The following is a 56,141-nucleotide window of genomic DNA, read 5'->3' on the forward strand; positions in this document are numbered from 1 at the left end:
GGGAGGCCAGAACGAACTCGGCTCCCGGGAGAGCACGGCATAAGCCGTCCAACCATCGCGCAGGGAAGGCCGAGTGATTGGCTACACCTGTATGCTGCTGTGCGGTTTTCTCTGCGTGTGCTTTTCGCGCAGCGGACCGCGGGTGCCAGCCGGCACCCGGCCTTCCCTGCGCCCTCTTGGCTTAAAGAGGGTGGAGAAACGAAGCAAAGCTCGGGCGAATTGTGCCGCGAGGATGCGAAGCCGTGCCTGCAAGTCGAAATGCGTATCGGAGGAACGCGATGCCGCCCCTTGCTCCGTCATTGCGAGCGCAGCGACTCGTCCGCCGTGGCGATGTCGAGAGATCGAGCGTCTCCCTCACTCTCGTGCCCCGGACGCAGCGCAGCGTTCCCGTCGATGCGCAGCTTCGTCCGGTGCGGTGCGCTGCTGAGCCGGGGCCCATGTCTCCGCATTCCGCCATGCAACTTCCGGGTCCCGGCTCTGAGCGGCAACGCTTCGCGTTGCAGCGCGTCCGGGAGACGGGAGTGGGCAATGACGATGTGGGACGAATTCGGCTACCACCGATAGCTCAACGTGCCGATCACCTGGCGCCGCTCGCCGGCATAGCAATAACCGGCCTGGCAAGTCTGGTACTGCTTGTCGAACAGATTGGTCGCGTTCACGCGCATATAGGCGCCCTGGAATCTCCGGTCGAGCTTGCCGACATCGTAATCGATCACGGCATCGAACAATGTCTTCGCCGCATTCTCGAACGTATTCTGGTCGTCGCCGAAATTGGCGCCGATGTAGCGCGCACCGAGGCCCAGTCCCAGTCCTTCGAAAGGCGTGCCGGACTGGAACGTGTATTTGCCGAACGTCGCAAACGAGTCCCTCGGGATGCCGGAATACTGATTGCCCGTGGTATCGGCATTGCCTCGCGTGATCACGACGTTGATATGGGTGTAGGCAGCGGTGAAATCGAAGCCTGGCTTGAGTGTCAGCCCGGCCTCGAGCTCCAGTCCCTTGGACTCGATCTGTCCGGTTGCGGCCTGGAATGCAATGTTGTCGGGATTGGTGCGCAGAACATTGTCCTGCTTGATGTCGAACACGGCGGCCGTCAACAGCAGCGGAACGTTCGGCATCTGATACTTGATGCCCGCTTCGGTCTGCTCGCCGGTGGTGGGCTTGAACGTGGCCCCTGTCACGTCGACGCCGGTTTGCGGGCTGAACGACGTGGCATAGCTGACATAGGGCGCAATTCCGTTGTCGAAGAGATAGCTCAGGCCCGCGCGGCCAATGAAGGCCGAAGGTTTCTGGGTCTCCGGCGTTCCGTCCAGCGTCGTCGTCGTGCTCTGCGAGACCCAGCTCTGACGACCATTGAGCGTCAGAATGAAGCCCCCGAACTTGGCTTGCTCCTGCACGTAGACTCCGACTTCGTCGGTCGACTGCTTGGTGAAGATCGAGAATGGCGGCGAGGATATCGCCTGGGCGCCGTAGTTCATGGTCAGGAGATTGAGATCTGGCGCCGGCCCGTACCCGATCTTGTCGTCGTAATGCTGGTGACTGTAGTCCAGGCCGAACAGGACGGTGTTCCTGACCGCGCCAAGCATGAACTTGGCCTCGGCCTGATTGTCGAGGGTCGCCGTCTTGAGATTGTCCACGATGCGCCAGGCCGAACGCGACGCGGTCTGGGTCGTGGTGTCGAGAGAATCGATCTGGGTGTATTTCGCGTCCACGCCGACCTGATAGAACCGGAAATTCTGCCGTACCGTCCAGGTGTCGTTGACGTTGTGCTCGAACGCATAACCAATGCGGAACTGCTTCTGGTCCATGGCACTGAACGCCGGATCGTTCGAATAGATGTTGGTCAGCTTCCCGTCGGCCGTGCGCGCGTTTCCGATGCTCGCGGCAGTGCGGCTGGTCTGATATTCTCCGAGGATCGTGAACGCCGTATCGAGGTTCGGCTTCCAGGTCAGGGCCGGCGCAATATAGGCCCGGTCGTCGTCATTGCCGGGAAACCAGGTTCTTGCGTCGCGCAGCAAGCCCGTGAGCCGGTAGTACAGTTGATCGCTGCCGGGAACCGGTCCGCCGACGTCGAAACTGCCCTGGTAGCGATCGCAATTGCCCGCCTGCAACTGCACCTCGCCGAACGCAGTCATTGGTGGCCGCTTCGTCGTGACGTCGACGATGCCGCCCGGAGAGCCAAGGCCATAAAGGCCCGAGGCCGGTCCCCGGAGAATCGTCACGCTGTCGAGCCCATAGGGCTCGATCTTGGGGATCACGAAGTTGCCGCCGCCCTGACGCAGGCCGTCGCGATAGATGCCGGTGTAGGTCGCGTCGAAACCGCGAATGTAGAAGCTGTCGAAGCGTGGATCGTAGCCGAAGGCCGAGGTCGTGACGCCGGGCGTGTAGTTGATGGCGTCCTTCAGCGTCTGAACGTTGCGATCCTCCAGCTCCTTTTTGGTCACGACCGTGAGAGACTGTGGCGTTTCGATCAACGGCGTGTTGGTCTTGGTGCCGGCGGAGCTGCTGGTCGCGACATAACCGGTTGTCGCTCCGGCTGTGACGAGTCCAGTCGCCTGTGGGGTCCGATTCTGATTGGCCGCCACGTTGTTGCGCCGGCTCGCCGAAACAGGACGCAAAGACCACGTACGCTGATTGGATGCGACGTTGCTGCGCTTTTTCGCTGGGTCCGGCGCTTCGACGGTGACCGGCGGCAGGTTGCTGGTCTGGGCCTGTGCCTGGGAAGACAATGCTTCGACAGCTACGAATGCGATCGAACCCAACATCGTCGCCTCGATCGCAGCTGTCGTTCCAAGCCAACGATGTTTCCTCTCCGACAAAGCCATGCCCACGGATGATGCTTCCCAATTTCGCCGAACTGATATCGCGCGAACGCGCTGCTGCATGCAGACGCGCGTCGATCGATGCGGAGTTCTATTGGTGAAGCAGTCGGAATTCCACACGCGCAAAATGGAATTGCTTGAAGCTGCGTGTGAGCGATTTTGGAATGATTCAAGATGCGTGTGGAATAGGCGAGATGTTCGCGCGAGTTTTCGTTCGACGACCAAATCAAGCCGCGTGCGGCAGATGCGCGTACGGCCTCTCCGTTCGCGCGATCTTGGCGCTCCGATCGATGGAGTTGCCGAATGTGGCGGGGCGTTGTCGGTCGTCTCGCTTATCGAGGCGATCGCCGAGCATGTCGCAAGCCGGTCACCAGGAAATCGGGATTCGCTGCGCAAATCCGCCGAGATCGGTGTCGGGACTCAGAGGCTGGCGGTCGAGCGGCCGGTTGTTGTTGCCACGGGCGAAGGAGGTGCCTGGCGGCAACGCGTAGTCGGTGAATTTGCGCTCGCCCGGCAGCACCTCGGTCCCGCCATCCAGCCAGGACCGTTTGCTCACATAGATACGGGTGCCCGGACCGGACTGGTACGAACGGTTGGGGCCGCGCGGACCGTAGTCATAGACCGCGCCTTGTGGCGTCTGTTGTCGGTCGCGCTTGCCTGCCGTCGCGGCATGAGCGGAGAGGGTCGAGGCGAAGATGGCGACCAGCGCCGTTCCGGTCATGACAAGCGCGTTCATCGGCAAATACCCCATGCGAGTTCCTGATGCCGTCGCCTCTCGCACCCGCCTGGAGGTCTGTAAAGAATTCGGATGTTGCGCGATGTTTCCGGACGCCTGCGTGGGCGGGCCCCATGCGGGGCAGCTTCGACGTCGGCCATTCGCCGCCGACAGCGCGCGTGGTCGTCGCGGCCGCGACGCCCGCGCGGCCGCTCACCCCATCAAATTCAACGACCGGAAACAGTGCAGCAATCTCAAAGCCACACCGCGGCCACAGCCGTTTCGTTTCAGAGCAGGTGAGTGTTCTTGAGGTGTGGAATGTCGTTTTTGCGGACCTGGCTGATCGTTGTGGTGATGTGCGGCGTAACGATTGCAAGCTCACTTCCGCTTGCCCTGTTGCCGCAACCGGCCGCCGCGCAGGCGGCGGAGGCGATCGTGGTCGAAGGTAACCGCCGCGTCGAGGCCGAGACGGTTCGCTCCTACTTCAGGCCGGGCGCAGGCGGCCGCCTCGATCAGCCCGCGATCGATGAGGGTCTCAAGGCGCTGGTCGGGACCGGCCTGTTTCAGGACGTGAAGATCAGCCAGGCCGGCGGCCATCTCGTGGTGTCGGTGGTGGAAAATGCCGTGATCGGGCGCATTGCCTTCGAGGGCAACAAGAAGATCAAGGACGAGCAGCTCTCGGCCGAAATCCAGTCCAAGCCGCGCGGGACTTTCTCGCGGGCCCTGGTGCAGTCGGACACGCTGCGCATCGCCGAGATCTACCGCCGTTCGGGCCGCTACGACGTGCGCGTCACGCCTGAAATCATCGAGCAGCCGAGCAATCGCGTCGACCTCATCTTCACGGTCGAGGAAGGCGTCAAGACCGGCGTCAAATCGGTCGAGTTCATCGGCAACAGCGCCTACTCGGCTTCGCGCCTGCGCGACGTGATCAAGACGCATGAGAGCAATCTGCTCAGCTTCCTCGGCAACAACGACATCTATGATCCCGACCGCGTCGAAGCCGACCGCGACCTGCTCCGCCGCTTCTATCTCAAGAACGGCTTTGCCGACGTCCAGGTCGTGGCCGCGCTCGCCGAATACGATCCGGAGAAGAAGGGCTTTCTCGTCACCTTCAAGATCGAGGAAGGCTCCCAGTACCGCGTCGGCAGCGTCGACTTCCGTTCCAGCATTCCGAACTTCGATCCCAGCTCGCTGCGGAGTTTTTCCCGCGTCAACGTCGGCTCGCTCTACAACGTCGAATCGGTCGAGAAGTCTACCGAAGAGATGCAGGTGGAGGCCTCGCGCCGCGGTTATGCCTTCGCCGTGGTTCGTCCCGGCGGCGACCGCAACTTCGAGGCGCACACCGTGTCGGTCGTGTTCAACGTCGACGAGGGCCCGCGCACCTATATCGAGCGCATCAACCTTCGCGGCAACACCCGCACGCGCGACTACGTCATCCGTCGCGAATTCGACATCTCCGAGGGCGACGCCTACAACCGCGCCCTGGTCGACCGTGCCGAGCGGCGCCTGAAGAACCTCGACTACTTCAAGAGCGCGAAGATCGTCACCGAGCCGGGCTCGTCGAGCGACCGCGTGATCCTGATCGTCGACATGGAAGAGAAATCGACCGGTGACTTCTCAGTCTCCGGCGGTTACTCCACGACCGACGGCGCGCTGGCCGAAGTCTCGATTTCCGAACGCAACCTGTTCGGCAAGGGGCTCTACGCCAAGGCGTCGGTCAGCTATGGCCAGTATTCGCGCGGCATATCGCTGTCGTTCGTCGAGCCGTATCTGCTCGATTACCGCCTTGCACTCGGAATGGATGTCACCTGGCGCCAGCAATTGTCGAACAGCTACACCAGCTACGGCGTGACGACGCTAGGATTCTCGCCGCGCCTGGGCTTTGCGCTGCGCGAAGATCTCTCGCTCCAGCTGCGCTACTCGCTCTACCAGCAGAGCATCACGCTCGCCAGCGCCTATAACAACTGCAACAACAACGCGGCCAACTCGTCGCTGGCGTACAACCCGACACCGGCCTACATCAAGAACGTCCTCGGCGGCGTGGACCCGACCAATTCCACGGATTCTGGCGTCTACGGATACGGTTGCTACGGCGACGGCGAGTCGAGCCTGCCGGTCCGAAAGGAGCTGGCGAACGGCCGGACCTGGACCTCGGCGCTCGGCTACACGCTGACCTACAACACGCTCGACAACACCAAGAACCCGACCGACGGTCTGCTGATCGATTTCAAACAAGACTTCGCGGGGGTCGGCGGCGACGTGACCTATCTGAAGACTGCGATGGACGCCAAGTACTACACGCCGCTGGTCTCCGAGATCGTCAGCGTGATCCACTTCCAGGGCGGCATCCTCAGCAAGCTCGGCGACCAGGACTTGCGCATGCTGGATCACTTCCAGATGGGGCCGAACCTCGTGCGCGGCTTTGCCTCAAACGGCATAGGTCCGCGCGACATCACCTACGCAAGCCTAGGTGTCAGCGGCGATGCCCTCGGCGGCACGAAATATTGGGGCGCGTCGATGGAACTGCAGATGCCGTTCTGGTTCCTGCCCAAGGAGGTCGGCCTGAAGGGCGCGGTCTACGCCGATGCCGGCTCGCTCTGGGGTTATCAGGGGCCGACGTCCTGGACGGCCACCGGCGAGGTCAACACCAAGGCCTGCCCGACCTGCGGATTGCAATATGACGACGGCAACACGGTGCGATCGTCGGTCGGCGTCGGCCTGATCTGGGCCTCGCCGTTCGGGCCGCTGCGCTTCGACTATGCCGTGCCGATCACGAAGGGCAAATACGATACCGTCCAGGAATTCAGGTTCGGCGGCGGCACGTCGTTCTGATCAGGGAATGGCGGGCTGCGTCTCGGTCAGCGGTATCCAGCCGGATTCATCGCGCTGGAACAGCGGGCAGCCGTATACCGCCCGAACCTGGAAGGGCACGGACAGCATTGCGGTCGCGGCCTCCCAGCGATTGGTTTGCTTCATCGCAACGACCATGCCGGCAATGTCGGCGCCAATTCGCTGCAACAGACGCACGGCTGCGATCGCGGTTGCGCCGGTCGAGATCGCATCATCGCGCCTGTGTCGCCATATGGTCCGCCAGCGCTGCGACAACGCGATTTGAGGCCTGGTTCGCGATGAGCGAAGCGACGGCGCGATCGCCATCGGGAAGCTGACGCAGGGGCAGGACGAGGATGCTGCCGCACGGCAGTGTCAAGGGATAGCCGAAGCGATAGAGTGACGTCGCCGGGAAGCGTGCGGGGATCTCCCGCGTCAGATCCTGCCAATAGCCGGTCGTAGGCTCCGTATAAGGTTCACTCGCGGTCATGACCCTCGCACACAGATTGGATCCGCCAGCCCGTCAGTATCCGCCGGCAGGCGTCCACGAACACCTGCGCGCCGGTGACGATATCGGCGTCGGCGGTGTTCTCGGTCCAGTGATGGCTGATGCCGCCGATCGACGGCACGAACAGCATGCCCGCGGGCATGATCGTCGCGAGCATCTGCGCATCGTGGCCGGCGCCACTGGGCATGCGAACGGATCGTCCGCCGGCCAGGGCCTTGCTGGCGGCTTCGATCGCATCCTGGATACCCGCGTTCATCATGGCGGGCGCGCCGGTACGGAGTTTCTCCACGGTGACGGTGCAGGGGCCCTGCGCGCTGACATCGGCCGCCATGGCCTTCAGCAACCCCTCCAGCCGCGCAATGACGGTCGGATCGTCGTCGCGGATCTGGAACAGCATCTCTGCCCCGCCGGGGATGATGCTGGGCGCGCCCGGATCGAGCGTGATGCGACCGGTGGTCCAGACAGTGCGCGGACCGCACGCGGCCGGGAAGCGCTCGTCGATCGCAACGCAGAATTTGGCCAGCGCTAGCCCGGCATCCTTGCGCGCCGCCATGCGCGTGGTGCCGGCGTGGTTCTGCGCGCCGACAAAATTGATCTGGTATTGCCAAATGCCGACGATGGAGGTCACGACGCCGACCGCAAGGCCTTCGCTCTCAAGCGTGTCGCCCTGCTCGATATGTGCCTCCAGATATCCGACGTGACGGCCCGGCTCGGCGTTGGTGCGCGGTCGTCCTGCGAGCCCCATGTCGGCGAGCGCCGCGCGCATGGTGCGACCGCTGGTGCGGTCGCGGGCGGCGTCGATGTCGGCTTCGGTCACCTGCCCGACGTAGGAGCGCGAGCCGAGGAAGTGCCCAAAATGTCCTTCCTCGTCGCACCAGGCGGCGACCTCGACGGCGCCATTGAGCGAAGCATCGGCATTGAGCGCGCGGGCGGCCTCAAGTGCATAGACGACACCGAGCGGGCCATCGAGCCAGCCGGCGTAATTCTGGCTTTCCAGGTGCGAGCCCGCCAGCAGCTTCGGTCCGGCCTTCGCGCTGGTGCCGAAGACGTTGCCGATCCCGTCGATCGCGGCCGCGAGGCCGGCCTCGGGCAGCTTGTGTACCAGCCAGTCCAGCGATTGCTTGTGCGGTTCGGAGAAGGTCGGCTTGTGCACGCCGGTCTTGTAGGCGCCGATGGCGCGGAGGGCATTGAGATCGGCAAGAACCCGCATCCCGTTTGCGCGCGGAAAAGTGTCAGGCATGTTCGGCAACCTTCAACGCCTCGGTACGGATCTCCTCGACCAGCCGTTCCTTGAGCTGGACGAATTCGGCTGTGGTCTTGATCTTGTAGGAGCGCGGATGCGGCAGGTCCACATTGATCTCGGCCTTGATCCGACCGGGACGGGCGCTCATGACGATGACGCGGCTGCCGAGGAAGATCGCTTCCTCGATGTCGTGGGTGACGAACAGCACGGTCTTCTGGTCGCGCTCCCAGATCCCCAGCAGCATCTCCTGCATCAGGGCGCGGGTCTGGTTGTCGAGCGCGCCGAAGGGCTCGTCGAGCAGCAGGATCTTCGGATCGTTGGCGAGCGCGCGGGCGATTGCGGTGCGCTGCTGCATGCCGCCGGAGAGCTGCTTTGGCCAGTGGTTCTCGAAGCCGGACAATCCGACCTGGCGGATGAAGGCGTCAGCGATCTTGTTCCGCTGGTCCTGCGGCACGCCGCGCTCGCGCAGGCCGAAGGCGATGTTCTCGCGCACGGTCAGCCAGGGGAACAGCGTGTAGGACTGGAACACCATGCCGCGATCGGCGCCCGGGCCGGTCACCTCGCGACCGTCGAGCACCACACGGCCGCCGGTCGGACGATCGAGGCCGGCAACGATGCGCAGCAGCGTGGACTTGCCGCAGCCGGAGGGGCCGAGGATGGTGACGAAGTCGTTATTGCCGATGGTGAGATCTGTCGGCTCCAGCGCCCTGGTCGGCGCGTTGCCGTGGCGCGCGGGGAAGGTCCGCGAGACCTGCTCGATCTTGAGCGTGGTCATGCCAGCCTCCACGGAAACAGCCAGGCGTTGAACGCCTTGAACAGGAAGTCCGAGAGCAGGCCGATCAGCCCTATCACGATGATGCCGAAGATGATCTGGCCGGTGTTGAGTAGCGCCTGGCTGTCGGTGATCATGTGGCCGATGCCCGAGGACGAGCCGATCAGCTCGGCGACGATGACATAGGTCCAGGCCCAGCCCAGCACCAGCCGCAGGATTTCCGCGATCTCGGGCGCGGAGGAGGGCAGCAGCACGCGGCGGATGATGCCGCGGTCGTTGGCCCCCAGCGTATAGGCCGCCTCGACCAGATCGCGCCGGGTGGTACCCACGGTGACCGCGACCATCAGAATGACCTGGAACACCGACCCGATGAAGATGACGAGCAGTTTCTGCAACTCGCCGATGCCGGCCCACAGGATCAGGAGTGGGATAAAGGCCGAGGCGGGCAAATAGCGCGCGAAGGAAACAAAGGGTTCGAGAAAGGCTTCGACCGGCTTGTAGGCACCCATCAACACGCCGAGCGGCACCGCGATGATCGCGGCGAGCACAAATCCGCCGACGACGCGCCAGATCGTCATGCCGATGTCGAACAGGAAGCCCTGCTTGGTGATCAGGTCGACGCCTTCCTGCACCATGGTCAGCGGGTTGGCGAGGAACACTTTCGACACATGGCCGCCGAAGGTCGCCCACGACCAGAGGGCGACGAACACCGCGAAGAACGCAAGCCCATAGGCAACGCGCTGCTTCGACGTCACGGGATCCAGGGGACGCATCAAGGGTCTATCCGGGCGGTGAACAGATTTGCCGGCCCCGTCGCGGGACGAGGCCGGCGGCTTCTTGCAGATCTACTTGATGTAGCTCGCGTCGAAGAGGTCCTCGACCTTCGGCGCGGCCTTGATGATGCCGATCTCGAGCAGGAGGTCGGCTGCTTCCTTGTTAAAGGTCAGGAAGTCGCCGGCGAAGAACTTTTGGTTCGCGGCCTTGTCCTGCCAGCGCAGATACTTTGCCGAGTTGCCGAAAGCCTCGCCGGTCTGCTTCACGTCGGCGCCCATGATCTCATAGGCCTTGACCTGATCCTTGGCGATCATGTCGAGGGCCTCGAAATAGCTGTCGGCGAGCGCCTTGGCCGCCTTGGGATTCTCGGTGAGGAATTTCGGCGTGCAGCCGAACGTGTCCATGACCATCGGATAGTCGAGCGTGGTCGCGATGATCTTGCCCTTGTCGGGCGCGGCACGAACCGTGGAGAGATACGGCTCATAGGTCATGGCGGCATCGTTCTGGCCGGACACGAAGGCCTGCGCTGCAGCCGCCGGCTCAAGGTTCACGACAGTGACGTCCTTCACCGACAAGCCATTCTTCTTCAGCATCCAGGCCAGCGCGAAATAGGGCGAGGTGCCGGGCGCGGAGGCCGCAACCGTCTTGCCTTTCAGGTCTTTGATCGCGGCGAGATCGTTGCGCACCGCCATGCCGTCGGCACCATAGCTCTTGTCGAGCTGGAAGATCTGCTTGGTCGCAACGCCATTGGCGTTCCAGGAAATCCAGGTCTCGACCGTCGTCGCCGCGCACTGGACGTCGCCGGAGGCGATCGCGAGGTGGCGGTCCTTCTGCGGGATCTTCTTGATGGTGACGTCGAGGCCGTTCTTCTTGAAGATGCCGGCTTCTTTTGCCAGCGTCAGCGGCGCAAAGCCGGTCCATCCGGAGATGCCGACACCTACCTTGACGTCGTCGGCGAGCACCGGAGTGGAAGCCGCGAGGGCAATGATTGTCGCAAAAACTTTCGAACTACGCATGATTGTCGTCCTCTTGCCGATCGATGGATTGACGTCCTGTTGATCATTGTCGGTCCCAATGGACCATTGCCCGAATCGTTGCACGATTTGTGCCGACATATCCTCTCAGCCTCCCTTGAATCGGGCGACAAGGCGGTGAGAGTCACCGGGATAAAGTAGCCGCACCGCGGTGATGGTGCGTGCGCTGCGCCAGGTATAGCGATCGATCACCAGGCAGGGTGCGCCGACGGCGATGTCGAGCGCTTCCGCCGTGCGATCATCCGCGACGATGGCGCTGATCGTATGCTCGGCTTCCGTCCATGGGACATGATGAAGCAGCCACGAGCCGGGCGGCTCGCGCGAGAAATCCGCGGTCGCGGCATCCGGCACCGACGACAAATCGATCAGCCTGTCCTCGACGGCAAATGGCACCTTATCCGCACTGTGCCGGCAGGTGATCGCAACCACCTTGTCGGCCTTCCTGACGCCGAGACGCTCGCGGTCGGCAGCGGTCGCAGTGCGGAGCTTGCGGCCGATCAGTTCGTAGCCGTAGCCGCGGCCGAGCGCGGTAATCTCGGCGCGAATGTCGGCGATCTTGAGCACGGCAGACTGGTGTTGCGGCCGGCGGACGAAAGAGCCCGCGCGCCGCCGCCGCTCGATCAGGTCGGCTTGCGCGAGCTCAGACAATGCCTTGTTCACGGTCATGCGCGAGCAGCCGTAGCGCGCGACCAGTTCGTGCTCGAACGGGATGCGATGTCCAGGCGGCCACTCGCCGGTCAGGATGCGCTTCTCGATGTCGGCCCGGATCCGCTTGTAGAGCGTCGGCTGGTCCGGAGCAGCAGTGGCGAGACTCATGCAATGAGCCTCCGCACCGATGTGTTGAAGCCTTCGCGCGCCCTCTGTCGTAGTCTGTGCCCGCCAGCTTCAACGACCTTGTGGCCGCCGGCCCAGACGCAATCGATCGCGCCGCTGCCCGCCGCAAAGATCCAGCCGTCGATGGCCGCATCGCGCGCACGCCCGGCCAGCGACGGATGATCTATGTCGAGCGTAACGATGTCGGCGCATGCACCGGGCATAAGTCCGACCGTCCCTTGTGCCAATGCCTGCGCACCACCAGCGAGCGCATGATCGAACAGCGTGCGTCCTGTCGAGCGGCCCGCTCCGGCGGAGAGCACGTTGCGCTCGCGGTGCTTGAGCCGCTGACCGTATTCGAGCTGACGCAACTCGTCGGCGAGGCCCACGAGCACATTGGAATCGGTACCTACGCCGAAGGCGCCGCCGGCATCGAGGAAGTCGCGCGCCGGAAAGATGCCGTCGCCGAGGCTCGCCTCGGTGATGGGGCAGAGGCCGGCGACCGCGCCTGTCTTGGCGAAGGCGGCCACTTCCTCATTGGTGGTGTGGGTCGCGTGGATGAGGCACCAGCGTTGATCGACGGGCGCATGTTCCAGGAGCCATTGCACCGGCCGCCGTCCCGACCAGGCCAGGCAATCCTCGACCTCTTTCACCTGCTCGGCGGCATGAATGTGCACGGGCCCGCCGTCTGCGAGCGGAATGATGGCTGCAAGCTCCTCCGGCGTCACCGCGCGCAAACTGTGCGGGGCGATGCCGATATTCGCGCCCGGCAATGCTGCGATCGCCTTGCGCGATGCGCTCATCAAATCGGCGAATTGATCGACCGAGCAGATGAAACGGCGCTGGCCGTCATGCGCCGCCGCGCCGCCGAACGAGCCATGCGCATAGAAACTCGGCAGCAGGGTCAGCCCAATGCCCGACGATTCGGCGGCCTGCGCGATGCGCGCGGCCATCTCGCCGAGGTCCGCGTAGTGCGAGCCGTCGCGATCATGATGCAGATAATGGAACTCGCCGACGCGGGTAAAGCCCTGCTCCAGCATCTCGACATATAGCAGTGTCGCGACGGCGACGACGTCATCCGGCGTCATCGCCAGCGCGAAACGGTACATCGTCTCGCGCCAGGTCCAGAAGGTGTCGGTGCTGTCGCCGCGCAGCTCCGCAAGTCCCGCCATGCCGCGCTGGAATGCGTGGCTGTGCAGGCTCGCCAATCCCGGCAGCGCGATTTCGTGGCGCTCGTCGCCGGCGGACGGCGCCACGCCCGGCGTCACCTCGGCAATCGCGCCGGCGGTGATCACCACCTGCACGTCATTGGCCCAGCCCGAAGGCAGGAGCGCGGAGGCGAAATGCAGTCGTGTCATGTTTCCATGCCGGCTGGACAGAACCGCCCCACGATTATATGTCTAGACATATAAGTCAAGCATCCCAGGGCGCACGGATAGCCGCGGAAGGGACGATTGCATGGCAGAACGTTTCGACCGGATCTGGCATAATGCCCGCCTCGCCACGATGCGGGCCGACCGTCCCGATCTCGGCGAGATCGAGCGCGGCGTCATCGCCACGCGCGGCGGCCACATCGTCCATGCCGGCGCAAAAGCTGACTTTCCGGCGGATGCGGACGCGATCGAGTGGATCGATTGCGAGGGGCGCTGGATCACGCCGGGCCTCGTCGATTGTCACACCCATCTCGTCTATGGCGGCAATCGCGCGCATGAATTCGAACTGCGCCTGAAGGGCGCGAGCTACGAGGAGGTCGCGCGCGCCGGCGGCGGCATCGTCTCGACGGTAGCCGCGACGCGCAAGGCAAGCGAGGCCGAGCTCGTGGCAGGCGCGCTGCCGCGGCTCGATGCGTTGATCGGCGAGGGCGCCACCACGGTCGAGGTCAAGTCCGGCTATGGTCTCGATGCCGGGACCGAGATCAGGCAGCTGGCGGCCGCGCGCAGCCTCGGCCGACAGCGGCCGGTTGCGATCCGTACGTCCTTTCTCGGCGCACATGCGCTGCCGGTCGAAGCAGAGGGTGATAAGGATCATTACATCGATCTGGTCTGCAACGAGATGCTGCCCGCGGTGGCAAAGGCCGGTCTCGCCGATGCCGTCGACGCCTTCATGGAGGGCATCGCTTTTTCAGGCGAGCAGACCGCGCGGGTCTTCGAGACGGCGAGGGGACTTGGGCTGCCGGTCAAGCTTCACGCCGACCAGCTGTCGAATCTCGGCGGTGCTGCGCTTGCTGCAAAATTCTCGGCGCTTTCGGCCGATCATCTCGAGCACACGGACGAGGCCGGCGTTGCCGCGATGGCGAAGGCCGGCACGGTGGCTGTGCTGCTGCCCGGCGCCTTCTACTTCATCCGCGAGACGCAGAAGCCGCCAATCGAAGCGTTCCGCAAGCACGGCGTGCCTATGGCGCTGGCAACCGACTGCAATCCCGGCAGCTCACCGATGACCTCGCTCCTGCTCGGGATGAACATGGGCGCGACGCTGTTCCGGATGACAGTCGCCGAATGCCTCGCTGGTGTCACCCGCGAAGGCGCGCGTGCTCTTGGCGTGCTCCAGGAGACCGGCACGCTGGAAGCCAGCAAATGGTGCGACCTCGCGATCTGGGACATCGAGCGGCCCGCCGAGCTGGTCTATCGCATCGGCTTCAATCCGCTGCATCGCCGGGTGTGGAGGGGACAGTGACGGAGCAGGACGCAGCGGTCGTCGTCAAGCCTGGAGCGGTCAGCCTCGACGAACTCGTGCGCGTGCTGGAGGGCGCGCCCGTCGTGCTCGATGCCTCGTTCTGGCCGCGCGTCGAGGCGGCTGCGGCGATCGTCGCGAAGGCCGCTCAGGCCGCAGCGCCTGTCTACGGAATCAATACCGGCTTCGGGAAGCTGGCCTCGAAGCGGATTCCGCCCGATCAGACCGCGCTGCTTCAGCGCAATCTCATCGTCTCGCATTGCTGCGGCGTCGGTCCGGCGACGCCGCAGCCGATCGTTCGGCTGATGATGGCGCTGAAGATCGTCTCGCTCGGGCGTGGTGCCTCCGGCGTCCGCCGCGAGGTGATCGAGCAGTTGCAGGACATGCTGGCGCGGCGCGTCTCGCCGCTGGTGCCGCAGCAGGGTTCGGTCGGCGCCTCCGGCGATCTCGCGCCGCTTGCGCACATGACGGCGGTGATGATCGGTGAAGGGCAGGCGATCGTCGATGGCAGGACAGTATCGGGCAGCGAAGCGCTCACCGCCGCCGGCCTCGCGCCGCTGACGCTCGGCCCCAAGGAGGGGCTCGCGCTGATCAACGGAACGCAGTTCTCGACCGCCTATGCCATGGCCGGCGGGCTGCGCGCATTTCGCCTGGCGCGCGCGGCGCTCGTCACCGGCGCGCTGTCCGTGGACGCGGCAATGGCCTCGACAGCCCCGTTCCGTCCGGAAATTCAGGCGCTGCGCGGCCATGCCGGGCAGATCGCGGCGGCGGCAGCCCTGATGGCGCTGCTCGACGGCAGCGACATCCGCCTGTCGCATCTCGAAGGCGACGAGCGCGTGCAGGATCCCTATTGCCTGCGCTGCCAGCCACAGGTCGCCGGTGCCGCTCTCGATCTGATCACGCAGGCCGCGCGCACGCTGATCGTCGAGGCCAATGCCGTCACCGACAATCCGCTCGTCCTGGTCGAGACCGGTGAGATCGTCTCGGGCGGCAATTTCCACGCAGAGCCGGTGGCGTTTGCGGCCGATACAATTGCGCTTGCGCTGTCGGAAATTGGCGCGATCAGCGAACGGCGGATCGCGACGCTGGTCGATCCCGCGCTCAATTTTGGCCTGCCGCCATTCCTGACGCCTGATCCCGGCATCAATTCCGGCTTCATGATCGCCGAGGTGACGGCGGCCGCGCTCTATGCCGAGAACAAGCAGCGCGCGGCGGCCTGCTCGATCGACTCGACGCCGACGAGCGCCAATCAGGAAGACCACGTCTCGATGGCCGCGCATGCTGCACGGCGCCTGTCGGACATGGCCGACAATCTCGCCGCCATCCTCGGCATCGAGCTTCTGGTCGCCGCCCAAGGCATCACGCTGCGCGCGCCGCACGCGACCAGCGCGCCGCTAGTCGCCGTCATTGCCGCGCTTCGCGAACATGTGCCGGCGCTCGGTGCCGATCGGTACATGGCCGGGGATCTCGCCAAGGCCGCCGCGCTCGTCGAGGCCGATGCGCTGCCGGCCGTGGCACTCACGGCGCTTCCGACCGATCCGTTCCCGAAGCTTGACTGAAGAGGTTTCCGCATGAACCGCCGACTGGACAATGACCGCACCATCCGCGCGCCCCGCGGCAGCGAGATCAGCGCCAAGAGCTGGCTGACGGAAGCGCCCTTGCGCATGCTGATGAACAATCTCGATCCTGATGTGGCGGAACGTCCGAGCGAGCTCGTCGTCTACGGCGGCATCGGCCGCGCCGCCCGCGACTGGGAGAGTTTCGACCGGATCGTCGCCTCGCTGCGCGAGCTCGAAGGCGACCAGACGCTGCTGGTCCAGTCCGGCAAGCCGGTCGGCGTCTTCCGCACCCATGCGGATGCGCCGCGCGTGCTGATCGCGAATTCGAATCTCGTGCCGCATTGGGCGACGCTCGACCATTTCAACGAGCTCGATCGCAAGGGCCTGATGATGTTCGGCCAGATGACTGCGGGCTCGTGGATATATATCGGCAGCCAGGGCATCGTGCAGGGCACTTACGAGACTTTTGTCGAGGTCGGCCGACGCCACTACGGCGGCAGCCTCGCCGGCAAATGGATTCTCACCGCTGGCCTTGGCGGCATGGGCGGCGCGCAGCCGCTGGCCGCGACCATGGCCGGCGCCTCGATGCTCGCGGTCGAATGCCAGCCGAGCCGCATCGAGATGCGGCTGCGCACGGGCTATCTCGATCGGCAGGCTGCGACACTCGACGAGGCGCTCGCGATCATGGCCGAGGCGGCGAAGACCAGGAAAGCGGTCTCGGTCGGCCTGCTCGGCAATGCCGCGGAGATTTTCCCCGAACTGGTCCGGCGCGGCGTCAAGCCGGACATCGTCACCGACCAGACCAGCGCGCACGACCCGATCAACGGGTATCTGCCGAAGGGCTGGACGCTCGCCGATTGGGAAAACAAGCGTGCCTTCGATCCGAAGGCGGTGGAGCGTGCCTCAAAAACTTCGATGGTCGAGCACGTCCAGGCCATGCTGGATTTCCACGCGCAGGGTATCCCGACGTTGGACTACGGCAACAACATCCGCCAGATGGCGCTGGACATGGGCCTGAAGAACGCCTTCGATTTTCCGGGCTTCGTTCCCGCCTATATTCGTCCCCTGTTCTGCCGCGGCGTCGGGCCGTTCCGCTGGGCCGCGCTGTCGGGCGATCCCGAGGACATCTTCAAGACCGATGCCAAAGTGAAAGAGCTGATGCCTGATGACAAGCATCTGCACAACTGGCTCGACATGGCCAGGGAGCGCATCAAGTTCCAGGGCCTGCCCGCGCGGATCTGCTGGGTCGGTCTTGGCGATCGTCATCGCCTTGGCCTTGCCTTCAACGAGATGGTCGCGCGCGGCGAATTGAAAGCGCCGATCGTGATCGGCCGCGATCATCTCGACAGCGGCTCGGTGGCGAGCCCGAACCGTGAGACCGAGGCGATGAAAGACGGATCGGACGCGGTGTCCGATTGGCCGCTGCTCAACGCGCTGCTCAATTGCGCCAGCGGCGCGACCTGGGTCTCGCTGCACCATGGCGGTGGCGTCGGCATCGGTTATTCCCAGCATGCCGGCATGGTGATCGTCGCCGATGGCACGCCGGAGGCCGCAAAGCGGATCGAGCGCGTGCTCTGGAATGATCCAGCCAGCGGCGTCATGCGCCATGCGGACGCCGGCTACGAGACCGCGATCGACTGCGCCCGTGACAAGGGTCTCGATCTGCCGAGCCTGACGAAGTAGCGCGCCCGTTCCTGGCCTCAGGCCACGACCTTTGCAGCAGGCGTCCCGGCGCCGTCGAGGGGCGCAATATACTATCGCATGGCCAACGGTCCGAGCCGCCGTGCTCGCACACCTCTCCTCGTCGAGGCAAGGTGTGCGCCTTCCCGATGAATGCTATTTCTTCTCCAGCGCCGCCGTCTGCTTGGCGAGCTGCTTGTCGAAAGTCTCCGACAGGCCGGTGGCGTAGGTTGCGAGCTCGCCGGGCTTGACGAACGGGTTCGGCGCACCATCCTTCATCTCGGCGCGTTTGGCCTGCATGCCATAGACTTCCGGATGCGGCCCGAGCAGCACGTCGATCTTCATCGCCTTGACCTTGGCGAAGGTCGTGCGGTAGTCGTCGACGATGCTGGCATAGGTCGGCTGGCCGACCAGCCGGTTCAGCGCCACCGTGCCGCTGCAGAAGAACAGCACCTCGCGGTCCTGGCCACCGTCCTTGACGGTCATTTCCCAGCTGGTGCAGCCCGGGGAATGGCCGGGCGTTGCATGTGCCGTCAGCGTGGTGTCGCCGAGCGTGACCTTGTCGCCTTCGTTGACGGCGCGATCGACCTTCACCGCCGGGAAGGCGAGGTCCTCGTTCTTCTCGTCGCCTGGATAATAGCCGCCTTCGAGCAGAGGCCTGTCGCGCTCGCCCGCGATGAGCTGCGCCCCGGTCTCCTTCTTGATCTCAGCAAAGCCGCCGGTGTGGTCGAGATGCGCGTGCGTGTTCAGGATGATTTTGATGTCGGCGACCTTGAACCCGAGCTTTGCGATGTTGTCCTTGATCATTCCGGTCGACTGGGGCATCGCCGTGTCCATCAGGATTAGGCCCTGTGAGGTCTTGATGACGTAGACGGCGATGCCGTCGGTGCCGACATAGTAGATGTTGTCGATCAGCTGGAACGGGTCGAACGGCGCCGTCCATTTCTTCATGGCTACCGCCAGGAAGTCCTTGATGGTTTGCGCCTGCGCGCCGGTTGCCGATAGCGCCAATGCGCATAGCGCGGCCGTGAGCTTTCTCATGGTTTCCTCCAAAAGTGTTCTTGTCGTTTTGACCGGCCGTGGTTCGACCGGGGCGCAAGCTACGTCGCGCGAGGTTCGGCAGCAACGCCCCACATGTCCGGAAAAGTTCACGGCATGCGCGGAATAACGGTGCCTCTACGATTTGAGCATGGCGGCCATTGCGGCCACTCAGCCGGTTGGCGTTTGACCGCGGGCAGGCGGCTGGCCATAGTTTGCGCCAAAGGCGAGCCAAGGAAGACTCGTCAGCACCGGGAAGCCTGGAGCATCGCGCGCATCATCACCGAGGAAAAGAAGGATCAGGCGAGAGCGGCCTGGCGCTCCCGTATCGGTTCGCGGGCCCGCTCGAGCTTCGCGGGCCCGGCGAGGTGGGTGAAGCTGCGATGGCTCGCCTGCGCGGGAGCCTCGACGATGACGCCCTCGCAGACGATCTGCCCGCCGAGCATCCTGAATTCGAGCTTGTCGTAGCGCGGCATGGTCTCGCCGGGCGCGGGCGGCAGCAGCCCGACGCTGCCCTGGATGTTCAGCGTGGCATCGCCTGCGCCGTGAAGCCGCGGATTCCACATTCTGATCCCGGTCTCCGCCCAGCGCTGCCGGATCAGCGCGGCGCGGTCGGCGGGTTCTGCGGTTCTCGCGCGAGCTTTCGGCGCACTGCGAATCTCGGGAGCGGAAGACTCAAGGACCGGCTCCGGCACGATATTCGTGATGACGTCCGGCGTGTCGGCAGAAGAGTTCTCCGTGGTGGCAGCGACCGGCGCAAGATCATTTGCGGGGACCGGTTCGATCTCTGCTGCGACGAGGGGGGACGGGGAACCATCGACACTGTCTGCACCGTGCCCGATCGGAGAGACCTCGCTGCCTGCATGCGCGACACGCGAGTGATCGACGACGATGGGCTCGACATCCACGACGACGTCGGAGGAGAGATCGTCGTTGACGGTGACAACGGGAGCATCGTCCACTGCGTGTTCGAGGTCGATCAACGAGACCGGTGCCTCCTCCGCGACGACGGGGGCAACGCATGTCGAGAGTTCCACAGGCGGATCGTTGCTTGTGGGTTCAGTGGCTTCGACCGGCGTGACAGACAGCTTTTCCGCGACGACCCTCTCGACCTCTGTCGGTGTCTCCACGGATGAATCGCCGCTGACGCTGAATTGGATTGGCGCTGCCGACGGGATCTCCGCGACGAGAGAGATCGCAGTGCCGTCCTCGGCAACCGGAGTCACGATCGTAATGTCGGCAACGATGGCGGGCGAATCGCCTGCCGCGATCTGCCCGGTGTCGATGCTGCCGCCGTGCGGCAACGGCCGTAGCTTCGTGAACGCCCATTTCACCGCAGGGATGCGGCGCAGCAACGATATCAGTCTCGAAAGCACTGGCAGTTGTCCAAGAGGTACTCGGGCGTGAGGCAATCGCTGATTCGCCAACAATACAAAAAACTGCCCCGGCCGTCACACTGATGTCAATGTAGGTGGGACCAATTGCAGAACATCGACGCCTACATCGCGCGCAGGCTTGTCTTCTCCCGTGCGACTGCGACCACGGTGCAGTGCCGCCGACGCGAATGACCTTGTGACAACTTGCGCGCGGGGCGGACGTTCCTGGTAAGGGAGCGTCGCGAGGATCATGACCAGGCGCGTTGCGGCGAATGTCGGGGTTTCCCGCACGCCTCTGTCGACGATAGGGTTTGGAACATCGGGCATCTGGGGTAAGGACGAGGCATGAATAGGATAATCACCCTCGGGGCGGTTCTGCTCTGGTCTACGATCGCATCCGCGCAGGATCGCACCATCACCGTGGCCTCGACGACGTCGACGGAACAGTCGGGCCTGTTCGGCTACCTGCTGCCGCTGTTCTCGAAAGCCGGGGGCATCGATGTGAAGGTGGTTGCCGTCGGCACCGGCCAGGCGCTAGACATCGGGCGGCGTGGTGACGCCGACGTGGTGTTCGTTCATGACAGGCCGGCCGAAGACAAGTTCATGTCCGAAGGGCATGGCGTGAAGCGCTTCGACGTCATGTACAACGACTTCATCATTGTCGGGCCGAAGAGCGATCCTGCAAAGATCGCCGGCGGCAAGGATGTTGCCGAGGCGTTGCGCAAGATCGCGGCGGCGAAGGCGACGTTCATCTCGCGGGGGGACAAATCCGGCACGCATGCTGCCGAGCTGAGGCTGTGGAAGGAGGCTGGTGTCGACCTCGGTGCGGGCAAGGACGGCTGGTATCGCGAGATCGGCCAGGGCATGGGGCCGGCACTGAACATGGCGTCGTCGTCGAATGCCTATCTCCTGTCGGATCGCGGCACCTGGCTGTCATTCAAGAATCGAGGCGAGCTTGCCGTCCTGACCGAGGGCGACAAGCGGCTGTTCAACCAGTACGGGGTCATGCTGGTGAATCCCGCGAAGCATTCGAACGTGAAGGCGCAGGACGGGCAGGCTTTCATCGACTGGCTGGTCTCGCCGAAGGGGCAGGAGGCGATCGCCGGCTACAAGGTCGGCGGCGAGCAGCTATTTTTCCCCAACGCGTCCCACTAGCAGGAAGGCGACGGTCGACACGGCAACGCTGAGCGCGAGCAGGATCAATCCGAGCCCCAGCGCCAGCGGCAGGTCCCCCTTGCTGGTCTCCAGAGCGATCGCGGTCGTCATCGTGCGCGTGAAGCCGCGGATGTTGCCGCCGACGATGATGATGGCGCCGACCTCGGCGATCGCGCGCCCGAAGGCTGCGAGAAAGGCCGTCAGCAGCGAGGTCCGGCCCAGCGCGAGCAGCAGCGCCATGCTGCGCAGCGTCGACAGTCCGTCGATCCGCGCCAGGTCGCCATACTCCGCCCACAGCAGGCTCGCCGGCCGGTGCACCAGCGCCACCACGATTGGTGTGGCGAGCAGCGTCTGCGCGATCGCCATGGCCGCCGGCGTGAACAACAGCCCGGCTGCCCCGAGCGGGCCTGACCGCGTCAGCAGAAGATAAAGCGCAAGCCCGACCACCACGGGCGGAAGACCAAGCAGGGCATTGGTCAGCACGATGATGACCTGCCGCCCGCGAAAACGAGCGATCGCAAGCAGGGCCCCGAACGGCGCGCCGATCAAGAGCGCGACGATGCTAGCGGTCAGGCTGACGCGGACCGACAGCCCGACGATGCCCAGAAGCTCGGCGTCGGCCTCGCCAATCAGCGTGAAGGCGGCAGCGATGGAGCGTGCGAAGTCGTTCATCCGTGTCTGAACGTCGGCGCCCGCCAGACCATCTTGGGGGCGTCGATTTCGGGACTGCGGAGATGTTTCACGTCTAATTCCTTGCGGGTATCCTGGTGCAAAGCGGCGGTGCGGTCGCATTCCGCAGGCCCTTTGCGGCTCCGCCTGCCTTCCCTGCAGCAGGCCAATCACAGAATACTCGCGTGGCGCGGTTTGGAAACCGAATTTAGCCGGAAATCAGAGTCCGCAGAGGGCAGCGTCCGGCTTGCGCCTCAGCGCTCGACGCTGGCCGATGCCGAGACCGTCGGGGCTGCCCCGATGCTCTGCTGCCAATAGCGTTCGATCTGGTCGATCAAGGCAGTCGGCAGCGGCACGTAGTTGAGCGTCTCCGCCTGCGGCCTTCCGTTCTCCGCCGACCAGCGGACGAAGTCGATGGCGGGGGCCGACCGTTCCTGAAATTTCGGAGCGCGCTTGCGTTCGGCATTCGAAGCAGATCCGCATATGCACTGCGGTCGGCGACGTTCCCGCCAGGGCGATCTTCGTGATAGGCTCATCGTGCAACGCCTAGAATTAAAACAAGATTGAAGGCCGACGCGCCGAAAGGCTGCGCAGAAGAGCCGCAAAGAGAGGAACACATGCCGGGTGCAGTCCTTCCCATCGTTCCCTCCATTCCGACCGTGCCCGTGACGCCAGCCGTCCTCGACCGCTTGCGGGCCATCGTGGGCGACAAGGGCCTGGTCCTGGACGAGCACGACAAGAAGCCCTTCGTGACCGACTGGCGCGGCGAACTGGTGGGGCAGGCAGGGGCGGTCGTGCGACCAGCCAGCACCGCGGAAGTCTCCGCTGTCGTCAAGCTCTGCTACGACAACGGCATTGCCATCGTGCCGCAGGGCGGCAACACCGGCCTGATGGGTGGTGCCACGCCATGGCCCGCGCACCGCGGGATACTCCTGTCGCTCGGTCGCATGAACCACGTGCTGAACGTCGATCCCGTCGGCTACGCCATGACCGTGGAGGCGGGCTGCATCCTCCAGACGCTTCAGGACACCGCCGCGCACCATGACCGCTTGTTTCCGCTCAGCCTGGGTGCCCAGGGCTCATGCATGATCGGAGGGAATCTGTCCACTAATGCGGGTGGCGTGCAGGTGCTGCGCTATGGCAACGCGCGCAATCTGGTGCTGGGTCTCGAGGTCGTGCTGGCCAACGGCGATGTCTGGGATGGCCTGCGCGCGCTCAAGAAGGACAACACCGGTTACGATCTCAAGCATCTGTTCATGGGCGCGGAAGGTACGCTCGGCATCATCACCAAGGCGGTGCTCAAGCTCTGGCCCGCGCCGAAGGACGTGTGCACCGCATGGCTCGCGATCCGCGATCCCAGCGCGGCGATCGAGCTCCTGTCGGAGGCACATGCTGTCTCCGACGATAACGTCGGCTCGTGCGAACTCATGAACCGCGCCTGCACCGACATGGTGCTTCGCCACGTTCCCGGCATCCAGGATCCTCTCAAGGCAGAGACCGAATGGTATCTTCTTCTCGAATGGTCGTCGGCGCGGTCGCGGCAGGACGGCGGCGCGGGCATGTCGGACAGGATGGAGCAATTCCTGGCCGACCAGATCGAGGCGGGCCGGGTGCTGGATGCGGTGATCGCGCAAACCGAAGCCCAGTCGCGCAACATGTGGCGCATCCGCGAGAGCGTGGCCGAGGCATCGCGCGCCGAGGGGCCGGGCCTGAGCTACGACGTGTCGATCGCGGTCTCCAGGGTTCCCGAGTTCATCGGCAAGGGTCTCCGCGCCGTGCTCGAAATCCTGCCGACGATCCGCCCCTATCCGCTCGGCCACATCGGGGACGGCAATGTGCATTTTTCCTTCATGGGCCCGAAGGGCATGGATCGCGATACCCTCACCCAGTATTCCGCGGCGATCACACGGGTGGTCAACGACCTCATCACCTCCATGGGCGGGTCGATCTCGGCGGAGCACGGCATCGGCATCGAGAAGCTCGACGAGCTCCAGCACTATCGCTCCAGGACCGAACTCGATGTCATGCGCACGATCAAACGGGCGCTCGACCCCAAGAACATCATGAATCCAGGCAAGGTGCTCCGTCTCACCTGAGGTGAGCCGGCAGGGTCCCCGCTGGTCCCCCATCCTGGCGCCCTTTGGGGGCGTGATACGGCCCATAACCGGTCCGCAAGGGCGCCAAATCATGGCCGTTCACGACCGAAGGGCCGCTTTATTCCCGTCCCGGATGCTTTAAGGAAGGGGCAGGATCAGGTCGCACCCGCCCGGCGGCGGTGCTAGACCCTGATGCAGGAACAATGGGGCCGGTGCAGGCACGGCCGCAAGGATGAGAAGGGATATGAGGCAATGATCCAGACCGTTGGCATCATCGGGGCAGGGACCATGGGAAATGGGATCGCGCAAATTTGTGCCGCGGCCGGGCTCCCGATCGTGATGGTCGATATTTCCGATGCGGCGGTGAACCGCGGGATTTCGACCGTCGGCGGCAGCCTGGAGCGCTTGGTCAAGAAGGAGAAGATGTCGGCGGCCGACCGCGATGCGACCCTCAAGCGCATCACCGGCACCACCGACCGTGCCAAGCTCGCCGATTGCGACCTCGTCATCGAGGCCGCGACCGAGAACGAGGAGCTCAAGGTCAAGATCCTGAAAGACCTCTGCGCCACGCTGTCGCCGCGCACGCTGCTCGCGACCAACACGTCGTCGATCTCGATCACCAAGCTCGCCGCAGCGACCGATCGCCCTGACCGCTTCATCGGCATGCATTTCTTCAACCCGGTTCCGGTGATGGCGCTGCTGGAGCTTATCCGCGGCCTGCAGACCTCCGACGACACCCACGCCAAGGCGCTCGATTTCGCCCAGCGCGTCGGCAAGGTGGCGATCACGGCCAAGAACAGCCCCGGCTTCGCCGTCAACCGCATTCTGTGCCCGATGATCAACGAAGCGATCTTCGCGCTCCAGGAAGGGATCGCGACCGCCGAAGAGATCGACGCCGGCATGAAGCTCGGCTGTAACCACCCGATCGGGCCATTGGCGCTGGCCGATCTCGTCGGGCTCGACACCATGTTGTCGGTGATGGAGGTCTTTTACAAAGGCTTCAACGACCCCAAATACCGTCCAGCCCCCTTGCTCAAGGAAATGGTCGATGCCGGCCATCTCGGCCGCAAGACCGGGCAGGGTTTTTACACCTACAGCGCCTGACGATGGCGCAGGCGGCGGGGCGCTTTGTGCCCGCCGCCTGATCCCGCAATTTGCGCTGCGACAAGGACGCCGCGCGCAATTGGCCCGACAATGTCGAGCGGGCGGCTTGCGGAACAACGGAACGGACAACAAAGAACATGTCGGATCGACTGAAGGCCGAGCGCGAGGCGGCGGCCGCGCGCCGCAACCTGTTGACCCAGAACGCGATCGAGCGCACCGGGATCACCGAAGAGATGATCGGAGAGCTCGTGACCCGCTTCTATGGTCGCGTCCGCGAGGATGCGCTGCTGGGGCCGGTCTTCGCGATCGTGCAGAATTGGGACGAGCATCTGGCCAAGCTCAGGGATTTCTGGTCGTCGGTCGTGCTGATGAGCGGCCGCTACCATGGCTCGCCGATGCGTGCGCATATGCCGCTGAGCTTGGTCGGGGAGCATTTCGACCGCTGGCTCGATCTGTTCGAACAGACTGCGCGCGAGATCTGTCCGCCGCCGGCGGCCGCACTGTTCATCGACAGGGCGCGCCGCATCGCCGACAGTTTCGAGATGGCATCGGCAACCGTTGCCGGTCGCATCGCTTCGCCGCGTCACGTGCTCCGCTCCTAGAATACAAAATGCCTGCCTGAGAAACGCGCAGCCGTATTGTTGTCGCCGACATCGCGATGCGTGGCGGCGCATTGCACCAATGCCGAGAGCATCGGTCTGATCTGCAAAATCATCATGCCGGTCGCGCAGCGTGACGTTGCAATTGAAAATAAGCGCGTGAATGCGCGTGTTCGCATTCAATCAGCGCGGGCAAAGCCGTATTGATGCACCGCGGCGACAAATCTCCGCCTTTTTTTCGGCAGAGTTCCAGCGCCTGCTTGCAGGCATGTCGAGTGCATCGTTCAACACATCCTCTTCATCCTCCGACGACACAGCGGAAACCAAAGCTGACGCCTGCGCGGAGCAAACGCGGCGGGCGCTCCTGATTGGTGCGCTGGCCACCACCGCTTGCCTTGGCTGTGCCCCGCAAGTCCGTGCGGGCGAGGATCCGCCCGGTTCCGACGAACGGCCCCAGAAAGGCGATCTGCTCGTCTTCTCCGAAGGCGATCAGGAGGGAAAGCTCGTCACCGCGGCCGATCTGTCGGCCGGCGGACCGCCGGTACATGCCTGGCCGAAAGACCCGAAGACATCGGTCGTGCGCAGCGCCTCGCGCCTCAACGAGATCCTGATCATCCGGCTCGATCCCGCCGAGCTCGACGAGCAGACGAAAGCGCGCGCTGTCGACGGCGTCATCGCCTATTCGGCAATCTGCTCGCATGCCGGCTGTCCCGTCACGGCCTGGGTGAAGAGCGATGTCGGCGACAAGGAGGTGTTCAAGTGCATGTGCCACAACTCCGAATACGATCCTCGCGCGGGCGCGCAGGTCGTCTTCGGGCCGGCGCCGCGACGGCTCGCGGCGCTGCCGCTGGCGCTGGCTGACGGCTCGCTCAGCGTCGCCGGCAACTTCATCGGAAAGGTAGGTGGCGCGCAGCCGGGATGATGGACGGTGCGGGTTGTGCCCGCGTCACGAGAGGCCGCATCCGCCGAGGGGCGGACGACGGGACGAACGACAAGAATTCAAAACAAGAATTCACGCGGATGAAAAAGGGGAACGTCCATGAAAACGTCCACGACCAGGAAGCAGTGGTTACTGTCCGGCTTCGTCGCCTTCACGTGTTTTGCCTCGACCGCTGCCATGTCAGGCCCGATCGAGAATTATTCTCCGGTCACGGCGCAGCGGTTGGAAAATCCCGAGCCCGCCAACTGGATGCTTTACCGGCGGACCTATGACGGGCAGGGCTACAGCCCGCTCGACCAGATCAACACCTCCAACGTGAAGAACTTGACGCCGGTCTGGACCTTCGCCACCGGCGTCGTCGAAGGTCACGAGGCGCCGCCGATCGTCAACAACGGCGTGATGTTCGTGACGACCCCAATGGGGCAGGTGATCGCGATCAACGCCAGGACGGGCGATGAATACTGGCGCTACAAGCGGCAGCTCCCCGACGACCTGTTCCAGCTGCATCCGACCAATCGCGGTGTGGGTCTGTGGGAGGACAAGCTCTATCTCGCCACCACCGACGACCACGTGGTCGCGCTCGACGCCAAGACCGGCAAGGTGGTGTGGGACACCAAGGTGCAGGACTACAAGAAGGGTCAGTACATGACCTTGATGCCGCTGATCGTCGACGGCAAGGTCATCGTCGGCGGCTCCGGCGGTGAACTCGGCGTGCGCGGCTATGTCGCCGCCTTCGATGCCAAGGAAGGCAAGGAACTGTGGCGGACCTATACCATTCCCGGCGAAGGTGAGCCCGGTCACGACACTTGGCAGGGTGACGACTGGAAGACCGGTGGCGGATCGGCCTGGATGACCGGCAATTACGACAAGGACACCAAGACGATCTATTGGGGCGTCGGCAACGCCGCGCCATGGCCCGGCGAGACGCATCCCGGCGACAATCTCTACACCTCCTCGGTGCTCGCGCTCGATCCGAGCAACGGCAAGATCAAGACCTATCACCAGTATCACCAGAACGATTCCTGGGACTGGGACGAGGTCGATGCGCCGATGCTGATCGACCTGCAGCGCGATGGCCGCAGCATCAAGAGCCTGGTCCATCCCGGCCGCGACGCGATCTTCTGGGTGCTCGAGCGCACGCCGACCAAGATCAACTACGTCGCCGGCTGGCCGTTCGTCTCGACCGATGTCTGGAAGGGCATCGATGCCGAGACCGGCAGGCCGATCGTCGATCCCGCGCACAAGCCGGTCATCGGCAAGCGCGTCGAGTTCTGCCCCTCACTGTGGGGCGGCAAGGACTGGCCTTCGGCGGCCTACAGCCAGAAGACCGGCCTCGTCTATGTACCCGCCAACGAGAATTTCTGTGGCGGCTTCACCGGCGAGAAGGTCCCGCTCAAGGCGGGTGAGCTCTGGCTCGGTACCAAGCCGGAGGACATCGGTCTGAAGGTGAAGCCCGGCGCCGATCATTTCGGCGAGCTCCAGGCTTGGGATCCCGCCACCGGCAAGAAGGTGTGGCAGCATAACTTCCCGAAGTCGCAGCTGTTCGGATCGGTGACGGCGACGGCGGGCGATCTCGTCTTCGTCGGCGGCACCAACGACCGCAACTTCCGCGCCTTCAACGCCAAGACCGGCGAGCTGTTGTGGGAGCAGAAGACCAACTCCGGCATCATGGGCATGCCGGTGTCCTATGAGATCGACGGCACCCAGTACATCGCGATCCAGTCGGGCTGGGGCGTGGACGCGCAGCGTATCCAGGATGCGCTCGTGACCAACAATATCGGCATCGAAGCCAACGTGCCGCAGGGCGGTGTGGTCTGGGTGTTCGCGCTGAAGAAATAAGCTCCGCTTCGGATCGAAGACGGCGGAGCATCTGGGGGCAAATGCGGCGGACGGCAACGTCCGCCGCATTTTGCTTTGCGCGACCGTGGTTCATTTGCCCTGGCGGTCGACCTTGTCTTTCTCCTTCTGGTTCATCTCCTGAACCTTCGGATCGGTGCTGCTCTGCCCGGTGGTCTGGGTGGTCGAGGCGGGCGGGGCGGCGGCGTTGGGTACCGAGGTCTGGTCCGGCGCGGTCGGGCGCGTTGCCGTCGTCGGGGGCGTCGTGCTGCTCTGGGCGAATGCGCCTGCGGTCGTCATGAAAAAGGCGCCCGACAGCAATGAGACTGCGAGCGCCTTTGAGGTGTTGGTCATCGATCTGCTCCTGTCAGATCGATGGAAACGGCGCGAGGCCGTTCTATGTTCCGTCTTAGGCCTCCAATTGCTTGCCGAGCGGAAGCGAGCGGATGCGTTTTCCGGTCGCTGCGAAGATCGCATTCATCAGCGCGGGCGCGAACGGCGGAACTCCGGGCTCGCCAACGCCGCTCGGCGGCGTGTCGGGTCCGGGCGGCACGATGTGGACGTTGGTCACCGTAGGGGATTCGTCGATCCTGACGACCTGGAAGTCGTCAAAATTCTTCTGCTCCACCTTGCCGTCCTTGAAGGTGATCTCGCCGTATTTGGCAACGCTCAACCCCATGATCGCCGCGCCCTCGATCTGCGAGGCGATGCGCTCGGGGTTGACATAGGTCCCGCAGTCGATCGCGGTGTCCACCCGTGGCACCGTCAGCTTGCCCTTGTCGTCGACGGCCACCTCGACGATGGTCGCGATGTAGCTGACGAAGCTGCGGTGCACGGCGATGCCGAGGCCATGGCCCTTGGGCACCTGACGGCCCCATTCGCCCTTTTCGGCGACCAGCTCGACCACCTTGCGAAGGCGCGCGGTGTCGATCGGATAGCTGTCGAAGGGCTCGCCGTAGTTCCACATGTCCTTCACGGCCGGCTTGACGATGCGCGGGCTGCCGATCAGCGCGAGCAGCGTCTCCTTCTGGTCGCGGCCGGTCGCATGCGCGATCTCGCCCACCATCGACTGCACCGCGAAGGCGCGGGGGATGTTCGAGACCGAGCGGAACCAGCCAATGCGGGTGAACGCCGCAGCTTCCGGGTTCTCGCAAGAGATGTTGGCGATCTCGAACGGCATGTCGACCAGACCCATGCCGAGCTCGAAGGGCGCCTCGTGCTTTTCACCCGCGGCAAAGGTCGAGGCGATGCTCGGGGCCACGCTGCGGTGACGCCAGGCGATCACCTTGCCGCTCTTGTCGAGCCCCGCCTCGATGCGCTCGACCGAGACCGTGTGCAGGAAGTCGTGGCGGACGTCGTCCTCGCGCGTCCATTGCACCTTGACGGGCGCGCCGAGCTCCTTCGACAGCAGTGCGGCCTCGAGCGCGAAGTCGCATTTCGACTTGCGGCCGAAACCGCCACCGAGCAGGGTGACGTTGACCGTGACATTGCCCTCGGGAATACCGAGGGTTTTTGCGACGTCCTCGCGGGTGCCGCCGGGACTCTGCACCGGCGCCCAGATCTCCGCCTTGTCACCCTTGACGTCGGCGACCGCCACCGGCGGCTCCATGCTGACATGGGCGAGATGCGGCAGATAATATTCGCCGACGAGCACCTTGTCCGCGCCCTTCAGGGCCGCCTCGGCGTCGCCTTCCTGGCGCACCACGAGGCCCGGCTTGCGCGAGGCTTCCTCGAGCTCCTTGCGATAGGCGACGGAATCGTATTTGCCGTTGGCACCGTCGTCCCAGGTCAGCTTCAGCGCGTCGCGGCCCTTGATCGCTGCGCCGGTGTTGCGCGCGATCACGGCAACGCCGCCGAGCGGCTGGAATTTCGACGGCCACGGCCAGCCGCGGACCTGCATCACCTTCTCGACCCCCGGAACCTTCAATGCGGCATCAGGATCGAACTTGACGAGCTTGCCGCCGGTCACCGGGGGACGCGCGATCACCGCGTATTTCATGCCGGGGAGACGCACGTCGGCACCGTAACGCGCCTTGCCGGTGGTGATGTCGTGGAGATCGACGATGCCGACCTGGCCCTTGCCGAGATAGCGGAAGTCCTTGGGGTCCTTCAGCTTGAGGCCTTCGATGCTCGGCACCGATTCCTTGGCGGCGTCGGCTGCGAGTTCGCCGAAGCCGAGCTTGCGGCCGCTGGCGCCATGGACGACCTCGTGATTGACGGCCTTGACCTCGGTCGCCGGCACGCCCCAGCGCTTGGCGGCGGCCTGCTCCAGCATGGTGCGGGCGGAGGCGCCGATCTGGCGCATCGGTATCAGATAATGCCGCGTGCTGCGCGAGCCGTCGGTGTCCTGGTTGCCGAACTTGACCTCGTCGCCGTGGGCCTGCTCCACCTTCACCCTGGCCCAGTCGGCCTCCATCTCCTCGGCAACGATCAGCGGCAGGCTGGTGCGCACGCCGGTGCCCATCTCGGCACGGTGCGCGAGGATGGTGACGGTGCCGTCGGGCGCAACGGCGACGAACACGCGAGGATCGATCACGACGCCGTGCGGCATCTTGCCGGCGCCGGTCTCATAGGCGAACGCCTGGCGCGACATCACGGGCGCCGCGAGCACGAAGCCGCCGGTGATGCCGAGCCCCTTCAGGATGCTGCGGCGCGAGACCTTTTCGACACGGATATTCTTTTCGAAGCCACGAAGCTTCCCGGGGTTGTCGATGAAATTCATGTCACACTCCCGTCGATGCGAGATGGACCGCATTCTCGATGCGCTGGTAGCAGCCGCAACGGCAGATGTTGCCGGACATCGCTTCGCGGATCTGGTCGTGCGACGGCTTCGGGTTGTCCATCAGCAGCGCCGCCGCCTGCATGATCTGGCCGGCCTGGCAGAAGCCGCATTGGGGAACGTTGACTTGGCGCCAGGCCTTCTGCACCGGGTGATCGCCGTTCGGATGCAGTCCTTCGATCGTCGTGACCTCGCGCCCGGCGACGTCGTTGATCGACGTGATGCAGGAGCGTACGGCCTCCTTGTCGACGATGACGGTGCAGGCGCCGCACAGGGCCTGGCCGCAGCCGAACTTCGTGCCGGTAAGTCCGGCCTCGTCGCGCAGGAACCAGAGTAGCGGGAGATCCGGGTCGCCGTCCCAGCTCTGTTCCTGGCCGTTGATCTTCACCTTGATCATGATCGTCCCTCGCTCTTCATAAGCTTGCCGATTTCGATGTTCTCCGACGTCGGTCGGTTCGATGCCTGCTGCGTCGTGGCGCGCGCATTCCGGCCGTCATCCCGCGTGGGCAGATCCCGGCAGGAAAAAGGAATGCGAATCGCGATGTTGGATGTGCTCGATACCTCCCGTCTTGTTCTTGATTATTGAATTTCGCGCGGCATCGTCACGACGCGGTCGTAGCAGAGACCGCCTCGGTCCGGCGTTCACAGCCGGGTGTTTTCGATGGAAAAGATTGCAACGAAGGTTTGTCAAAAGCAGGGCGCGGCTTCGCTCCGCGCGCGCCGGTCGCAATGGGCACAACAAAAAAAGCTTCGTCCGCCAGAAGACCTGTGCGGACGAAGCAGGATGCCTCAGTCGAGGGAGGGAGAAACGCAAGCGCCGCGGACTTCAAGCAGGAAGCCGGCGGCCCTGCGTAGTCATTCAGGGACCAGGACTGAGGGAGCCACTGAGGGAACCAATGGGCCCTCGCATGCGCAGAGTGGAGAAGCGGCGGCACCGCGCCGCGATTGTCCCGGGACCGGACCCGTCCGGCTCGCTGGCGGACCAGCGAGCCGGACGGGCGCGGCAAACGTCAGGCGGCCTTGCTCAGGCGGCTTTGGCTTTCGCCACATGCGTCGCGATCGCGTCCATCAGCGCCGGCGACAGGCAGTCATAGGGCTCGAGACCGATTTCCTTCAGGCGCGAACGAATACCGGACATCTGCTCCGGCTTCACGCCCGCTTCGATCACCGAGGACACGAAGGCGGCGAATTGCGGCGCCTGCGAGCCCTGTTCCTGGAACAGTTCGGGATGGATGAAGTCGAGGCCGTAGAACGGGTGGCCCTTGTTCTCGATGCGGCCGTACATGTGCGTACCGCAGGCCTTGCAGGCGTGGCGCTGGATCACCGCCGACGGATCGACGATCTGGAGCTTGTCCCCGTTCTCGAGCACGGTGACGTTCTGGCGTGGCACCACGGCGACGACGGAGAACGTCGCCCCCTGCGGCTTCCAGCACTTGGTGCAGCCGCACGCGTGGTTGTGCGCGACGTCGCCCTTGATGCCGATCTTGACCTGGTGGTCCTTGCATTTGCAGGCGAGCGTGCCGCCGGCAAAGCTGCCGCTGCCCTGTTTGAGGCCGTTATCGATCGAGGGATGGAGTGCAACAGTCATGGGTCGATCCTCCTTGGGGGTGACGCTTTCGAGTTAGAACACGACGACTGAACGGATGGATTTGCCCTCGTGCATGAGGTCAAAGCCCTTATTGATCTCCTCGAGCTTGAGCACGTGGGTGATCATCGGATCGATCTGGATCTTTCCGTTCATGTACCAGTCGACGATCTTCGGCACGTCGGTGCGGCCGCGCGCGCCGCCGAAGGCGGTGCCGCGCCAGTTGCGCCCGGTGACGAGCTGGAACGGGCGGGTGGCGATCTCCTTGCCGGATTCGGCGACGCCGATGATGATCGAGGTGCCCCAGCCGCGATGGCAGGCTTCCAGCGCCTGGCGCATCACCGTGGTGTTGCCGGTGCAGTCGAAGGTGTAGTCGGCGCCACCGTCGGTGAGGGCGACGAGATGCGGGACGATGTCGCCCGTGATCTTTTTGGGATTGACGAATTCGGTCATGCCGAACCTGCGGCCCCAATCCTCCTTGGAATCGTTGATGTCGACGCCGATGATCTTGTCGGCGCCGGCCATCTTGGCACCCTGGATCACGTTGAGGCCGATGCCGCCGAGGCCGAACACGACCACGTTGGAGCCAGGCGTGACCTTGGCGGTATTGACGACGGCGCCGACGCCGGTGGTGACGCCGCAGCCGATGTAGCAGCTCTTGTCGAACGGCGCGTCCTCGCGGATCTTGGCGACCGCGATCTCCGGCAGCACCGTGAAGTTCGAGAAGGTCGAGCAGCCCATGTAGTGGTAGACCGGCTTGCCCTTGTAGGAGAAGCGGCTGGTGCCGTCGGGCATCACGCCCTTGCCCTGCGTCGCGCGGATCGCGGTGCAGAGATTGGTCTTCTGGCTGAGGCAGCTTTTGCACTGCCGGCATTCCGGCGTGTAGAGCGGGATGACGTGGTCGCCCGGCTTCACCGAGGTCACGCCGGGACCGATCTCGCGGATGATGCCCGCGCCCTCGTGGCCCAGGATCGACGGGAAAATTCCTTCGCTGTCGAAGCCGTCGAGCGTGTAGGCGTCGGTGTGGCAGATGCCCGTCGCCTTGATCTCGACCAGGACTTCGCCGGCCTTCGGTCCTTCCAGATCGACCTCGACGATCTCGAGCGGCTTCTTGGCTTCGAAAGCGACGGCGGCACGTGTCTTCATCGTAAACTCCTTGAATTCTCGCAGGGCGCCAGGACCCGGGTCCCGGTCGGGCTCCGCACGTTCACTTCTTGCCCATGCACGAATCTTCGTTCTTGGTATAGGTGTCCAACTTGTCCTCGTGCTTGCTCGGTCGGGCGCGGCCCCAGGCCTCGTTGGAGCGGGCGCGCAGATAGACGTAGAGATCGTCCATGTAGCAGGCGACGTTCGGGTTATCGCCGAAGGCCGGCATCACGTTCTCTGCGGCGGTCGAGATGTTCTTGCGGCCGGAGGCGACGACGCCGAGAAAATCGGCGTAGCTCATCGTCTTCAGCGAATCCTTCAGTGCCGGGGCGTAGGTCGAACCCATTCCATCCGGGCCGTGACACACATGGCAGTCCGAGTGATAGCGGCGGTATCCGGAATAAGTGTACCAGTCGACGGATCCGTCGGTGACCTTGTAGGTCGGGTTGCCTTCCTTATCGAGCCATTCGCCGGTTTCGTTCTGCTTGACGGCAGTCGGGTCACCGGAGCCGTCCGCGACGGCGATTCCCCCGGACGCGACCAAGAACATCACGGCAATGGCAGAGCAGATTTTACGCAAGAGATTTTCCTCGGAAGGCGTTCGGTGAGACGAGCCGGCGCGTGGAGTTGATCCACGCGCCGGAGCGATGCTGAACAGGCCTAGTTGGGCAGCGAGAACACGGTCAGCGTACCGCCGAGTGCCGTGTAGTTGCTGAGGGCCGCGTAGCCGCCGACGGCGCCGAGACCGGCGTTCGGATCGGTCAGACCTGCCGCCAGACCGATGCCGGCCCAGCCGCCCACGCCGGAGAGCACTGCGACATACTGCTTGCCGCCGTTCTCATAGGTCGTGACGTTGCCGATGATGCCGGAGGGAGTCTTGAACTTGTAGAGCTCCTTGCCGGACTTGGCATCGACTGCCTTGAGGTAGCCTTCGAGCGTGCCGTAGAACACCACGCCGCCGGCGGTTGCGAGCGCACCCGACCAGACCGAGAACTGCTCCTTGTTCGACCAGACGATCTTGCCGGTCTTGCCGTCCCAGGCGATGAAGTTGCCCATGTGGGTTTCACCCTGCGGCGGATACATCGAGAGCGTCGCACCCACATAGGGCTGGCCCGCGGTGTAGCTCACCTTGAACGGCTCGTAGTCCATGCAGACGTGGTTGGTCGGAACGTAGAACAGCTGCGTGTCCGGCGAGTAGGCTGCCGGCTGCTCGTCCTTGGTGCCGAGCGCGGCCGGACAGATGCCCTTCACGTTGTGGTCCTCGCCCGCCTTGTCGGTCGAAGCTGCGTCCAGCACCTTCGGACGACCATAGGTCGGCGAGTTCTTGTCCATGTCGACGCCGGAGGTCCAGTTCACCTTCGGATCGTACTTTTCGGCGACCAGGAGCTCACCGGTGGCACGATCGAGCGTATAGCCGAGACCGTTACGATCGAAGTGCGTCAGCAGCTTGCGCGGCTGGCCGTTGATCGACTGATCCGACAGGATCATCTCGTTGACGCCGTCGTAGTCCCACTCGTCGTGGGGGGTCATTTGATAGACCCACTTGGCAACGCCGGTGTCCGGGTTACGCGCCCAGATCGTCATCGACCATTTGTTGTCGCCGGGACGCTGCTTCGGATTCCAAGTCGAGGGATTGCCCGACCCGTAATAGACGAGGTTCAACTCGGGATCGTAGGAGATCCAGCCCCAGGTGGCACCACCGCCGATCTTCCACTGATCGCCTTGCCAGGTCTTGAGGCTCGAGTCCTTGCCGATCGGCTTGCCGAGCGCGGTGGTCTTGTCGTCGACCAGGATCTGGTTGTCCGGTCCTTCCGAGTACCCGCGCCAGACCTCCTTGCCAGTCTTGATGTCGTAAGCGGTCATGTGGGCCTGAACGCCGAACTCGCCGCCGGAGATGCCGACCAGCACCTTGTCCTTGACGACCATCGGTGCCGACGTGCCCGTCTCGCCCTTGCTGGGATCGCCGTTCTTCGCGGACCATGCAACCTGACCGGTCTTGGCGTCGAGCGCGACCAGGGTGGTGTCGGCCTGATGCAGGAAGATCTTTCCGTCGCCGTAAGACAGGCCGCGGTTGACCGTGTCGCAGCACATCACCGGGATGACGTTCGGATCCTGCTTCGGCTCGTACCTCCAGACGATCTTGTTCTCGTTTGAAAGGTCAATAGCGTAGACCTTGTTCGGGAACGGCGTGTGGACGTACATCATGTTGCCGATGATCAGCGGGCCGCCTTCATGGCCGCGCAGCACGCCGGTCGAGAAGGTCCAGGCGACCTGGAGCTTGCCGACGTTTTGTGCGTTGATCTGGTTCAGCTTGGAAAAGCGGGTATTGGCGTAGTCGCCCGTGGGCATCACCCAGTCTTTTGGGTTCTGCGACATCTTGATCAGCTCGTCGTTGGCTGAAGCGCCGCCGACGGCGAGAGCCGCCGCGGAGCCAAGAAGGGTCGCCAGTAGCACCTTGCGCATAGTTATTCCTCCGTTGGTATTGTTTATTGTTTCCGAAGCATTGCTCAATCACCGGGCTTCTCGTCCGGCGTCTGCTCGTGCAGGGCGGTCACGATTGGGACCAGAAACGATGCTGTGGTGTTTTGTCCTCCTGATGAGAGCCACGGGTCCACGTGCAGGGCGGCCCGTTCTTGTTGTTCCTGCCGCAATCCCTAACGACTTCGTCATCGGGAAACTTGCCCAAGAGAGAAGCCGGTTTGCTTGACAGCGCACGGACGCGAAGATTTTGATTTTGCAGTAGCGAATTCAGCGGCTTCTGCATCGCGTTGGGACTACCTTCAACGCTCAGGTTCCCCTTGACGGCGCTGCCACTAAGGCGGAGGATTAAGTTTCAAGGGTGGCAATGGAACGATGGCGCTCGTTCTAGAAGATCGCTCAAAATCGAGGTAAACGTCACGCAATCTCGGCTGAGGGCTCCGGCAGCGCTGGTCGCGATTCGCGGAGAATCTCCGGATCAAACCAGTGGCTGGATTAATGTCCGACACAATTCACAAGCTCTCGACGACCGGCATGACGCCGAAGCGGCAGATCCAGAGCTGGATCGACGGGCTGACGAGCCTGTGTGGGCATTTCGACGTCGATCCGCTGGAAGCGTCCTCGCTCGAAGGCCGCATCGACTACACCTCCGTGTCGCGCCTGAAGCTTTGCCAGATCGAGGTGAGCCAGCACCGCATCGCGCACACGCTGGCGCGCGCCAAGACCAATGAACATCCGTATATCAAGATTCATTTCCAGACTTACGGAGTGTCTTATTTCGAGCAGGAAGGCCGTCACATCGAGCTGAACCCGGGCGACATCATCGCCTATGACGTCTCATGCCCACATTCGATCATCAGCCCCGCCTTCACGCGCCATGACGTGGTGATCGTGCCGAAGGCGCTGCTCCGCGACCGCGGATTCCCGTCGCAGCGGATGCCCGCCTGCAAGCTGTCCTCGCGGACGGGGACGGGGCGGATTGCGCATGATTTCGTTCATGCCACCTTCGACGAAGCGGCGAAGCTGTCGGCCAACAGCGCGGTCGGCGTTGCTGATTCGCTGATCGATCTCTTGCTGCTGCCGCTGCGCGAGGCCGACACGATGCTCGATCGCGTCGGGCCGGAGGCGATGTATGTGCGTGCCCAATTTTTCATCCGGGAGCACCTGCGCGATCCGGACCTGTGCATCGACCAGATTTCCGCCGAGCTCCGCTGCTCCAAGCGCTATCTGCACATGCTGTTCTCCGAGCGCGGCACCACGGTGAGCGATTACATCTGGCAGGCGCGCCTGCAGAACTGCCGTCAGGAGCTCGAGGCCCACGCCGGCAAGACCATCACCGACGTCGCGTTCTCCTGGGGCTTCTCCAGCTCATCGCATTTCAGCCGGGTGTTCCGGAAATATTTCGGCGTGGTGCCGTCCTCGATCCACAAGGCGCAGCAGGGTGCTGCGGCCTCGGGCGAGCTTTAGGCGAGCGCTCGCTGCGGCCGCCCGCCGACTCGCTCACGCCGATACGGCGATGTAGGGAATGCTGGCGAGCAGAGCGACGAGCAGGACCGCGTTACCCAACATCCCGCTCCAATGCAGCCGCCGCAACCGACGCGGGGCTTCGGCATCGCCTGCGTCACTCGCGCTGAGCTGATCGTCCATCCGCGGCATGAACCAGCGGCGTCCCCAGATTGCCAGGGCTGCAATCAGGCCGACGCCGATCGCTGCGACCAGGCGACCGTCGAGCAGGAACGCTGCCGTTCCGATGATTCCGGCGACGCGCATCACCAGAAAATGGGCATTGAACATTCCGCGCAGCAACTGGGCGACGGGCTGGATGTCCAGCTTCACCAGCAGGAAAGCGGGCGAAGCCAGCGTGAAATAGCCCATCGGAAACAGCAGAATGATCATGACGGCTACGGCGACGCCATCCGGTGTCATGCGAGCGGCCTTTCTCGTCCGTGCGCTGATATCTCACGCCAGCGCTGCCAAATCATAGCGGAAGAATGGGCTTTCGACACTAGGCTTTGGTTGGACGCCGGGCAACGCAGGAGGGGGCCCGGCGGCGTCACCCGAGGTTCAGGCCGGCTCGAGACCGAGCGACTGCGCGCTCTCGATCCAGATCGGCAGCTCGCGTTGATACAACGCATTGGTCTCCTTGAAGCCGATCGCGGGTTCGAGCACGAAGGTCGCGAGGACGTCCTTCACCTTCGGATCGTTGTTGGCGGCAACGCAAAGCTCCGCCAGGCGGTCGACGACCGGTTGCGGCGTCGCCTTCGGCACGGCCCAGCCGGAAAAGCCGCTGACGGTGAAGAACTTCGCCGTCGCGCCCTGTTCGGGCAACGTCTTCACGTTCGGGATCGCATCGACCTTTTTCGAATGGACCGCGAAGACGGTGCCGCGGTCGCTTTGCAGGACCGACTGCGCAGCAGTGAAGCTGCCCATCGCCGCATCGAGCGTGCCCTCCAGCATGCCCGTCCACATCGGAGCTTCGCCGCGGTAGTGGACCGGCTCGATCGAGAGGCCGTACTGCCTGTTGAGCTCGTGGATCGTCATGTGCGGAGACGAGCCCACGCTATAGGTGCCGAAATTGACCTTGCCGCTCTTGCGCGCGAAGGCGACGAAATCCTCCAGCGTCTTGACGCCGGTCTTGGGGTTCGCCACCAGCAGCAGGCCGGCGCCCGGAATGACGCTGACGAGCGTCAGATCCTTGTCCATGTCGTAGCCCGGATTCTTCATTACCACGCGGTTCATGATGTAGGTGGTCGAGATCGAGCACAGCATGGTGTGGCCGTCGGGCTCTGCGCGGGCGACCTCCGCCGTGCCGATCGCGCCCGAGGCGCCGGGCTTGTTCTCGACGACGACGGTCTTGCCGACCTGCTTGGAGATGAATTCGCCGTAGGCGCGCGCGAGCAGGTCGGTCTGTCCGCCGGCGGGATAGCTACAGATCATGCGAATTTGCCGCGACGGCCACGCCGCCTGCGCCGAGACGCTGCGCGCGACGAAAGGCATCGCGAGTGCGCTGGTACCGGCGGCGACGAAGTGGCGGCGGTCGAATTTTGCGGACATGATTCCCTCCTGATTTTTGCCGAACCTACTGCATCAGGTCGTCCCCGCCATGGTCGGCAGGCGAGACAGATTGGCGCATTGGACGAGGCGGTGCGGTGCCCGTTTGCCCGTCACCCGGGCGAGCGTGCCTTTGGCGCGATCCATGGCCAGACGATCTCGGTCAGGGCCACCGCAATGAGGCCGAAGGCGCCGCCGATCAGCACGTTGACGATGCGCTCCTCCGCGATGCCGCTGGCGCCGCCGGCGAAGGAAGCGGCCAGCGCGATGAAGAAGCAGCGCAGGCCGAAGCCGACGATGTAACGCGAGAACGAGATCAGCGTGAGGGTGGCCGCAAGCACCGCAAGCGCATAACCGACCCGGCTTTGCGGCAGCACGGCACCGGCGAGGAAGCCGAGCGGCACGCCGACGACCGCGCCGATCGCCCGCTGCTTCAGCTTGCCGGTGGACGCCGCGAGATCGCCGACCACGACGCTTGCGGCCGACCACATCACCCATTGTCCCTGCGCGAGATCGAGGATCTCGACCAACGCCGCCGCGGCGAACACCGCCATGGCGGTTGCCGTTGCAGGCAGAAACCACTCTGCGGCGGGCGCTCCGAACGACGTCGCCGCGGCGTCCCTGCGCTGGCGCTGGTCGTAAATCCGGATGCCGCAGACCAGCCCCAGCGCGATCGGAGAGGACACGATGATCAAGCCGGCATGGCGCATCGCTTCGGAGGCGCTCACGCCCTCCCGCACCTCGCAGGCAAGATACACGGCGGGGATGAACACCCAATTTCCGAGCGTGCGGAAATGTTCGCCATGGCGCGTCACCGCGACCGCGAGGAATCCCGCGAGCCCCGTCAGAACTGCGAACAGCGGCTTGACGGGGCCTGCGAGGAACAGCACGGCAAAGGTGACGAGGACGGCGAGATAATGCCACGCTATGACCTTTGGCGGCAGGTGCAGCCTGAGCGCGGGGATGAGCAGCGAGACCGCGATCAACCCAAGATTCAGCAGCGCCGTCTCGCGCGCGATAAAGTAGGCGGCGACCATCGGACCGACGACGATCAGCGCCCGCACGAGTTCGCCGGATTTGATTTCCCGGGAGAGCAGATCGCGCAGACCTGCGGCTGAGGGGATGGTCGGGGAGTTCACAGGGCACCAAAGGGGTCGCGTGAAGCACCACCTATAGCACGGAAATGACGTCGCTACTCGAGCGTGGCGCCGGCCGCCACGCTCTCGCTGCCTCTCACCGCTGGATGATCTTCATCCAGACGTCGCCCAGGATCGCGGGCTCGCGCGGCGGCAGATAGGTGAGGCCGGCCTGCCTGCCGAATTCGGCGATCCTGCCCTCGGCAGCGAGCCCGGTGAGCGCCTTGTTGGCGGCGTCGATCAACGCGGGATCGCTGGCGAGCCCGACATAGCCGCGATTGGCCCCGATCGGATAGTAATAGCCGGACGCGGTGATCGCCGTGTCGGGATGCGCGGCGCGATGGGCATCGAAGCGGCCGAGGTCGATCAACGTCGCGTCGTAGTCGCCACGGGCAAGTGCGCCGAGGAGGTCGTCGCGGCCCGGGACGAGATGGGTGATGTCGTCGATCAGGCGTCCCTTGTCGAAGGTCATCAGGATGGCATCGCCGAGCGAGCCGCTCTCGATGACGAGGCGAAGCCCCGCAAGGCCGCCGATATCGCCGATCTTGCGGCCCTGCGCCTTCGGCCCGAGCACCACCGTCATCGGCGAGTAAACATAGGGCTGGCTCGGCGCGAGCACTCCCAGCGCGACACGGCGACGCCGGTCGTCGCGCGTGGCGCCGGCGAAATCGGGCAGGCGTGCCGTCTTCATGCCGGGCTTGACGAGGGAATCGGTCGTCAGCGCGTAGCCGCCGACCAGCGAGCAGCGCCCGTCGGAGAGCAACGCGTTGGCCTCGAGCTGCGGGCTCGAATCCTCATCGAGCTTGCTTTCGAACCATTGGATCCTGAGCGGCCGTCCCATCCGCTCCGCGATCGCCTGCGCCAGCAGCACGTCGAAGCCGGAGTCCGGCTTGCCCTTGTGATGCACCGAGAGCGGCGGCCGGTCCTCGTCGAGACAGATCGTCAGCGGATCGTCGGCCGCGCGGGCGACCGTGGCCGCAGCGAGGGTCGCGGCAATGCTCCAAGCGGCGAGCCAAGCCCTCATGGCTTCCTCCGGCTCGAGATGAAGGCCCAGAGATCGCCGATCTCATCGTCGCTGAGGATGTCGGCCCAGGGCGGCATCTTGTTGTTCTTGCCGTTCTTCACCGTGGTGACGAAGCGCGTCTTGTCGTCGGGAAAGGCGCGCAGGTCCGGCGTGATGGTGCCGGAATTCATCATATTGGGGCCGTGGCAGTGCGAGCATTTCGAAGCATAGGTCGACTTGCCGTGGTCGATCTGTGCCTGCACGGGATTGGCGGTTGCGTCATCCGCGGCACGAGCGGTCGCCGCAAGCGCGACCGTCAGCACCGCGACGGTGGCGAGGATCGCCACCGTCTTGTGAGATACTTTTCTCAGCATCGTGCCGTGGTTATTGCTTGACCGCAAAGACCCACAGCGAGCCGCCGGGTGGCACCTTCGCCAGCCGCTCGTCGCCGGAGAACAGCGAATAGACGCCGCCATAGCCGGAGGTGACGGCAACGTATTGCACGCCGTCCTGCTGCCATGTCACCGGCTGGCCCTCGATGCCCGAGCCGGTCTGGAACTGCCAGAGCTTCTTGCCGGTGTCGGCATCGAAGGCCTCGAACTCGCCGGTCAGCGCGCCCGAGAACACGACGCCGCCCGCGGTCGACAGCACGCCGGAGAAGCGCGGGATATCGCTTGGTGCTTCCCACTTCGCCTTGCCGGTCATGGGATCGATCGCCTTCAGGTGACCGCGCGGACCGTCACCCCATTCCCAGAGGTCGGTGAGGTCCATGCCGAGATACCATTCACCCTGCTTGAAGGTGACGGGCTCGGTCTTGTACCTGCCGCCGAAGGCGAGCGTATTGGCGTAGGCAAGGCCGGTCTGCGGATTGAACGACATCGGCTCCCAGTTCTTGCCGCCGAGGATCGACGGATAGACCGTCACCTTCTTGCCGTCGCGTGCGTCCTTCGAGACGTCGGTCTCGATCGGCTTGCCGGTCTTCATGTCGATGCCGGTCGCCCAATTCACCTTCACGTAAGGGTTGGCCGCGAGCAGCTTTCCGTTGGTGCGGTCGAGCACGTAGAAGAAGCCGTTGCGGTTGGCATCCATCAGCACCTTGGTCGGCTTGCCCTCGACATTCATGTCGGCGAGGACCATCTCGGCCACCGAATCGTAGTCGAACGGGTTGTTCGGCGAGAACTGGTAGTGCCACTTGATCTTGCCGGTCTTGGGATCCATCGCCAGCACGGAGCAGGTGTAGAGGTTGTCGCCGGGACGCACCGCCGAGTTGAACGGCCCGGGATTGCCGATGCCCCAATAGACCGTATTCAGCTCGGGATCGTAGGAGCCCGTGATCCAGGTCGAGCCGCCACCGAGCTTCCAGGTGTCGCCCTTCCAGGTGTCGCCGCCGGGCTCGTCGGGGGAGGGGATCGAATGGGTGCGCCAGAGGTGCTTGCCCGTCGCCGGATCCCAGCCGTCGATGAAGCCGCGGGTGCCGAACTCGGCGCCGGAGATGCCGGTGATGACGACGCCGTCGGCGACCAGCGGGGCCACCGTCATCGAATAGCCTTCCTTGATGTCGGCCGCCTTCTGCCGCCACAGCTCCTTGCCGTCCTTGGCGTCGAGCGCGATCACGTTGGCGTCGAGCGTGGTGCGGAAGACCTTGCCGTCATAGAGCGCCGCGCCGCGATTGATGATGCCGCAGCAGACGATGCGCGGGGTCTCGGCGGGATATTCGATCTTGCTCTTCCAGATCTGCTTGCCGGTCTTGGCGTCGACCGCCATGGTCGCGTTGTGCGAGGTCACGTAGATCACGCCCTGGTACACCAGCGGCTGGGATTCCTCGCTGCGATCGTCGTTGAATGAGTAGTTCCAGACCGGGACGAGGTTCTTGACGGTATCCTTGTTGATCTGGTTCAGCGTCGAGAAGCGCTGCAGATTGTAGCCCATCCCGTAGTTGAGAACGTTCGAAGTATCGGTTGCACCCTTGACCAGCTGATCGGTGGTCTGTGCATTTGCACAAATCGGTGCAAACATGACGAGGCTCGCGGCCATCGCAAGGCGTTTCATCCGTTCCTCCCAATATGCGCGTCTTTTGACGCTGCGGCAGCAACACTCCGCCCGAATGCAAAACGCGTCAATACGAAAGTCGTAATTACGACGCCGATATGCTGGGCACCGGATGTCGGTCACCTGACGGATACCTTACAGTCGACTCTGACTTGTGCGCAGACGCTGAAAAAATTCCGCCGCATGAGGCAATGCAGCCCGCTCGGGCCATTGGGTGCCGGCAGTTGTGCGGTGCGCTGGTTGCAATTGCGGACTTGAACCGGGGCCTGCTTGTGGACTTATCTCGTTTCGGTCCGGCTCGAAGCGGAGCTCTTGGTCAGGGAGGTTTTGATGATATCGCGTCGCTCTGTTGCGCTTGCACTCACGATCGCACTGCTGTCCGGCCCGGCGTGGTCTGCATCCGGCAACGCCGTAAAAATGTTCGATACCGACAATGACGGCACGCTCGATCTCGCCGAGGTGAAGAAGGCCGCCAGCGTGCTGTTCGCCAGGCTCGATCCCGATCGCGACGGCACGCTCGACGCCCGCGAATTGCGCGGACGGTTGACGGCGAAAGAACTCGCCGCCGCCGATCCCGATCGCGACGGGACTCTCACGGTCGACGAATATCTCTCCGTCGTCGAGCTGCGCTTCAACGCGGCGAATCCCGACAAGGATGGAACGCTGGATGCGAAGGAGCTGAGTTCGCGCGCCGGCCGCGCGCTGCTGCGCTTGTTGCGGTGAGAGGCACGCCGCTTGACTGGGAGCGAAGGCGGTTTGCCCGAGAGGGAAATTTGCGAGCGCGATGCGACAGTTCGCTGTGTTGGCAGTTCGATTCCCTGCTTGCGCTGTGCCAGACGCAGCCCTAGGTTTTGCCCGGCGCGATGTCGCGCTCATCCCTTGGGAGACCCCGAATGGCTTGGAAAGCTCCGAAGATCGTGGAAGTGTCGGTCGGCATGGAAATCAACATGTACGCCTGCGCTTCGCGCAAGTAAGACGGACGACCTACCGCGGCTTCGATGGCAAACGCCGTCGAAGCCGTGGTAGTGTCGGGGATGCGCGCGAGAGCCCATACCTTCTGGACCATAGCTGCCTGCACGTTCGCACTTGCACCGGCATGCGTCAGCGCTGAAGAGGGCTTCGATACCGAGCACATCTTCGGCTTCATGATCGGCACCGACGTCGGCAATCCGGGCGAGCGTGAATTCCAGAGCCAGACGACGGGACGCTCCGGCAAGGGCGGCGGGACCTATCGCGCCCTTTCGCAGGAGGTCGAGATCGAGGTCGTGCCGCTGCCGAATTTCCGCGTCGAGGTCGGCGGCACCGCCACGCTGCACGACATCACCGGCGTCCCCGACATCGACGACCGCCGCCAGTTCAACTTCCAGGGCGCTTCGCTCGACCTGCGCTATCGCCTGCTCGATCGCCAGCGCGCGCCGTTTGGGTTGACTGTCGGCGCCGAGCTCCACGGCGACCGCATTGACGAGACCTCCGGCGCAAAAGGCCGGATGTACGGCACCGACTTTACGCTCGCCTTCGATCGCGAGCTGATCCCGAACTTCGCCATCGGCGCGCTCAACCTGATCTATCAGCCCGAATGGGCGCGCTTCGAGGTGGCGGGACTGTCCGAAAAGAGCTCCACCATCGGCGCGGCCTTCGCCGGCCTCGTCCGCGTGCGGCCCGATGTGCTGCTCGGCGGCGAGCTGCGCTACTTCCGGCAATATGAAGGCATCGGCCTCGGCGAGTTCTCGGGCCAGGCCCTGTTCGTCGGTCCGACCGCCTATTTCCAGCTCTCAGAGCGCTCGCGGCTGACCATGAGCTGGAGCATGCAGGCCTGGGGTCGTCCGGCCGGGTCCGCCGCCAATCTCGACCTCGTCAATTTCGAGCGGCATCAGGCAAGGCTGGTATTTGGGGTCAACTTCTAGGAGGGCGAGTTCCGGACCCTGGCTCTCTCACGCCGGTTTGAAACCCCGACAGGCCTGGACCGTAAACTGTTGTGCTAACCTTGATGGCCTTGCGAGAGGATCCCGGCATGAGCCCGATCGACCTGGTGGTAACTGTGTGTGCGGTGCTCTCGCCTGCGACCTGCGAGGAGCAGCATCTGGTGTTCAACTTTGCGGGGTCGCCGCGGCAATGCGCGATGGCCGCGCCGCCCTATATCGCGCAATGGGTCGGCGACCATCCGAAGTGGCAGGCGGTGCGGTGGCGCTGCGAGTATCCGCACCCGAACGACAGGGCGTGAGAGGTAGCAGACCCTCATGGTGAGCAGCGCGGAACGCGCGTCTCGAACCATGCAGGCCCACTGCTGCAGCCGGGCCTTTCATCGTTCGAGACGCCGCTTCGCGGCTCCTCGGGATGAGAGTTGGACAGCTACTTGCTGCAGTCCTTCAGGTCCTTGTCGGCGATCGAGAACACCGCGTCCGCCCTGATCTCGATGTCGCGCACGATGCACTGCCGGGCATTGGCATAGCTGACCTTGGCGTCGTAGCGGCCGGGCTCGACGCCGGTGATGCGCAGCCGCTCGTCGTGGTCGACCTCCTTGTCCTTGTCGTTCAGGCACTGGTTCGGTCCCCACTCGGTCTTGCCGACCGGCGAGAGCTGGAAGCCGGAGATCGTCTCCGTCGTGAGATTCCAGAGCCGGATGCCCTTGCCCTTGGTCTGCGCGGCGGCTTCGCCGGCAAACGCCAGCAACGTGATCAACACCAGACCCCAACGCATCAAATCGTCCTCCCAAGGCGACGCCGTTATTGCCTGATCAGGCGCTCGCGGTTCTTTGCCTTGTCGAAATTTTTGGCGCGGTCAAGGCCGATCGGTGCAATCAGCCTGGCGGAGGTGAGATCGGTGCCCTCGAAATCGGTGTCGATGACGGTCGCCCCGGTCAGGTCGGCGCCGCCGAGCTGGGCGTTCCGGAGCGACGCCCCGGTCAGGTCGGCTCCCCTGAGGGAGGCAAACTCGAGATCGACGCGCGACAGGTCGGCGTTGCGCGCGTTCAACCGTTCCAGATTGGCCGATCGGAGCACGGCGCGCATCAACCCCATCGACTGGTTGCGCATGTCGGCGCCGAGATGCGCGTCGGCGATCGAGGCGCCGACCAGGCTCGCGCCGCTGAGATCGGCTGCGATGCGCGCGCCGGTCAGATCAGCGCCGTCGAGGTGAGCGCGCGCCATCTGCGCGGCGAACAGGCTGGCGCCCCTCAGGCTCGCGCCCGTGAGATCCGCGTCGAGAAGCCACGCCTGATCGAGGATCGCTCGATCAAGACGGGCGCCGCCGAGTTTTGTCTTGTTGAGCCGTGCCGTGCGAAGCACCGCCCTGGAAAGGTCGAGCCCCGAGAGATCGAGCCCCGACAAGCGCGTGCCGGTGAAGTCGGCGGGCGCGCCGGCGCTCGCTTTGGCCAGTACGGCCTCGACCTCCTGTCGGCTCATTTCAGCGGAGACCATGGCGGGTGAGGTGAGGTCGACGTCACGCATCATGTCCTGGGCGCTCGCCATGGTCGCGACGAGCGCAAAGCCAAGCGTCGTCAGAGCAACGGTTCGTCTCATCGTCAGGCTCCGCTATCGGCCTGTTTAGCACACGTGCCGCGCGGCTGCCTATAAGACATCCCGCCCGGCGCGTTCGCCGCCCTGTTCACCCGGGGCTCGCCGCGGAAGCCCGCCCTTGATCGCGGCAATCGCGGCGTCGCTGCGTGCCTCGCGCGGGATGCCGATGGGTACCTCGGCCAGGATGCGCGCCGGGCGCGGCGACAGGAAGAATAGGCGATCGCCGAGGCGCACCGCATCGTCCAGGCTGTGCGTCACGAGCAGCGTCGTGACGGGTCGGCTGGCGACCAGCGCTGCGATCTCGTCGCGCAATCGGCCGGCCAGCGCGTCGTCGAGCGAGGCCAGGGGCTCGTCGAGCACCAGAATATCCGGCTCGACCGCAAAGGCGCGGGCGAGTGCGACGCGGCGGGCCAGCCCCAGTGACAGTTCGCCGGGGAAGTGGCTGCGGTGCTGCTCCAGCTCGAGGATCCTGAACAGCTCGGCAAGCTTTGCGTCAGTGACATCGGGTGCCGCAAGCCGCACGTTCTGCTCGACCGAGCGCCATGGCAGCAGCCGCGGCTCCTGGAACACCATCCCGATCCGCGCCTCCGCGGGGCGCGACACCCGGCCCTCGAAATCGCGGTCGAGCCCGAGGATGATGCGCAGCATCGTGCTCTTGCCGCAGCCGGACGGCCCGATCAGCACGCCGACCTCGCCGGACTGAAGCGCGAATTTCACCGGCGCGAGGACGTCCTGGGTTCCGCCCGCGGTATTCCTGAACGTCTTGCCTGTGATCTCGACCTCAAGCCGCACGGGGCCGCCACCGTGTTGCGCGGGCTTCGAACGGTTGCACCAGCGCCATCTCGATCACGAGCACGACGGCGGCGAATGTCAGGGAATAGGCCAGCAGCCGCGGCGTGTCGAACAACTGGAAGGCGATTCCGATCTCGAAGCCGACGCCGTTCGGCCGGCCCAGCAGTTCGGCGACCAGCACGATCTTCCACACCAGCGACAATCCGGAGCGGGCCGAGGCTGCGATATAGGGCGCCAGCTGCGGCAGCACGACGTGGCGGAACGCGCGCCAGCGCGGCATCGCGAACACGCTCGCCATCTCGTCGAGTGAACGGTCGAGCGCGCGCGTGCCCTCACGCAGGGTGACGATGGCTGTCGGCAGCTTGTTGATGGCGATCGCCGCGATCGCGGCGGCCTCGGTGAGCCCGGCCCAGATATAGGCCAGCACGATCACGACCAATGCGGGCAGGTTGAGCAACAGGATCAGCCAGGGATCGCCGAGGCGGTCCGCGAGCTTGACCCGTCCCATCAGATAGCCGATCGCGCTGCCGAGCGACATCGCCAGCACGAAGGCGAGAATGACACGGGCGAGCGTGGCGCCGAGATGCAGGAACAGGGCGCCGCTCGATGCTTCCGCGATCATCACCTGGAGCACGGCAGGCGGAGAGGGCAGCTTTGCGCCGCCGACGAACAGCGCGGCAATCCACCAGATCGCGAGAAACAGTGCAAATGACAGAAGACGCAGCACCTCAATCTCCGGGGACTGCGTGATAGAACGTGCCGGGATCGAGCTCGGCCGCCGGCCCAACCAGATCGCGGCCGCCGGTCTCGGCCAGCACACGGTAGAGCACGCGCGCGTCCTTTTCCTCGTCGTCGATGCTCCGGCGCGGAATGCCGTCGCGATAGCGGTCGCGATAGACCTTGAGCAGGACCGGATCGGTCGTGCCGGTGAGCGGGGCGATCTTGTCCCAGGCCATATCCGAAGTCACCAGCAGCTGCTTGGCCTTGCGGGTCATTGCGATGAAGCGCGCCACGGCGTCGCGATGGCTCGCGGCCCAGCTTTCGTCGAAGACATAGCCGACCGCGGAGACCGCACCCTTGGCGCCGAGCTTCGGCAGGATGTCTTCGATGCCGGTCAGGCGGCGGAAACCCTTGGCTTCGAGCTGGGCGCAGAAATTCCAGAAGTTGAGGCTCGCATCCATCTCGCCATCGAGCGCCTTGGCCGCGATCAGGGGCGGTGCGCCATAGACAATGGTCGCTTCCGACTTCAGGTCGATGCCGTCCTGCTTCAGGCGCGCCTGGAGCAGCAGCCAGCTCTTGTCGATGGGACCACCGCCGACGGCGAGCTTGCGGCCCTTCAAGTCGGCGAGCGACTTGATCGGCGAGGATGCCTGTACCATCACCGCGCCGAGCGCGCTGGAATAGGGATAGAACGTGAGCTTGGCGCCGAGCGCGCGCTCGCGCGATACCCACAGCCAGTCGGACAGGATGATGTCGGCGCTGCCGGCGCGCAGCGCGATCTTGCCGGCCTCGGGGCTCGCAAGCTCGGTGACTTCGAGCGACAGCTCGGCCTCCTTGTCGAGGCCACCGGCGCGGATCGCGGCCAGCTCCCAGGAGAATGTTCCGGTCTTCTGCACCGCGAGACGGATGGTATCCGCGGCGCGGCCGGGTCCGGCTAATGTCAGCACCAGCGTCGCCGCAAGCGCCAATGATCGACCAAGTACTCTCATCACCTTGTGAGCCGTTTCCTCTGATAGAGTGCTTTTCAGCACAATACGCATAGCATAGCTTTGGTCGCAACCAGCGGGAGGAAGCTCATGAACCTGGCCGGACAGCTACGACCGATTGTCGCCGCATTGACGGTGCTGGCGGCGACCGCGCTCGCGGCGCGAGCCGAGGAGGCCAATGATTTTCCGACGTCGGCGCGCGCCGAATACGTCTATGGCTGCATGAAGGCCAATGGCGAGAGCCGGCAGGCGATCGAGCAATGTTCCTGCTCGATCGACGTGGTGGCCTCGATTGTGCCCTATGAGCGCTACGTTACCGCCGAGACCGCGCTCAGCATGTCCCAGGTCCGCGGCAATCTCGGCGTCCAGTTCCGCACGTCAGAGCAGGCGAATTCCGCAGTTAATGACCTGAGGCGCGCGCAGGCGGAAGCCGAGGTGAGGTGTTTTTGACGCTTGCCGCGCTGCTTTCGCTTCCTCTAGCCAGGGTCGCCGGTGGAGCTTCGATGATATGATCCGACGGGCTTGCTTGGCAGGATATCCCGATGGACCGGCATGGCGTTGGAGTGCACCGGGCGGTTGATGATGCGCCCGTCATCGTCGATGCAAATGCCGATGCGCCTCAAGCGCGTCTCGCAAGACGGCTCCCGCTTGGCCCGGCATTGGGAATGATCGCCGCATTGTCGGCGGTCTCGAATGCGAGCGCACAGGAGGCCGAGCCGCGATCGTATTCGAATACGCCTGTTGGATTGAATTTCCTGATCTCGGGCTACGTTTACGCTCAAGGCAAGCTCGCGTTCGATCCCAGTACCGCGATCGCAGACGCCACGTTCCGCTCCGACACCGGCGTGGCGGCCTATGTTCGGTCCTTTGAACTCGCTGGCCAGTCGGCCAAATTCGACGCGATCGTGCCGATATCGTCATTCGCCGCGCATGGGCTCGTAAACGGCGAGCCACGCGAGCGAGAGATGTCCGGCCTGGGCGATCCGCGATTTCGTGTCTCGGTCAATCTGTTTGGGGCACCCGCGCTCTCGGCGAAGGACTTCGCCAGCTATCACCAGGATCTGATCGTAGGAGTAAGCCTGCAGGTCTCCGCGCCCTTCGGGCAGTATGACAGCACAAAGCTGCTGAACCTCGGCGGCAATCGCTGGTCGTTCCGGCCCGAGCTCGGGATTTCAAAGGCATGGGGACCATGGACGGTCGAACTCTCCCCCAGCGTGACCTTCTTCAGCGACAACACCGACTTCTTCGGCGGCAAGACGTTCTCGCAAGCTCCGATCTATGCCGTGCAGGGACATCTCATCTATACGTTCCAGTCCGGCATATGGATGGCGCTGGACGGACTGTATTTCGCGGGCGGCCGCACGACCCTCAACGGCGTCAAAAGCGACAACGAGCAGGCGATCTCGCGAGCCGGCTTGACGGTCGCGTTGCCGATCGATCGACAGAACTCTATCAAGCTCTCTGCCAGTACCGGCATGACCAGTCGCACGGGAAGCGAACTGACGGCTGTTGGTATCGCATGGCAGTATCGTTGGGGCGAGGGATATTGAAGGAGGATGATGAACGCCCTTCACGTCCCCGGCTTCTCCACATCCCACTCGTTCCGGAACAAATGCCCATCGGTATCCTTGGCCTCCGCGCGAAAGCGCTTGGCGCCGTTGGAGACGTAGGTGAAGCGCAGATTGGGATCTTCCGAGATCGAGATGCCGCCTTCCATCGACAGCACGGGGCTGTCGTCCTGCGTCAGCTTGAGCTGGTTGACGAAGAATGCGGGAATGTAGAGCTGCGTGACCTGGTCCATCTGCAGCCCGGAATTGTTGGGATGGCCGATCATGATTTGCGCTTCGCGGATACGGCTCGCCGGTGCGTCGCCGCGCGCAAACTGTCGGTAGCGCATCTGGCCGAGCCGGTTCCTGGCTTCCTCGATATTCTTTCCCGCCGGCGCCGAGCAGCCGCCGGAGGCCTTCACGTATACTTTCGAGACGTAGAGCTGGCCATCGCTGAGTTCGGCCACCGCATGCACGTCGGTGTAGTTGTTGACGCGCACGCGCGTCGAAATTTCGCTGACGTTGGCGTCAGGCCCCAGCTCGAACTTCGCCGCCATCGGCGCGGGGTTGCGGTCGATCACCAGCGTGATCGAACGGATGCGGCGCGCATCGCCAGGCGAGAGCTTGCTGCGCAGGGTCACCGGCACGATCGCCGCGTCCTCGGCGCGGTACGGCATCTCGATGCCGATGACGTTGTTGCCGTCATTCATCGGACGATTGTTGAAGATGTCCTGCACCAGGCCCGGCCAGGGATCGTCAGCCTCTTCGGCCAGCGCCGGCACGGCGAAGCCGATGCCGAGGAGGAGGGCGATCAGGGGCAGGCGACGTGTGCATCCGGTCATGGTCATGGTCCCGCGCGGACGAAGCAGTCTTCGAACATAGCGTAGCGCGCCTGCTACTCCCATTCAATTTCCGAGAATGCTGCGGTTGCGTTGCGGGCGTTGTAGTCGTCGAACAGCTGCCATTGCGACCGTTCCGACGCGGCCGCCTTGTCAGCTGCGGTCCGCAGCGTTTCGCCCTTCCTGTTCGAGGCCCGGACGTCCGCCAGCAGCGCCATCAGATAACGCCGTTCATCGGTCAGCGCTGCAGGCCATTCGCTCACGGGCCCGTGACCTGGAACGACGCGCTGCGCCGGAATGGTCTCGAGTTCCCTGAGGGTGCCGAGCCAGCCGCGGATGCTGCCGTCCATCACCGGAATGTGGCGGAGGAAGACGAGGTCGCCGGCAAACAATGTTCTGCTCGTCTCGTCGAACACGGTCAGGTCATTGTCGCTGTGTCCCGCCGGCCAGGCCCGCAAGGTGAGTCGGCGCGAACCGAGGTCGAGCGTCAGCGTGTCCTGCACGAGCAGGGTGGGCGGCACGATCCTCACAGGTGAGATCAATTCGTCGCCCATGATGCGTCTGAAATTATCGAGATAATAGGGACCGCGCGTCGCTAGCGCCTGCGGCAGCCTGCTATGGCCGACGAAGCGCGTGTCCCCGGTGGCGAAGGCCGCGTTGCCGAAGACATGGTCGGGATGACCGTGGGTGTTGATGACGTAGCGGATCGGCTTGCTGGTGCGGGCCCGCACAGCCGCGAGCAGCGCCTCGCCCTCGCGAAGGCTGCCGCCGGTATCGATGACGGCCACCGCATCCGCGCCGACAATGAAACCGACATTGGCGATGTCGCCCTCGTTCTCGCGCGTCATCAGGGCGATGGCCCCGGAGTGTACGAAGATTCCGGGCGCGACTTCGCTCACAGGCAATTCGGCCGCTTCAGTGCGTGCTAGCGTCACTGTCCCCAGCAGGGACAAGGCTGCGATCATTGGCGCGATGCGAGACACTTTTCCGCCTCAGTTCAAAGAGTTTGCCGTATTGCACTGCAGCAAAGCAAGGCCAGCATGAAGTTGGCAAACATGGCGCGTCGTGCGTTGCATGGATAACATTCAATCAAAACGAGGAGGAAGCGCGATGACGGAGGCCGGACGACATCGTCGCTGGTTGTTTTCACTGAGTATCCTGGTTGCTTCCTGCGCGTTCGGCGACGTCGCCGTCGCGCAGACCAGCGAAACCGGCGACCTTTCTTTCGAACTGGTCGATCCCAAGGTGCTGCGCGTCTGCGCCGATCCGCGCAACCTGCCGTTCTCGAACGAGAAGGGCGAGGGATTCGAGAACAAGCTTGCGGAACTGTTCGCGGACAAGCTCCAGAAGAAGCTCGACTATGTCTTCTTCCCGCAGGCGACGGGCTTCGTGCGAATGACGCTGGGCGCGCATCGCTGCGACGTGATCATGGGCTTTCCGCAAGGCGATGACATCGTGCAGGGTACCAATCCCTATTACCGCACGACCTATGCGCTGGTCGCGAAATCCGGCAGCGGACTCGAGGATGTCGACAAGCTCGAAGATCCGAGACTGAAGGGCAAGCATGTCGGCATCGTCGCGGGCACGCCGCCCGCAACCAACATGGCGATTGCCGGCCTGATGGCTGATGCAAAACCCTATCCGCTGATGATCGACACCCGCTACGACAATTCGGCGCAGGCGATGATCGACGATCTCACGGCCGGCAAGATCGACGCCGGTGTGCTGTGGGGACCGATGGCGGGATTCTATGCCAAGAAGGCCGGCTCGCTGCACGTCACGCCGCTGGTGAAGGAGACCACCGGGCCGAAGCTGGTCTATCGCATCGGCATGGGCGTGCGTCCCGCCGACCAGAACTGGAAGCGGCAGCTCAACAAGCTGATCCAGGAGAACCAGGGCGAGATCAACAAGATCCTGCTCGACTTCGGAGTCCCGCTGCTCGACGAGAGCGACCGGCCGCTCGGCGCGGAGACGGCCAAGAAGACGCCATGAGGCGACAGCTTGCCGCTGCGCTGGTTGCCGCCGTCCTGGCGGCGCCCGGCTTTGCGCAGCAGCACTTTGCGCAGCAGCACGTGGCGCAGCAGAGTTTGGCGCAGCAGCAGGAGCCGTTCGAGCCCGAGGGTTATCGCGCCGACAATTACCGCGCGCCGGTGCCGGCGACGCTGGAGCGTGCGCGGGTGCTGTCGACGTCGGAAGCCGAGGCGATCTGGCGCGCCAAGAGCGGCGCCTTCGTCGACGTGCTGCCGCGTCCGCCGAAGCCGAAGAACCTTCCTGCGGGGACCGTCTGGCGCGATGCACCGCGCAAGAACATCCCGGGCAGCATCTGGCTGCCCGACACCGGCTACGGCACGCTGCCGCCCGCCATGGACGACTATTTCCAGCGCGGCCTCGCACGCGCCTCGCGCGGCGACAAGGCCGCGCTGCTCGTGATCTATTGCCTGGCCGACTGCTGGATGTCCTGGAATGCCGCCAAGCGCGCGTTGGCGTACGGCTATTCCAACGTCGCCTGGTACCCCGACGGCACCGACGGCTGGGAACGCGCCAAGCTTCCGACCGACGAGGCGCAGCCGGAGCCGCGGCCGGAGCAGTAGTCGACCTAAATCGCGTACTGTAGCGGTGGCCTCGTGGTTCGAGACGACGCGCTTCGCGGTCTCCTCACGATGACGATTCAACATCTCACCACGAAGCCAGACCTCATGCTGAGGAACCCGCCAAAGCGGGCGTCTCGAAGGATGGCCGCAAAGACCCCGGCCTACTGCTTCTGCAGCTTCGTCAGCGTGCCCGTACCGCTCGTGTCGGTCGCAGAGTAGCTCACCCTGTCGCCGGCATGCACGGCATCGAGCATCGCGGCGTCCTTGGCCTTGTACTCTTGGAGCGTGCCGGCACCGCCGGCGCTGCCTCCGACCGTGCCCTTCTGGGTCTGCTGGATCGAGATCGTGCTGTTGAGCCGATCGATCCTGGTGACCATTCCGGTCATGTCGTCGGCGAAAGCGCTGGTGGCGAGCATGCCGACGACTGCCGCGCCCGCGAGGATGAATCTAGTGGTTCCCATCGAGGCCTCCCGATGCCTTGGATTACCATCGACAAGACATCCTAGATCGATTTGGTTCCGGCAGATAGCGTGGCAATAGGTTAACGATCGCCCGCGGCCGCGGGAACCCTCCGTAAGCGGTCAGTGAGGCTGACGCTATTCCATCTCCTGCTGGATCAGGCGCCCGAGGGCAAACAGCCGCTGGTCGATCGTGGTGGGAACCTCGCAGACGAACCGCACCACCTTGTGGCGGTCCTCGAAGATGCGGGTCTTCCAGATCAGCTCGTTGCTGAGCGCGTCGACCTTGGCGTCGTCGCGCGGCGTTGCGCCCTGGAGCGCCTGGAGCTGAACCGACTCCTCGCGGATATTGTCGGCCGCCTCGCGCTGCTTGCGGCTGACGCGTTCGAGCCCGATCATCACCTGGGAGCGCTGGGCGTTCAGCGTATCGAACAGGCCGGCGAACAGCAGTTTCGCATTCGCGGCCTTGTCGGCGCCGGAGCCCGCCAGGAATTCCTTCACTGACTTCTCGGCCTCGTCCAGGGGCGTCTTGCGCGCCGACAGCTTCGAGACCAGCGCGCTGACCTTGGTGTCGTCCTTCCACTTGTTCTGGACGTCGTCGAGCGCCGGGCCGGCCCAGACGGCCGCGAGCGAAATCTCCGGTACTTTTGCCTGTGTGCACGGCCAGTTTGGATAGCGCGGATCGGCCGCGCGTGCGGCCGTGCCCGACAGCGCGAGCGCGAGAACCGCCATCGCCAAGATCCGAACCGTCATCCTTCGCCTCCCGCAGGGCCCCGTCGCGCCAGCCCGCGCGAGGGATCATAGGCCAGAATAGCGCCGATCATGAAGACGATTGTGCACGTCGCGACCACCGCCAGCGAGATCCAGTTGACCTGTCCGTACAGTGCGAAACGTATCAGTTCGACCGCATGGGTGAACGGATTGGCCTCGCAGAGATAATAGAGATAGGGGCTGCCCTCCTGCACCCGCCACAGCGGGTAGAGCGCGGAGGATGCGAAGAACATCGGGAAAATCACGAAGTTCATGACGCCGGCAAAATTCTCCAGCTGCTTGATGCCGGAGGAGATCAGCATGCCGAGCGAACCAAGCATCAGCCCGGACAGGATCAGCGCCGGGAGCACGGTGAGATAACCCGATGGCGGTGGGGTGATGTCCCAGAACCAGGCGATCAAGAGGAACGCATAGACCTGGAGCAGCGACACCGCCGTGCCCGCGAGCAGCTTGCAGAACAAGA

55 protein-coding genes (1 of these 55 running past the window's edge) are annotated in these 56,141 nt (G+C 64.3%); 19 read left to right on the plus strand and 36 right to left on the minus strand.

Translation table 11 applies throughout. From position 1 onward, the window contains the following. Positions 1-551 precede the first annotated feature (551 nt). Together OC450_RS32570 and OC450_RS32575 are read right to left on the minus strand one after the other, a co-directional pair. Positions 552-2,765: a TonB-dependent siderophore receptor gene (locus OC450_RS32570; protein WP_262049382.1), complete on the minus strand. Its 2,214-nt coding sequence runs from the start codon at positions 2,763-2,765 to the stop codon at positions 552-554. Between the two features lie 424 nt (positions 2,766-3,189). After that, on the minus strand, positions 3,190-3,558 hold the full coding sequence (locus tag OC450_RS32575) for a hypothetical protein (protein ID WP_249128837.1): 369 nt from the start codon (positions 3,556-3,558) through the stop codon (positions 3,190-3,192). Between the two features lie 333 nt (positions 3,559-3,891). Between OC450_RS32575 and bamA the strand changes: the two genes are divergently transcribed. Beyond that, complete coding sequence (gene bamA / locus OC450_RS32580) at positions 3,892-6,369, plus strand: outer membrane protein assembly factor BamA (protein ID WP_410050533.1); 2,478 nt, start codon at positions 3,892-3,894, stop codon at positions 6,367-6,369. On the opposite strand, the gene OC450_RS32585 is transcribed toward bamA, so the two are convergent. The 8 genes from OC450_RS32585 to OC450_RS32620 form a co-directional block, all read right to left on the minus strand. Next, complete coding sequence (locus tag OC450_RS32585) at positions 6,370-6,564, minus strand: hypothetical protein (protein WP_262049384.1); 195 nt, start codon at positions 6,562-6,564, stop codon at positions 6,370-6,372. 34 nt (positions 6,565-6,598) lie between these two features. Next, positions 6,599-6,856 carry a hypothetical protein gene (locus tag OC450_RS32590; protein WP_256809166.1) on the minus strand — a complete coding sequence of 86 codons (258 nt, stop codon included), beginning with the start codon at positions 6,854-6,856 and terminating at the stop codon, positions 6,599-6,601. Next, a complete protein-coding gene (locus OC450_RS32595; protein WP_262049385.1) occupies positions 6,843-8,114 on the minus strand; it encodes a Zn-dependent hydrolase in 1,272 nt (423 codons plus the stop codon). Before OC450_RS32595 ends, OC450_RS32590 begins: the two co-directional genes overlap by 14 nt. Then, positions 8,107-8,892, minus strand: coding sequence for an ABC transporter ATP-binding protein (locus OC450_RS32600; protein ID WP_211387037.1), 786 nt, complete (start codon positions 8,890-8,892; stop codon positions 8,107-8,109). Before OC450_RS32600 ends, OC450_RS32595 begins: the two co-directional genes overlap by 8 nt. Next, positions 8,889-9,662 (minus strand): ABC transporter permease, encoded by a 774-nt coding sequence (locus OC450_RS32605; RefSeq protein WP_211387115.1) that lies wholly within the window; start codon positions 9,660-9,662, stop codon positions 8,889-8,891. Before OC450_RS32605 ends, OC450_RS32600 begins: the two co-directional genes overlap by 4 nt. Before the next feature lie 72 nt (positions 9,663-9,734). Then, positions 9,735-10,679 (minus strand): ABC transporter substrate-binding protein, encoded by a 945-nt coding sequence (locus OC450_RS32610; RefSeq protein WP_256809167.1) that lies wholly within the window; start codon positions 10,677-10,679, stop codon positions 9,735-9,737. 105 nt (positions 10,680-10,784) lie between these two features. Beyond that, positions 10,785-11,513 (minus strand): histidine utilization repressor, encoded by a 729-nt coding sequence (gene hutC, locus OC450_RS32615; protein WP_262049386.1) that lies wholly within the window; start codon positions 11,511-11,513, stop codon positions 10,785-10,787. Continuing rightward, positions 11,510-12,868 (minus strand): formimidoylglutamate deiminase, encoded by a 1,359-nt coding sequence (locus OC450_RS32620; protein ID WP_262049387.1) that lies wholly within the window; start codon positions 12,866-12,868, stop codon positions 11,510-11,512. Before OC450_RS32620 ends, hutC begins: the two co-directional genes overlap by 4 nt. A 100-nt stretch (positions 12,869-12,968) precedes the next feature. On the opposite strand from OC450_RS32620, the gene hutI reads away from it, so the two are divergent. From hutI to hutU, 3 genes are read left to right on the plus strand one after another with little or no spacing between them, the layout of a single operon-like run. Beyond that, positions 12,969-14,183, plus strand: a complete 1,215-nt coding sequence (gene hutI / locus OC450_RS32625) for an imidazolonepropionase (protein ID WP_262049388.1) — start codon at positions 12,969-12,971, stop codon at positions 14,181-14,183. Next, a complete protein-coding gene (gene hutH, locus OC450_RS32630) occupies positions 14,180-15,739 on the plus strand; it encodes a histidine ammonia-lyase (protein ID WP_211387042.1) in 1,560 nt (519 codons plus the stop codon). The genes hutI and hutH overlap by 4 nt, the downstream gene beginning before the upstream one ends. A 12-nt stretch (positions 15,740-15,751) precedes the next feature. Next, entirely contained in the window at positions 15,752-17,422 is a 1,671-nt protein-coding gene (gene hutU / locus OC450_RS32635) for a urocanate hydratase (protein WP_262049389.1), read from the plus strand. A gap of 153 nt (positions 17,423-17,575) precedes the next feature. On the opposite strand, the gene blaBJP is transcribed toward hutU, so the two are convergent. Next, complete coding sequence (blaBJP, locus tag OC450_RS32640; RefSeq protein ID WP_262049390.1) at positions 17,576-18,460, minus strand: BJP family subclass B3 metallo-beta-lactamase; 885 nt, start codon at positions 18,458-18,460, stop codon at positions 17,576-17,578. 296 nt (positions 18,461-18,756) lie between these two features. Next, positions 18,757-19,812 carry a hypothetical protein gene (locus tag OC450_RS32645; RefSeq protein WP_262049391.1) on the minus strand — a complete coding sequence of 352 codons (1,056 nt, stop codon included), beginning with the start codon at positions 19,810-19,812 and terminating at the stop codon, positions 18,757-18,759. A 366-nt stretch (positions 19,813-20,178) separates the two neighbouring features. Between OC450_RS32645 and OC450_RS32650 the strand changes: the two genes are divergently transcribed. Then, positions 20,179-20,988 (plus strand): extracellular solute-binding protein, encoded by an 810-nt coding sequence (locus OC450_RS32650; protein ID WP_211387046.1) that lies wholly within the window; start codon positions 20,179-20,181, stop codon positions 20,986-20,988. Here OC450_RS32650 and OC450_RS32655 read toward each other — a convergent pair. After that, complete coding sequence (locus tag OC450_RS32655) at positions 20,962-21,660, minus strand: ABC transporter permease (protein ID WP_256809177.1); 699 nt, start codon at positions 21,658-21,660, stop codon at positions 20,962-20,964. The two genes, OC450_RS32650 and OC450_RS32655, sit on opposite strands and share 27 nt — an antisense overlap. Positions 21,661-22,274: 614 nt before the next feature. Between OC450_RS32655 and OC450_RS32660 the strand changes: the two genes are divergently transcribed. The 5 genes from OC450_RS32660 (at position 22,275) to OC450_RS32680 (ending at position 28,235) form a co-directional block, all read left to right on the plus strand. Further along, positions 22,275-23,753: an FAD-binding oxidoreductase gene (locus tag OC450_RS32660; protein ID WP_262049392.1), complete on the plus strand. Its 1,479-nt coding sequence runs from the start codon at positions 22,275-22,277 to the stop codon at positions 23,751-23,753. A gap of 192 nt (positions 23,754-23,945) precedes the next feature. After that, entirely contained in the window at positions 23,946-24,857 is a 912-nt protein-coding gene (locus tag OC450_RS32665; protein WP_262049393.1) for a 3-hydroxybutyryl-CoA dehydrogenase, read from the plus strand. Between the two features lie 137 nt (positions 24,858-24,994). After that, positions 24,995-25,459: a group III truncated hemoglobin gene (locus OC450_RS32670; RefSeq protein ID WP_211387050.1), complete on the plus strand. Its 465-nt coding sequence runs from the start codon at positions 24,995-24,997 to the stop codon at positions 25,457-25,459. Between the two features lie 265 nt (positions 25,460-25,724). Continuing rightward, complete coding sequence (locus OC450_RS32675) at positions 25,725-26,378, plus strand: ubiquinol-cytochrome c reductase iron-sulfur subunit (RefSeq protein WP_256809181.1); 654 nt, start codon at positions 25,725-25,727, stop codon at positions 26,376-26,378. A 117-nt stretch (positions 26,379-26,495) separates the two neighbouring features. After that, positions 26,496-28,235, plus strand: a complete 1,740-nt coding sequence (locus OC450_RS32680) for a methanol/ethanol family PQQ-dependent dehydrogenase (protein ID WP_262049394.1) — start codon at positions 26,496-26,498, stop codon at positions 28,233-28,235. A gap of 90 nt (positions 28,236-28,325) precedes the next feature. On the opposite strand, the gene OC450_RS32685 is transcribed toward OC450_RS32680, so the two are convergent. From OC450_RS32685 to xoxF5, 7 genes are all read right to left on the minus strand, one after another. Further along, the gene (locus OC450_RS32685) at positions 28,326-28,586 is read right to left on the minus strand and encodes a hypothetical protein (RefSeq protein WP_211387053.1); all 261 of its coding nucleotides are present in this window, start codon (positions 28,584-28,586) and stop codon (positions 28,326-28,328) included. Positions 28,587-28,641: 55 nt separating this feature from the next. Then, a complete protein-coding gene (locus OC450_RS32690; RefSeq protein ID WP_211387054.1) occupies positions 28,642-30,954 on the minus strand; it encodes a xanthine dehydrogenase family protein molybdopterin-binding subunit in 2,313 nt (770 codons plus the stop codon). Position 30,955: 1 nt separating this feature from the next. Beyond that, the gene (locus OC450_RS32695) at positions 30,956-31,408 is read right to left on the minus strand and encodes a (2Fe-2S)-binding protein (RefSeq protein WP_211387055.1); all 453 of its coding nucleotides are present in this window, start codon (positions 31,406-31,408) and stop codon (positions 30,956-30,958) included. A gap of 627 nt (positions 31,409-32,035) precedes the next feature. Continuing rightward, positions 32,036-32,599 carry an S-(hydroxymethyl)glutathione synthase gene (gfa, locus tag OC450_RS32700; RefSeq protein ID WP_211387056.1) on the minus strand — a complete coding sequence of 188 codons (564 nt, stop codon included), beginning with the start codon at positions 32,597-32,599 and terminating at the stop codon, positions 32,036-32,038. A 33-nt stretch (positions 32,600-32,632) separates the two neighbouring features. Further along, entirely contained in the window at positions 32,633-33,742 is a 1,110-nt protein-coding gene (locus OC450_RS32705; RefSeq protein ID WP_211387057.1) for an S-(hydroxymethyl)glutathione dehydrogenase/class III alcohol dehydrogenase, read from the minus strand. A 61-nt stretch (positions 33,743-33,803) separates the two neighbouring features. Further along, positions 33,804-34,292 (minus strand): c-type cytochrome, methanol metabolism-related, encoded by a 489-nt coding sequence (locus OC450_RS32710; protein WP_211387116.1) that lies wholly within the window; start codon positions 34,290-34,292, stop codon positions 33,804-33,806. 110 nt (positions 34,293-34,402) lie between these two features. Beyond that, positions 34,403-36,205: a lanthanide-dependent methanol dehydrogenase XoxF5 gene (xoxF5, locus tag OC450_RS32715; RefSeq protein WP_211387058.1), complete on the minus strand. Its 1,803-nt coding sequence runs from the start codon at positions 36,203-36,205 to the stop codon at positions 34,403-34,405. 513 nt (positions 36,206-36,718) lie between these two features. Between xoxF5 and OC450_RS32720 the strand changes: the two genes are divergently transcribed. Further along, positions 36,719-37,687, plus strand: a complete 969-nt coding sequence (locus tag OC450_RS32720; protein WP_262049395.1) for a helix-turn-helix domain-containing protein — start codon at positions 36,719-36,721, stop codon at positions 37,685-37,687. A 33-nt stretch (positions 37,688-37,720) separates the two neighbouring features. On the opposite strand, the gene OC450_RS32725 is transcribed toward OC450_RS32720, so the two are convergent. The 6 genes from OC450_RS32725 to OC450_RS32750 all read right to left on the minus strand — a co-directional run bounded on the left by OC450_RS32725 (position 37,721) and on the right by OC450_RS32750 (position 43,459). Then, a complete protein-coding gene (locus OC450_RS32725) occupies positions 37,721-38,146 on the minus strand; it encodes a hypothetical protein (RefSeq protein WP_211387060.1) in 426 nt (141 codons plus the stop codon). Positions 38,147-38,284: 138 nt separating this feature from the next. Beyond that, entirely contained in the window at positions 38,285-39,274 is a 990-nt protein-coding gene (locus OC450_RS32730; RefSeq protein WP_211387061.1) for a Bug family tripartite tricarboxylate transporter substrate binding protein, read from the minus strand. A gap of 110 nt (positions 39,275-39,384) precedes the next feature. Then, positions 39,385-40,410 (minus strand): FUSC family protein, encoded by a 1,026-nt coding sequence (locus OC450_RS32735; RefSeq protein ID WP_211387062.1) that lies wholly within the window; start codon positions 40,408-40,410, stop codon positions 39,385-39,387. Positions 40,411-40,504: 94 nt separating this feature from the next. Then, entirely contained in the window at positions 40,505-41,431 is a 927-nt protein-coding gene (locus tag OC450_RS32740; RefSeq protein ID WP_211387063.1) for a substrate-binding periplasmic protein, read from the minus strand. Beyond that, on the minus strand, positions 41,428-41,784 hold the full coding sequence (locus tag OC450_RS32745; protein WP_256809190.1) for a c-type cytochrome: 357 nt from the start codon (positions 41,782-41,784) through the stop codon (positions 41,428-41,430). The genes OC450_RS32740 and OC450_RS32745 overlap by 4 nt, the downstream gene beginning before the upstream one ends. 10 nt (positions 41,785-41,794) lie before the next feature. After that, positions 41,795-43,459, minus strand: coding sequence for a methanol/ethanol family PQQ-dependent dehydrogenase (locus OC450_RS32750; protein ID WP_211387065.1), 1,665 nt, complete (start codon positions 43,457-43,459; stop codon positions 41,795-41,797). Between the two features lie 330 nt (positions 43,460-43,789). Here OC450_RS32750 and OC450_RS32755 point away from each other — a divergent pair, with 330 nt between their 5' ends. The 4 genes from OC450_RS32755 to OC450_RS32770 all read left to right on the plus strand — a co-directional run bounded on the left by OC450_RS32755 (position 43,790) and on the right by OC450_RS32770 (position 45,680). Next, positions 43,790-44,182: a calcium-binding protein gene (locus OC450_RS32755; RefSeq protein ID WP_211387066.1), complete on the plus strand. Its 393-nt coding sequence runs from the start codon at positions 43,790-43,792 to the stop codon at positions 44,180-44,182. A 170-nt stretch (positions 44,183-44,352) separates the two neighbouring features. Further along, a complete protein-coding gene (gene pqqA / locus OC450_RS32760) occupies positions 44,353-44,433 on the plus strand; it encodes a pyrroloquinoline quinone precursor peptide PqqA (protein WP_035663753.1) in 81 nt (26 codons plus the stop codon). A 24-nt stretch (positions 44,434-44,457) separates the two neighbouring features. Further along, positions 44,458-45,363 (plus strand): hypothetical protein, encoded by a 906-nt coding sequence (locus OC450_RS32765; protein ID WP_262049396.1) that lies wholly within the window; start codon positions 44,458-44,460, stop codon positions 45,361-45,363. A gap of 107 nt (positions 45,364-45,470) precedes the next feature. Beyond that, complete coding sequence (locus OC450_RS32770) at positions 45,471-45,680, plus strand: hypothetical protein (protein ID WP_211387068.1); 210 nt, start codon at positions 45,471-45,473, stop codon at positions 45,678-45,680. Positions 45,681-45,808: 128 nt separating this feature from the next. On the opposite strand, the gene OC450_RS32775 is transcribed toward OC450_RS32770, so the two are convergent. The 5 genes from OC450_RS32775 to OC450_RS32795 are packed head-to-tail and all read right to left on the minus strand — an operon-like array spanning position 45,809 to position 49,475. Next, positions 45,809-46,156 (minus strand): hypothetical protein, encoded by a 348-nt coding sequence (locus OC450_RS32775; protein WP_262049397.1) that lies wholly within the window; start codon positions 46,154-46,156, stop codon positions 45,809-45,811. A 26-nt stretch (positions 46,157-46,182) separates the two neighbouring features. Continuing rightward, positions 46,183-46,977 (minus strand): pentapeptide repeat-containing protein, encoded by a 795-nt coding sequence (locus tag OC450_RS32780; protein WP_211387070.1) that lies wholly within the window; start codon positions 46,975-46,977, stop codon positions 46,183-46,185. Positions 46,978-47,025: 48 nt separating this feature from the next. After that, the gene (locus OC450_RS32785) at positions 47,026-47,766 is read right to left on the minus strand and encodes an ABC transporter ATP-binding protein (RefSeq protein ID WP_262049398.1); all 741 of its coding nucleotides are present in this window, start codon (positions 47,764-47,766) and stop codon (positions 47,026-47,028) included. Continuing rightward, positions 47,756-48,493, minus strand: a complete 738-nt coding sequence (locus OC450_RS32790) for an ABC transporter permease (protein ID WP_211387072.1) — start codon at positions 48,491-48,493, stop codon at positions 47,756-47,758. The genes OC450_RS32785 and OC450_RS32790 overlap by 11 nt, the downstream gene beginning before the upstream one ends. 1 nt (position 48,494) lies before the next feature. Then, positions 48,495-49,475 (minus strand): ABC transporter substrate-binding protein, encoded by a 981-nt coding sequence (locus tag OC450_RS32795; RefSeq protein ID WP_262049399.1) that lies wholly within the window; start codon positions 49,473-49,475, stop codon positions 48,495-48,497. 87 nt (positions 49,476-49,562) lie between these two features. On the opposite strand from OC450_RS32795, the gene OC450_RS32800 reads away from it, so the two are divergent. After that, complete coding sequence (locus OC450_RS32800; RefSeq protein WP_211387074.1) at positions 49,563-49,922, plus strand: hypothetical protein; 360 nt, start codon at positions 49,563-49,565, stop codon at positions 49,920-49,922. Between the two features lie 92 nt (positions 49,923-50,014). Beyond that, the gene (locus OC450_RS32805; RefSeq protein WP_262049400.1) at positions 50,015-51,022 is read left to right on the plus strand and encodes a transporter; all 1,008 of its coding nucleotides are present in this window, start codon (positions 50,015-50,017) and stop codon (positions 51,020-51,022) included. A 20-nt stretch (positions 51,023-51,042) separates the two neighbouring features. Here the strand turns inward: OC450_RS32805 and OC450_RS32810 are convergent, their stop codons facing one another. Continuing rightward, on the minus strand, positions 51,043-51,861 hold the full coding sequence (locus tag OC450_RS32810) for a quinoprotein dehydrogenase-associated SoxYZ-like carrier (protein WP_211387076.1): 819 nt from the start codon (positions 51,859-51,861) through the stop codon (positions 51,043-51,045). A gap of 53 nt (positions 51,862-51,914) precedes the next feature. Further along, a complete protein-coding gene (locus OC450_RS32815) occupies positions 51,915-52,841 on the minus strand; it encodes a quinoprotein relay system zinc metallohydrolase 2 (RefSeq protein ID WP_211387077.1) in 927 nt (308 codons plus the stop codon). Between the two features lie 127 nt (positions 52,842-52,968). Here OC450_RS32815 and OC450_RS32820 point away from each other — a divergent pair, with 127 nt between their 5' ends. Beyond that, positions 52,969-53,850: a substrate-binding domain-containing protein gene (locus OC450_RS32820; protein WP_211387078.1), complete on the plus strand. Its 882-nt coding sequence runs from the start codon at positions 52,969-52,971 to the stop codon at positions 53,848-53,850. Continuing rightward, on the plus strand, positions 53,847-54,449 hold the full coding sequence (locus OC450_RS32825; protein WP_262049401.1) for a PQQ-dependent catabolism-associated CXXCW motif protein: 603 nt from the start codon (positions 53,847-53,849) through the stop codon (positions 54,447-54,449). The genes OC450_RS32820 and OC450_RS32825 overlap by 4 nt, the downstream gene beginning before the upstream one ends. Before the next feature lie 161 nt (positions 54,450-54,610). Here OC450_RS32825 and OC450_RS32830 read toward each other — a convergent pair whose 3' ends face one another. From OC450_RS32830 to OC450_RS32840, 3 genes are all read right to left on the minus strand, one after another. Then, positions 54,611-54,910 carry a copper-binding protein gene (locus OC450_RS32830; RefSeq protein WP_211387080.1) on the minus strand — a complete coding sequence of 100 codons (300 nt, stop codon included), beginning with the start codon at positions 54,908-54,910 and terminating at the stop codon, positions 54,611-54,613. A gap of 135 nt (positions 54,911-55,045) precedes the next feature. After that, positions 55,046-55,660: a hypothetical protein gene (locus tag OC450_RS32835; protein WP_211387081.1), complete on the minus strand. Its 615-nt coding sequence runs from the start codon at positions 55,658-55,660 to the stop codon at positions 55,046-55,048. Further along, positions 55,657-56,141, minus strand: partial view of an ABC transporter permease gene (locus OC450_RS32840; protein ID WP_211387082.1) — the 3' portion only. 364 nt of this gene lie beyond the right edge of the window; 485 of the gene's 849 nt are visible here — the last part of the coding sequence; the start codon falls outside the window, past its right edge — the gene reads right to left on this strand; the stop codon is at positions 55,657-55,659. The genes OC450_RS32835 and OC450_RS32840 overlap by 4 nt, the downstream gene beginning before the upstream one ends.

The sequence above is a fragment of the Bradyrhizobium sp. Bra78 genome, assembly GCF_024519855.1.
GTDB classification, from domain to species: domain Bacteria; phylum Pseudomonadota; class Alphaproteobacteria; order Rhizobiales; family Xanthobacteraceae; genus Bradyrhizobium; species Bradyrhizobium japonicum_G.

Excerpts from the sequence above, each read along its gene's own strand:
- OC450_RS32570 (WP_262049382.1), bottom strand. The coding sequence starts at position 2,765 with ATGTTGGGTTCGATCGCATTCGTAGCTGTCGAAGCATTGTCTTCCCAG.
- OC450_RS32575 (WP_249128837.1), bottom strand. The coding sequence starts at position 3,558 with ATGAACGCGCTTGTCATGACCGGAACGGCGCTGGTCGCCATCTTCGCC.
- bamA (WP_410050533.1), top strand. The coding sequence starts at position 3,892 with ATGTGCGGCGTAACGATTGCAAGCTCACTTCCGCTTGCCCTGTTGCCG.
- OC450_RS32590 (WP_256809166.1), bottom strand. The coding sequence starts at position 6,856 with ATGACCGCGAGTGAACCTTATACGGAGCCTACGACCGGCTATTGGCAG.
- OC450_RS32595 (WP_262049385.1), bottom strand. The coding sequence starts at position 8,114 with ATGCCTGACACTTTTCCGCGCGCAAACGGGATGCGGGTTCTTGCCGAT.
- OC450_RS32600 (WP_211387037.1), bottom strand. The coding sequence starts at position 8,892 with ATGACCACGCTCAAGATCGAGCAGGTCTCGCGGACCTTCCCCGCGCGC.
- OC450_RS32605 (WP_211387115.1), bottom strand. The coding sequence starts at position 9,662 with ATGCGTCCCCTGGATCCCGTGACGTCGAAGCAGCGCGTTGCCTATGGG.
- OC450_RS32610 (WP_256809167.1), bottom strand. The coding sequence starts at position 10,679 with ATGCGTAGTTCGAAAGTTTTTGCGACAATCATTGCCCTCGCGGCTTCC.
- hutC (WP_262049386.1), bottom strand. The coding sequence starts at position 11,513 with ATGAGTCTCGCCACTGCTGCTCCGGACCAGCCGACGCTCTACAAGCGG.
- OC450_RS32620 (WP_262049387.1), bottom strand. The coding sequence starts at position 12,868 with ATGACACGACTGCATTTCGCCTCCGCGCTCCTGCCTTCGGGCTGGGCC.
- hutI (WP_262049388.1), top strand. The coding sequence starts at position 12,969 with ATGGCAGAACGTTTCGACCGGATCTGGCATAATGCCCGCCTCGCCACG.
- hutU (WP_262049389.1), top strand. The coding sequence starts at position 15,752 with ATGAACCGCCGACTGGACAATGACCGCACCATCCGCGCGCCCCGCGGC.
- blaBJP (WP_262049390.1), bottom strand. The coding sequence starts at position 18,460 with ATGAGAAAGCTCACGGCCGCGCTATGCGCATTGGCGCTATCGGCAACC.
- OC450_RS32650 (WP_211387046.1), top strand. The coding sequence starts at position 20,179 with ATGAATAGGATAATCACCCTCGGGGCGGTTCTGCTCTGGTCTACGATC.
- OC450_RS32655 (WP_256809177.1), bottom strand. The coding sequence starts at position 21,660 with ATGAACGACTTCGCACGCTCCATCGCTGCCGCCTTCACGCTGATTGGC.
- OC450_RS32660 (WP_262049392.1), top strand. The coding sequence starts at position 22,275 with ATGCCGGGTGCAGTCCTTCCCATCGTTCCCTCCATTCCGACCGTGCCC.
- OC450_RS32665 (WP_262049393.1), top strand. The coding sequence starts at position 23,946 with ATGCAGGAACAATGGGGCCGGTGCAGGCACGGCCGCAAGGATGAGAAG.
- OC450_RS32670 (WP_211387050.1), top strand. The coding sequence starts at position 24,995 with ATGTCGGATCGACTGAAGGCCGAGCGCGAGGCGGCGGCCGCGCGCCGC.
- OC450_RS32675 (WP_256809181.1), top strand. The coding sequence starts at position 25,725 with ATGTCGAGTGCATCGTTCAACACATCCTCTTCATCCTCCGACGACACA.
- OC450_RS32680 (WP_262049394.1), top strand. The coding sequence starts at position 26,496 with ATGAAAACGTCCACGACCAGGAAGCAGTGGTTACTGTCCGGCTTCGTC.
- OC450_RS32685 (WP_211387053.1), bottom strand. The coding sequence starts at position 28,586 with ATGACCAACACCTCAAAGGCGCTCGCAGTCTCATTGCTGTCGGGCGCC.
- OC450_RS32690 (WP_211387054.1), bottom strand. The coding sequence starts at position 30,954 with ATGAATTTCATCGACAACCCCGGGAAGCTTCGTGGCTTCGAAAAGAAT.
- OC450_RS32695 (WP_211387055.1), bottom strand. The coding sequence starts at position 31,408 with ATGATCAAGGTGAAGATCAACGGCCAGGAACAGAGCTGGGACGGCGAC.
- gfa (WP_211387056.1), bottom strand. The coding sequence starts at position 32,599 with ATGACTGTTGCACTCCATCCCTCGATCGATAACGGCCTCAAACAGGGC.
- OC450_RS32705 (WP_211387057.1), bottom strand. The coding sequence starts at position 33,742 with ATGAAGACACGTGCCGCCGTCGCTTTCGAAGCCAAGAAGCCGCTCGAG.
- OC450_RS32710 (WP_211387116.1), bottom strand. The coding sequence starts at position 34,292 with ATGTTCTTGGTCGCGTCCGGGGGAATCGCCGTCGCGGACGGCTCCGGT.
- xoxF5 (WP_211387058.1), bottom strand. The coding sequence starts at position 36,205 with ATGCGCAAGGTGCTACTGGCGACCCTTCTTGGCTCCGCGGCGGCTCTC.
- OC450_RS32720 (WP_262049395.1), top strand. The coding sequence starts at position 36,719 with ATGTCCGACACAATTCACAAGCTCTCGACGACCGGCATGACGCCGAAG.
- OC450_RS32725 (WP_211387060.1), bottom strand. The coding sequence starts at position 38,146 with ATGACACCGGATGGCGTCGCCGTAGCCGTCATGATCATTCTGCTGTTT.
- OC450_RS32730 (WP_211387061.1), bottom strand. The coding sequence starts at position 39,274 with ATGTCCGCAAAATTCGACCGCCGCCACTTCGTCGCCGCCGGTACCAGC.
- OC450_RS32740 (WP_211387063.1), bottom strand. The coding sequence starts at position 41,431 with ATGAGGGCTTGGCTCGCCGCTTGGAGCATTGCCGCGACCCTCGCTGCG.
- OC450_RS32745 (WP_256809190.1), bottom strand. The coding sequence starts at position 41,784 with ATGCTGAGAAAAGTATCTCACAAGACGGTGGCGATCCTCGCCACCGTC.
- OC450_RS32750 (WP_211387065.1), bottom strand. The coding sequence starts at position 43,459 with ATGAAACGCCTTGCGATGGCCGCGAGCCTCGTCATGTTTGCACCGATT.
- OC450_RS32755 (WP_211387066.1), top strand. The coding sequence starts at position 43,790 with ATGATATCGCGTCGCTCTGTTGCGCTTGCACTCACGATCGCACTGCTG.
- pqqA (WP_035663753.1), top strand. The coding sequence starts at position 44,353 with ATGGCTTGGAAAGCTCCGAAGATCGTGGAAGTGTCGGTCGGCATGGAA.
- OC450_RS32765 (WP_262049396.1), top strand. The coding sequence starts at position 44,458 with ATGGCAAACGCCGTCGAAGCCGTGGTAGTGTCGGGGATGCGCGCGAGA.
- OC450_RS32770 (WP_211387068.1), top strand. The coding sequence starts at position 45,471 with ATGAGCCCGATCGACCTGGTGGTAACTGTGTGTGCGGTGCTCTCGCCT.
- OC450_RS32775 (WP_262049397.1), bottom strand. The coding sequence starts at position 46,156 with ATGCGTTGGGGTCTGGTGTTGATCACGTTGCTGGCGTTTGCCGGCGAA.
- OC450_RS32780 (WP_211387070.1), bottom strand. The coding sequence starts at position 46,977 with ATGAGACGAACCGTTGCTCTGACGACGCTTGGCTTTGCGCTCGTCGCG.
- OC450_RS32795 (WP_262049399.1), bottom strand. The coding sequence starts at position 49,475 with ATGAGAGTACTTGGTCGATCATTGGCGCTTGCGGCGACGCTGGTGCTG.
- OC450_RS32800 (WP_211387074.1), top strand. The coding sequence starts at position 49,563 with ATGAACCTGGCCGGACAGCTACGACCGATTGTCGCCGCATTGACGGTG.
- OC450_RS32805 (WP_262049400.1), top strand. The coding sequence starts at position 50,015 with ATGGACCGGCATGGCGTTGGAGTGCACCGGGCGGTTGATGATGCGCCC.
- OC450_RS32810 (WP_211387076.1), bottom strand. The coding sequence starts at position 51,861 with ATGACCGGATGCACACGTCGCCTGCCCCTGATCGCCCTCCTCCTCGGC.
- OC450_RS32820 (WP_211387078.1), top strand. The coding sequence starts at position 52,969 with ATGACGGAGGCCGGACGACATCGTCGCTGGTTGTTTTCACTGAGTATC.
- OC450_RS32825 (WP_262049401.1), top strand. The coding sequence starts at position 53,847 with ATGAGGCGACAGCTTGCCGCTGCGCTGGTTGCCGCCGTCCTGGCGGCG.
- OC450_RS32830 (WP_211387080.1), bottom strand. The coding sequence starts at position 54,910 with ATGGGAACCACTAGATTCATCCTCGCGGGCGCGGCAGTCGTCGGCATG.
- OC450_RS32835 (WP_211387081.1), bottom strand. The coding sequence starts at position 55,660 with ATGACGGTTCGGATCTTGGCGATGGCGGTTCTCGCGCTCGCGCTGTCG.